This window comes from Actinacidiphila polyblastidii (assembly GCF_036353415.1).
GTDB lineage: Bacteria > Actinomycetota > Actinomycetes > Streptomycetales > Streptomycetaceae > Actinacidiphila > Actinacidiphila polyblastidii.
Genome location: NZ_JAZEWV010000023.1, coordinates 1 through 54,744, shown reverse-complemented (window position 1 = coordinate 54,744; position 54,744 = coordinate 1). Strand labels below are relative to the sequence as shown.

General features: G+C 74.6%; 54 protein-coding genes (1 of these 54 only partly in view). 30 read left to right on the top strand and 24 right to left on the bottom strand.

The genetic code is table 11. From position 1 onward, the window contains the following. The 3 genes from V2S66_RS23740 to V2S66_RS23730 all read left to right on the top strand — a co-directional run. Window positions 1-565 carry the 3' portion of an MOSC domain-containing protein gene (locus V2S66_RS23740; protein ID WP_330798203.1) on the top strand. It extends 263 nt beyond the left edge of the window, so 565 of the gene's 828 nt are visible here — the last part of the coding sequence; the start codon falls outside the window, past its left edge; the stop codon is at window positions 563-565. Between the two features lie 39 nt (window positions 566-604). Further along, a complete protein-coding gene (locus V2S66_RS23735; protein WP_330798202.1) occupies window positions 605-1,279 on the top strand; it encodes an Rv1733c family protein in 675 nt (224 codons plus the stop codon). A 128-nt stretch (window positions 1,280-1,407) separates the two neighbouring features. After that, the gene (locus tag V2S66_RS23730; RefSeq protein ID WP_330798284.1) at window positions 1,408-3,825 is read left to right on the top strand and encodes a right-handed parallel beta-helix repeat-containing protein; all 2,418 of its coding nucleotides are present in this window, start codon (window positions 1,408-1,410) and stop codon (window positions 3,823-3,825) included. Here the strand turns inward: V2S66_RS23730 and V2S66_RS23725 are convergent. After that, window positions 3,795-6,140, bottom strand: coding sequence for a hypothetical protein (locus tag V2S66_RS23725; protein WP_330798201.1), 2,346 nt, complete (start codon window positions 6,138-6,140; stop codon window positions 3,795-3,797). The two genes, V2S66_RS23730 and V2S66_RS23725, sit on opposite strands and share 31 nt — an antisense overlap. 220 nt (window positions 6,141-6,360) lie before the next feature. Between V2S66_RS23725 and V2S66_RS23720 the strand changes: the two genes are divergently transcribed. Then, a complete protein-coding gene (locus V2S66_RS23720) occupies window positions 6,361-7,278 on the top strand; it encodes a DeoR/GlpR family DNA-binding transcription regulator (RefSeq protein WP_330798199.1) in 918 nt (305 codons plus the stop codon). Window positions 7,279-7,287: 9 nt separating this feature from the next. Beyond that, on the top strand, window positions 7,288-7,809 hold the full coding sequence (locus V2S66_RS23715; RefSeq protein WP_330798198.1) for an SRPBCC family protein: 522 nt from the start codon (window positions 7,288-7,290) through the stop codon (window positions 7,807-7,809). A gap of 9 nt (window positions 7,810-7,818) precedes the next feature. Here the strand turns inward: V2S66_RS23715 and V2S66_RS23710 are convergent, their stop codons facing one another. The 5 genes from V2S66_RS23710 to V2S66_RS23690 all read right to left on the bottom strand — a co-directional run bounded on the left by V2S66_RS23710 (window position 7,819) and on the right by V2S66_RS23690 (window position 13,451). Next, window positions 7,819-9,081 carry a hypothetical protein gene (locus tag V2S66_RS23710; RefSeq protein WP_330798196.1) on the bottom strand — a complete coding sequence of 421 codons (1,263 nt, stop codon included), beginning with the start codon at window positions 9,079-9,081 and terminating at the stop codon, window positions 7,819-7,821. A 310-nt stretch (window positions 9,082-9,391) separates the two neighbouring features. After that, window positions 9,392-10,798 carry a hypothetical protein gene (locus V2S66_RS23705; protein WP_330798194.1) on the bottom strand — a complete coding sequence of 469 codons (1,407 nt, stop codon included), beginning with the start codon at window positions 10,796-10,798 and terminating at the stop codon, window positions 9,392-9,394. A 197-nt stretch (window positions 10,799-10,995) separates the two neighbouring features. Beyond that, window positions 10,996-11,652 (bottom strand): cytochrome b/b6 domain-containing protein, encoded by a 657-nt coding sequence (locus V2S66_RS23700; protein ID WP_413966469.1) that lies wholly within the window; start codon window positions 11,650-11,652, stop codon window positions 10,996-10,998. Next, a complete protein-coding gene (locus V2S66_RS23695) occupies window positions 11,633-12,529 on the bottom strand; it encodes a molybdopterin-dependent oxidoreductase (RefSeq protein ID WP_330798192.1) in 897 nt (298 codons plus the stop codon). Before V2S66_RS23695 ends, V2S66_RS23700 begins: the two co-directional genes overlap by 20 nt. A gap of 76 nt (window positions 12,530-12,605) precedes the next feature. Beyond that, complete coding sequence (locus V2S66_RS23690; protein WP_413966468.1) at window positions 12,606-13,451, bottom strand: alpha/beta fold hydrolase; 846 nt, start codon at window positions 13,449-13,451, stop codon at window positions 12,606-12,608. A 218-nt stretch (window positions 13,452-13,669) separates the two neighbouring features. Between V2S66_RS23690 and V2S66_RS23685 the strand changes: the two genes are divergently transcribed. Both V2S66_RS23685 and V2S66_RS23680 read left to right on the top strand, forming a co-directional pair. Then, complete coding sequence (locus V2S66_RS23685) at window positions 13,670-15,016, top strand: aminotransferase-like domain-containing protein (protein ID WP_330798191.1); 1,347 nt, start codon at window positions 13,670-13,672, stop codon at window positions 15,014-15,016. A gap of 279 nt (window positions 15,017-15,295) precedes the next feature. After that, window positions 15,296-15,799 (top strand): ATP-binding protein, encoded by a 504-nt coding sequence (locus V2S66_RS23680; RefSeq protein ID WP_330798279.1) that lies wholly within the window; start codon window positions 15,296-15,298, stop codon window positions 15,797-15,799. 297 nt (window positions 15,800-16,096) lie between these two features. Here the strand turns inward: V2S66_RS23680 and V2S66_RS23675 are convergent, their stop codons facing one another. Beyond that, entirely contained in the window at window positions 16,097-16,402 is a 306-nt protein-coding gene (locus V2S66_RS23675; protein ID WP_330798189.1) for an SHOCT domain-containing protein, read from the bottom strand. A 212-nt stretch (window positions 16,403-16,614) separates the two neighbouring features. On the opposite strand from V2S66_RS23675, the gene V2S66_RS23670 reads away from it, so the two are divergent. After that, entirely contained in the window at window positions 16,615-17,514 is a 900-nt protein-coding gene (locus tag V2S66_RS23670; protein WP_330798187.1) for a DUF2797 domain-containing protein, read from the top strand. A gap of 325 nt (window positions 17,515-17,839) precedes the next feature. On the opposite strand, the gene V2S66_RS23665 is transcribed toward V2S66_RS23670, so the two are convergent. Beyond that, a complete protein-coding gene (locus V2S66_RS23665) occupies window positions 17,840-19,111 on the bottom strand; it encodes an ROK family protein (RefSeq protein WP_330798186.1) in 1,272 nt (423 codons plus the stop codon). Between V2S66_RS23665 and V2S66_RS23660 the strand changes: the two genes are divergently transcribed. The 3 genes from V2S66_RS23660 to V2S66_RS23650 all read left to right on the top strand — a co-directional run bounded on the left by V2S66_RS23660 (window position 19,081) and on the right by V2S66_RS23650 (window position 21,420). Then, window positions 19,081-20,376: an MFS transporter gene (locus V2S66_RS23660; protein ID WP_413966467.1), complete on the top strand. Its 1,296-nt coding sequence runs from the start codon at window positions 19,081-19,083 to the stop codon at window positions 20,374-20,376. The genes V2S66_RS23665 and V2S66_RS23660 overlap by 31 nt on opposite strands. A gap of 91 nt (window positions 20,377-20,467) precedes the next feature. Next, window positions 20,468-20,668 carry a hypothetical protein gene (locus tag V2S66_RS23655; RefSeq protein ID WP_330798182.1) on the top strand — a complete coding sequence of 67 codons (201 nt, stop codon included), beginning with the start codon at window positions 20,468-20,470 and terminating at the stop codon, window positions 20,666-20,668. Between the two features lie 17 nt (window positions 20,669-20,685). Next, window positions 20,686-21,420 (top strand): maleylpyruvate isomerase family mycothiol-dependent enzyme, encoded by a 735-nt coding sequence (locus tag V2S66_RS23650; protein ID WP_330798180.1) that lies wholly within the window; start codon window positions 20,686-20,688, stop codon window positions 21,418-21,420. A gap of 40 nt (window positions 21,421-21,460) precedes the next feature. Here V2S66_RS23650 and V2S66_RS23645 read toward each other — a convergent pair whose 3' ends face one another. Next, window positions 21,461-21,853 carry a MarR family winged helix-turn-helix transcriptional regulator gene (locus V2S66_RS23645; RefSeq protein WP_330798179.1) on the bottom strand — a complete coding sequence of 131 codons (393 nt, stop codon included), beginning with the start codon at window positions 21,851-21,853 and terminating at the stop codon, window positions 21,461-21,463. Between the two features lie 86 nt (window positions 21,854-21,939). Between V2S66_RS23645 and V2S66_RS23640 the strand changes: the two genes are divergently transcribed. Continuing rightward, window positions 21,940-23,451 (top strand): MFS transporter, encoded by a 1,512-nt coding sequence (locus tag V2S66_RS23640; protein ID WP_330798178.1) that lies wholly within the window; start codon window positions 21,940-21,942, stop codon window positions 23,449-23,451. 136 nt (window positions 23,452-23,587) lie between these two features. Beyond that, the gene (locus tag V2S66_RS23635; RefSeq protein ID WP_330798176.1) at window positions 23,588-23,992 is read left to right on the top strand and encodes a DUF6332 family protein; all 405 of its coding nucleotides are present in this window, start codon (window positions 23,588-23,590) and stop codon (window positions 23,990-23,992) included. Here the strand turns inward: V2S66_RS23635 and V2S66_RS23630 are convergent. The 3 genes from V2S66_RS23630 to V2S66_RS23620 all read right to left on the bottom strand — a co-directional run bounded on the left by V2S66_RS23630 (window position 23,953) and on the right by V2S66_RS23620 (window position 26,700). Beyond that, window positions 23,953-24,618, bottom strand: coding sequence for a response regulator transcription factor (locus V2S66_RS23630; RefSeq protein ID WP_330798174.1), 666 nt, complete (start codon window positions 24,616-24,618; stop codon window positions 23,953-23,955). The genes V2S66_RS23635 and V2S66_RS23630 overlap by 40 nt on opposite strands. Continuing rightward, entirely contained in the window at window positions 24,615-25,856 is a 1,242-nt protein-coding gene (locus tag V2S66_RS23625; RefSeq protein ID WP_330798173.1) for a sensor histidine kinase, read from the bottom strand. The genes V2S66_RS23630 and V2S66_RS23625 overlap by 4 nt, the downstream gene beginning before the upstream one ends. 64 nt (window positions 25,857-25,920) lie before the next feature. Further along, on the bottom strand, window positions 25,921-26,700 hold the full coding sequence (locus tag V2S66_RS23620) for a TetR/AcrR family transcriptional regulator (RefSeq protein WP_330798171.1): 780 nt from the start codon (window positions 26,698-26,700) through the stop codon (window positions 25,921-25,923). 180 nt (window positions 26,701-26,880) lie between these two features. On the opposite strand from V2S66_RS23620, the gene V2S66_RS23615 reads away from it, so the two are divergent. Then, a complete protein-coding gene (locus V2S66_RS23615; RefSeq protein WP_330798170.1) occupies window positions 26,881-27,345 on the top strand; it encodes a nitroreductase family deazaflavin-dependent oxidoreductase in 465 nt (154 codons plus the stop codon). A 55-nt stretch (window positions 27,346-27,400) separates the two neighbouring features. Here the strand turns inward: V2S66_RS23615 and V2S66_RS23610 are convergent, their stop codons facing one another. After that, window positions 27,401-28,648: a geranylgeranyl reductase family protein gene (locus V2S66_RS23610; protein WP_330798168.1), complete on the bottom strand. Its 1,248-nt coding sequence runs from the start codon at window positions 28,646-28,648 to the stop codon at window positions 27,401-27,403. Between the two features lie 191 nt (window positions 28,649-28,839). On the opposite strand from V2S66_RS23610, the gene V2S66_RS23605 reads away from it, so the two are divergent. Beyond that, window positions 28,840-30,213, top strand: a complete 1,374-nt coding sequence (locus V2S66_RS23605) for a dipeptidase (protein WP_330798166.1) — start codon at window positions 28,840-28,842, stop codon at window positions 30,211-30,213. A gap of 71 nt (window positions 30,214-30,284) precedes the next feature. Here the strand turns inward: V2S66_RS23605 and V2S66_RS23600 are convergent, their stop codons facing one another. Both V2S66_RS23600 and V2S66_RS23595 read right to left on the bottom strand, forming a co-directional pair. Beyond that, window positions 30,285-31,319: an NUDIX hydrolase gene (locus V2S66_RS23600; protein WP_330798165.1), complete on the bottom strand. Its 1,035-nt coding sequence runs from the start codon at window positions 31,317-31,319 to the stop codon at window positions 30,285-30,287. Between the two features lie 308 nt (window positions 31,320-31,627). Continuing rightward, window positions 31,628-32,599 (bottom strand): ROK family protein, encoded by a 972-nt coding sequence (locus tag V2S66_RS23595; protein ID WP_330798163.1) that lies wholly within the window; start codon window positions 32,597-32,599, stop codon window positions 31,628-31,630. Window positions 32,600-32,794: 195 nt separating this feature from the next. Between V2S66_RS23595 and V2S66_RS23590 the strand changes: the two genes are divergently transcribed. Further along, window positions 32,795-33,784, top strand: a complete 990-nt coding sequence (locus V2S66_RS23590) for a LacI family DNA-binding transcriptional regulator (RefSeq protein WP_330798161.1) — start codon at window positions 32,795-32,797, stop codon at window positions 33,782-33,784. A 59-nt stretch (window positions 33,785-33,843) separates the two neighbouring features. Here the strand turns inward: V2S66_RS23590 and V2S66_RS23585 are convergent, their stop codons facing one another. From V2S66_RS23585 to V2S66_RS23565, 5 genes are all read right to left on the bottom strand, one after another. Beyond that, window positions 33,844-35,115, bottom strand: coding sequence for a DUF6986 family protein (locus V2S66_RS23585; RefSeq protein WP_330798160.1), 1,272 nt, complete (start codon window positions 35,113-35,115; stop codon window positions 33,844-33,846). A gap of 148 nt (window positions 35,116-35,263) precedes the next feature. After that, the gene (locus V2S66_RS23580; protein WP_330798158.1) at window positions 35,264-36,226 is read right to left on the bottom strand and encodes an electron transfer flavoprotein subunit alpha/FixB family protein; all 963 of its coding nucleotides are present in this window, start codon (window positions 36,224-36,226) and stop codon (window positions 35,264-35,266) included. Between the two features lie 134 nt (window positions 36,227-36,360). Beyond that, a complete protein-coding gene (locus tag V2S66_RS23575; RefSeq protein ID WP_330798156.1) occupies window positions 36,361-37,146 on the bottom strand; it encodes an electron transfer flavoprotein subunit beta/FixA family protein in 786 nt (261 codons plus the stop codon). A gap of 261 nt (window positions 37,147-37,407) precedes the next feature. Continuing rightward, window positions 37,408-37,875 (bottom strand): flavin reductase family protein, encoded by a 468-nt coding sequence (locus V2S66_RS23570; RefSeq protein ID WP_330798278.1) that lies wholly within the window; start codon window positions 37,873-37,875, stop codon window positions 37,408-37,410. Between the two features lie 217 nt (window positions 37,876-38,092). Beyond that, entirely contained in the window at window positions 38,093-38,515 is a 423-nt protein-coding gene (locus tag V2S66_RS23565) for a TlpA family protein disulfide reductase (RefSeq protein WP_330798155.1), read from the bottom strand. Between the two features lie 147 nt (window positions 38,516-38,662). Between V2S66_RS23565 and V2S66_RS23560 the strand changes: the two genes are divergently transcribed. Together V2S66_RS23560 and V2S66_RS23555 are read left to right on the top strand one after the other, a co-directional pair. Continuing rightward, the gene (locus tag V2S66_RS23560; RefSeq protein ID WP_330798153.1) at window positions 38,663-39,079 is read left to right on the top strand and encodes a DUF4395 domain-containing protein; all 417 of its coding nucleotides are present in this window, start codon (window positions 38,663-38,665) and stop codon (window positions 39,077-39,079) included. A gap of 167 nt (window positions 39,080-39,246) precedes the next feature. Further along, a complete protein-coding gene (locus V2S66_RS23555; RefSeq protein WP_330798151.1) occupies window positions 39,247-39,987 on the top strand; it encodes a lysophospholipid acyltransferase family protein in 741 nt (246 codons plus the stop codon). Window positions 39,988-40,122: 135 nt separating this feature from the next. Here V2S66_RS23555 and V2S66_RS23550 read toward each other — a convergent pair whose 3' ends face one another. Genes V2S66_RS23550 through V2S66_RS23540 form a run of 3 tightly spaced genes read right to left on the bottom strand, consistent with a single transcriptional unit; the run spans window position 40,123 to window position 43,372 of the window. Continuing rightward, a complete protein-coding gene (locus V2S66_RS23550) occupies window positions 40,123-41,214 on the bottom strand; it encodes a threonine aldolase family protein (protein ID WP_330798149.1) in 1,092 nt (363 codons plus the stop codon). Beyond that, on the bottom strand, window positions 41,193-41,951 hold the full coding sequence (locus V2S66_RS23545; RefSeq protein ID WP_330798148.1) for an SDR family oxidoreductase: 759 nt from the start codon (window positions 41,949-41,951) through the stop codon (window positions 41,193-41,195). The genes V2S66_RS23550 and V2S66_RS23545 overlap by 22 nt, the downstream gene beginning before the upstream one ends. A 23-nt stretch (window positions 41,952-41,974) precedes the next feature. After that, entirely contained in the window at window positions 41,975-43,372 is a 1,398-nt protein-coding gene (locus tag V2S66_RS23540; RefSeq protein WP_330798146.1) for a DUF6421 family protein, read from the bottom strand. A gap of 281 nt (window positions 43,373-43,653) precedes the next feature. On the opposite strand from V2S66_RS23540, the gene V2S66_RS23535 reads away from it, so the two are divergent. The 4 genes from V2S66_RS23535 (at window position 43,654) to V2S66_RS23520 (ending at window position 47,134) form a co-directional block, all read left to right on the top strand. Next, window positions 43,654-44,322, top strand: coding sequence for a glycerophosphodiester phosphodiesterase (locus tag V2S66_RS23535; protein ID WP_330798145.1), 669 nt, complete (start codon window positions 43,654-43,656; stop codon window positions 44,320-44,322). A 163-nt stretch (window positions 44,323-44,485) separates the two neighbouring features. Beyond that, window positions 44,486-45,388 (top strand): ABC transporter substrate-binding protein, encoded by a 903-nt coding sequence (locus tag V2S66_RS23530; RefSeq protein ID WP_330798143.1) that lies wholly within the window; start codon window positions 44,486-44,488, stop codon window positions 45,386-45,388. Window positions 45,389-45,395: 7 nt separating this feature from the next. Continuing rightward, window positions 45,396-46,280, top strand: a complete 885-nt coding sequence (locus tag V2S66_RS23525; protein ID WP_330798141.1) for an amino acid ABC transporter permease — start codon at window positions 45,396-45,398, stop codon at window positions 46,278-46,280. 71 nt (window positions 46,281-46,351) lie between these two features. Continuing rightward, a complete protein-coding gene (locus V2S66_RS23520) occupies window positions 46,352-47,134 on the top strand; it encodes an amino acid ABC transporter ATP-binding protein (protein ID WP_330798277.1) in 783 nt (260 codons plus the stop codon). 27 nt (window positions 47,135-47,161) lie between these two features. On the opposite strand, the gene V2S66_RS23515 is transcribed toward V2S66_RS23520, so the two are convergent. Continuing rightward, window positions 47,162-47,698, bottom strand: a complete 537-nt coding sequence (locus tag V2S66_RS23515; protein WP_330798139.1) for a GNAT family N-acetyltransferase — start codon at window positions 47,696-47,698, stop codon at window positions 47,162-47,164. 155 nt (window positions 47,699-47,853) lie between these two features. On the opposite strand from V2S66_RS23515, the gene V2S66_RS23510 reads away from it, so the two are divergent. From V2S66_RS23510 to V2S66_RS23475, 8 genes are all read left to right on the top strand, one after another. After that, window positions 47,854-48,507 (top strand): DUF5134 domain-containing protein, encoded by a 654-nt coding sequence (locus V2S66_RS23510; protein WP_330798137.1) that lies wholly within the window; start codon window positions 47,854-47,856, stop codon window positions 48,505-48,507. 81 nt (window positions 48,508-48,588) lie between these two features. Beyond that, entirely contained in the window at window positions 48,589-49,527 is a 939-nt protein-coding gene (locus tag V2S66_RS23505; RefSeq protein ID WP_330798135.1) for a M56 family metallopeptidase, read from the top strand. Between the two features lie 38 nt (window positions 49,528-49,565). After that, window positions 49,566-50,261 (top strand): HAD family hydrolase, encoded by a 696-nt coding sequence (locus tag V2S66_RS23500; RefSeq protein WP_330798134.1) that lies wholly within the window; start codon window positions 49,566-49,568, stop codon window positions 50,259-50,261. 140 nt (window positions 50,262-50,401) lie between these two features. Then, window positions 50,402-51,028, top strand: coding sequence for a TetR/AcrR family transcriptional regulator (locus tag V2S66_RS23495; protein ID WP_330798132.1), 627 nt, complete (start codon window positions 50,402-50,404; stop codon window positions 51,026-51,028). 109 nt (window positions 51,029-51,137) lie between these two features. Continuing rightward, entirely contained in the window at window positions 51,138-51,815 is a 678-nt protein-coding gene (locus V2S66_RS23490; protein WP_330798131.1) for a uracil-DNA glycosylase, read from the top strand. A gap of 26 nt (window positions 51,816-51,841) precedes the next feature. After that, window positions 51,842-52,681: a phospholipid scramblase-related protein gene (locus tag V2S66_RS23485; protein ID WP_330798129.1), complete on the top strand. Its 840-nt coding sequence runs from the start codon at window positions 51,842-51,844 to the stop codon at window positions 52,679-52,681. Window positions 52,682-52,746: 65 nt separating this feature from the next. Continuing rightward, on the top strand, window positions 52,747-53,766 hold the full coding sequence (locus V2S66_RS23480; protein ID WP_330798275.1) for an N-acetylglucosamine kinase: 1,020 nt from the start codon (window positions 52,747-52,749) through the stop codon (window positions 53,764-53,766). Between the two features lie 88 nt (window positions 53,767-53,854). Then, window positions 53,855-54,730 carry a sirohydrochlorin chelatase gene (locus V2S66_RS23475; RefSeq protein ID WP_330798128.1) on the top strand — a complete coding sequence of 292 codons (876 nt, stop codon included), beginning with the start codon at window positions 53,855-53,857 and terminating at the stop codon, window positions 54,728-54,730. Window positions 54,731-54,744: the final 14 nt, after the last annotated feature.

The window sequence follows — 54,744 nt, the reverse complement described above, 5'->3', positions numbered from 1 at the left end:
GCCGCTGGAGACCGTGCGGCTCTTCTCGCACCCGATCGAGGTGCTGGCCGCGGGCGCGGCGGCCGACCGCTGGCTGAGCGACTGCCTCGGCACGCCCGTACGGCTGGTGCACCTGGACGAGCCGTCGGTGCGCCGCCCGGTCGACCCGGAGTTCGGCCTGCCGGGCGAGACGGTCAGCCTGGCCGACGGCTACCCGCTGCTGGTGACCGCGACGGGCTCGCTCGACGCGCTCAACTCCCTGATCGCCGCGGGCGACCGGCCGCACGAGGGACCGCTGCCGATGGACCGTTTCCGGCCGAACGTGGTCATCGAAGGGACGCCCCCCTGGGCCGAGGACGGCTGGCGCCGTGTACGCATCGGCGAGGTGCTGTTCCGGGTCCCGAAGCCCTGCGCACGCTGCGTCGTCACCACCACGGACCAGCTCACCGGCGACCGCGGCGGGGAGCCGCTGCGCACCTTGGGGCGGCACCGCAACGTCGGTTCGAAGCTGCTTTTCGGACAGAATCTGATTCCGCAACATGCCGGAACCGTGCGGGTGGGCGATCCGTTGACACTGGTGGAGTGACCGGCACGCTGGTGCCGGGGTGAAGGGGGGTGGTCGCCAGTGGGTGCGTCGAAAGATCCGTCACCGCGTCGCCGCAGGAGGCTCCGCAGGTCGGGGCCCGCGGAGAGCCGCTCCGAAAAGGTCAGGCTCCGCCGGTTCGGCTGGCGCTGGCGGCGCAATCCGCTGCGCCGCAGGACCGACCTGGTCGAGGCATGGCTCGGCGTGCTGACCGCGGTGCTCTTCTGCCTGGCACCCGTGGTCGGCTGGTGGGCCGGGCAGTCCGTGGACCGCACCCTGCACGGGGTGGTGCGCGCCCAGCGGGCCGCCCGCACGCTGGTGACGGCCACCGTCGTGCCGGCGGGCGCCGCCTCGACCGCCGCCGGCAAGGTCGCGGCCGTCGACGACGGCCGCCAGGGCGACATCCTGCGCTGGACCGGGCCCGACGGCAGCGCGCACACCAAGAAGGTCTCCGCGGATCTGGAGGTCTGGCGCTCCAGCGGCGTCCAGCTGTGGACCGACCGGCGCGGCGAGCTGGTGCCGGCGCCGCTGGACGGCGCCACCGCCGCCACCCACGCGGTGCTGGCCGGGATAGCCGTGGGCGCCGCGACCGGCGGCCTGGTGCTGATCTTCCGCTCGGTGCTGGGCTGGCGTCTGATGCACCGCAGGATGGCCTTCTGGGAGCGGGAGTGGGCCAGGGCGGGCCAGGACTGGGGGCACGCGGGAGCGGGCGGCTGACGGCCGAGCGCCTCCACGCGACGCGGGGACACGCGTCGGGCCGGCGAGGAGGCGTCACCAACGGGTCTCCGTGCACGCTACCGTTGACCCCCGGTCGGCCGATGCAAGAGGTGGGGGCAGACAGCCCGATGGCACATGGCGTGGTGCAGGTCACCAATCCGAACAGCTCGCGGTGGCGCCGCCGCACAGGCGAGTACGAGACGCTCGCCGGTGCGCTGGCGGCGGCGGGTGACGGTGACGTGCTGTCGGTGAGTTCGGGCACCTACCGCGAGAACCTGGTGCTGGACAAGGCCGTCACCCTGCGCTGCGCGGACGGCCCCGGCACCGTCCGGATCGCGCCTCCCTCGGGTGTCGCGCTCACCGTGCGGGCCGCCGCCTCCGTGCAGGACCTGCTGGTCGAGGGGCAGGACACCTCCTCCGCCGCGCTGCTGGTCGAGGCGTGCGCCCCGGAGCTGTCCGGGCTCCGGCTGAACACCCGCTCCGCGGTGGGCCTGGAGGTCCGGGACAACGCCCGCCCCACCGTCCGGCGTTGCACCGTGGACAATCCGGCGGGGCTGGGCATCAGCGTGCTGGACGGCGCGGGCGGCCTGTTCGAGGAGTGCGAGGTGGTGGCCGCCGGCCAGACCGGTTTCGCGGTGCGCGGCGGCGCCGCCCCGCGGCTGGAGCGCTGCCGGGTGCACCACACCTCCGGCAGCGGCGTGTCGGTGACCGGCGAGCACAGCGCGCTGGAGGCGGTGGGCTGCGAGGTGTTCGAGATCCGCGGCACCGGCGTGCAGGTCTCGCAGCGCGCCACCGCGCAGTTCACCGAGTGCCAGGTGCACCGCACCACCGGCGACGGCGTCAGCCTGGACACCGACGCGGCGCTCGCCCTGTCCGACTGCGACATCCACGACATCCCGGAGAACGCCGTGGACCTGCGGGCCCGTTCGGTGCTCACCCTGACCCGCTCCACCGTCCGCCGGTTCGGGCGCAACGGCCTGTCGGTGTGGGACCCGGGCACCCGCGTCGACGCCAACCAGTGCGAGATCCACGACAGCACCGGCGACTATCCGGCGGTGTGGGTCAGCGACGGCGCGGTCGCCATACTGGACGCCTGCCGGGTGCACGACGTGCCGGACGCGCTGTTCGTCCTGGACCGCGGCTCGCGCGCCGACGTCGTCGACAGCGACTTCACCCAGATCCGCAACACCGCGGTCTCGGTGAGCGACGGCGCGAACGTCCAGCTGGACGACTGCCGTATCCGCGAGGCCGCGACCGGGGCGTGGTTCCGCGACCACGGCAGCGGCGGCACGCTCGCCCAGGTCACCATCGACGACACGGCGACCGGCGTGATCGTGACCAAGGGCGCCGACCCGGCGCTCGAACGCTGCACCGTGACCGGCTCGTCCGAGGCCGGCATATACGTCTCGGCGGGCGGCCGCGGCACCTTCACCGCCTGCCGGGTCACCGGCAGCCGCGGATACGGCTTCCACATCATCGACGGGTGCCGCGCCACCCTGACCCGCTGCCGCACCGAGCGGTGCGAGCGCGGCGGGTACGAGTTCGCCGAGCCCGGCCCGGTCACCGAGGACTGCACCACCGACCGGGCCGCGACCGAGGACTCCCCCACGCCGGTGCCGTCGGGCGACTCGGCGACGCCCGAGGTCCGGCAGACCGCCGGGCAGTCGTACGGCCTGCTGTCCGGGGTGCCGGAGCAGCAGGCCGCCACGCACGCCGTCGCGCCCGTGCCGGCCGCCCGGCAGAGCGAGGACGTGCTGGGGGACCTGGACGCCCTGGTGGGCCTGGACGGCGTCAAGCGCGAGGTGCGCACGCTGATAGACCTGATCTCGGTCGGCCGGCGCCGCGAGGAGGCCGGGCTGAAGGCCCCCTCGCCGCGCCGCCACCTGGTCTTCACCGGCTCCCCCGGCACCGGCAAGACCACCGTGGCCCGCCTCTACGGCGAGATCCTCGCCTCCCTCGGGGTGCTGGAGCGGGGCCATCTCGTGGAGGTCTCCCGGGTGGACCTGGTGGGCGAGCACATCGGTTCGACCGCGATCCGCACCCAGGAGGCCTTCGACCGGGCGCGCGGCGGTGTGCTCTTCGTCGACGAGGCGTACGCGCTGTCGCCGGAGGACGCCGGCCGGGACTTCGGCCGTGAGGCCATCGACACGCTGGTGAAGCTGATGGAGGACCACCGGGACGCGGTGGTGGTGATCGTCGCCGGCTACACCGCGGAGATGGAGCGGTTCCTGGCCTCCAACCCCGGTGTCGCGTCCCGGTTCTCCCGCACGATCACCTTCGGCGACTACACCTCCGAGGAACTGCTGCGGATCGTGCGGGCGCAGGCAGCCGAGCACCAGTACGAGCTGGGCGAGGACGCCGGCGAGGCGCTGCTGAAGTTCTTCACCGCGTTGCCGAAGGGGCCGGCCTTCGGCAACGGCCGCACGGCGCGGCAGACGTTCGAGGCGATGGTGGAGCGGCACGCGGTGCGGCTCGCGCACGTCGACGAGCCGACGCATCAGGAGCTGCAGCTGCTCTACCCCGAGGATCTGCCCGAACTCCCCTGAGAGGGCACCGGCGTGGGGATGTACGGCAGCCGTGCGAGCAGCAGGGCGCGCTGCTCGGCGAAGGCCGGGTCGGCCTGGAAGTCCGAGTGGCCGAGGACCGGTTCGAGCAGCGGATGGGCGGCGTCGCGCCCGTAGGCGACCGGGTCGAGCAGCGGCCCGCAGTCGACGCCGTCGCCGGGGCCGCCGATGCCGACGGGACCGCCGATCGGGTCGGTGGCACGCCACAGGTTGCTCCAGGTGTGCATGTCCTCGTGCAGGTCGCGCAGCCGGCCGGTGCCGAAGTGGGCAGGGAACCAGCGGCCGTAGAGCCGGGCGAGCGGGCAGCCGTAGGTGAGCAGCGCGACCCTGCCGCGCACCGCGGGGTCGAGCTGCCAGACGGCCGCCGCGGACAGCACGCTGCCCTGCGAGTGGCCCGAGAGGATGATCCGGCCGCCGGTCGCGGCGGTCCAGGTGGCCATCCGCCAGCTGAGGTCGGGCACCGCGCGCTCGGCGTAGCAGGGCGGTGCGAAGGGGTGGGCGGCGCGCGGCCAGAAGGTGCCGACGTCCCACAGGATGCCGACGGTACGGCGCGCGGAGGCGTCGCTGTACGCCCGGCGGCCGAGCGTGACGAGGGCGACGACGCCCGCGCCGACCAGCCAGGAGCCGAGCGACTGGGACGCGTCGGCCACCGCGGCCAGCGCCTTGGGCGCGTGCGCGGCGACCTCCCCCGGTGTGCCGCCGCCCACCCAGGCGCCCGCGACGGCCCCGGCGCCGAGCGCGAACGCCGCCGCGCAGAACACGGCCATGAGCAGCGGCGCCGCGTCGGTCAGTCCGGCGCGCGCGACGGCCCTGGCGATCTGCCGGGTCCGCGCCGCGTGGTGCTCGTCCCGCGGGTAGAGCGCCTCGACGGGCCCGCGCAGGGCGTGTTCGCGCCGCCGCAGCCGCCACCACAGGGCGGCCGCGCCCAGGCCCAGCAGGCCCAGGATCGCCGGGATCACCGACGCCTCCCAGGTGAGCACGGCGGGTGGGCCGACCAGCGGGCTGCCCGACGCGCCCGGGGTGCGGCCGCCGTCGAGCCAGTCCGCGCAGCGCTGCGCGACGCCGCCGGAGAGCACCCCGCCCAGGGCGCAGCCGAGCAGGGCGACGGCCGGGCCGGCCAGGCCCCGCAGCGCCACCGTGCAGTCCTCGAAGTCCGCGGGGGGCTTGCGGTGCAGCATCACCGCGGTCACCGCGAGCGCGGTGACGAGCACCCCCTGGGTGACGGTGATCGCCGAGAACGCCTGGGCGGACGGCAGCCGTCCGGTCGAGGTCCAGCCGGCGCGTCCCCACGCGGCGTAGACGGCCGCCGCGGTGAGGACGCCGGGCGAGCCGGCGAGCAGCAGCCGGGTGGTGCGGTGGTCAGGCGTGTCGTCGAGTCCGGTCTCGCTGCGGTCGGCGTGGCAGACGACGCCCACCGCGGTGCCGCCGAGCCCGGCGATCACCGCGACGACGGTCCACCCCGCGGTGGGCAGCAGCCAACCGACGTGCCCGGCGTCCTGCCCGTCGTGGGCGAGGTCGTGGCCGAGCGCCGGCACGCACAGCGCGGTGGCCACGGTGAGCAGCCCCGCGGCGGTGTGCGCGGTGCGCAGCCGGGCCACCGACCGGCGGCCGTACCAGAAGCCGGGCAGGGCGAGCGACGGCGTGCCCGGCGGCGGCGCGGGGCGGCTGGCGGGGCGCTGCGACTCGTAGGCGTACCAGGTGCGGTGGGACAGCCACCACAGCATGGTGACCATCGCGACCGGGGCCGGGGCGCCGAGCAGCAGCCGGCGGCCCGGCAGGCTCCACCAGCCGCCGCGCTCGGCGGCCGCGAAGCTCAGCCAGGACCTGTCGCGGGCGCAGCCGGCGCGCCCGGCGCACTGCCAGCCGACGATGTCGAGGGCGACCTCGCAGACCGCGGCGACCAGCAGCACGGTCAGGCTCAGGGCGAGCAGCCGGACGATCACCTCGTAGCCCCGGGCCAGCCGGGTGCGCAGCGTCGGCGGCCGCATCCAGTGCGCGAGGTTGGCGAACATGAAGGGCAGCAGCAGGAGCCACAGCGCCCTGCTGCCGTCTCCCGAGGTGAGGTTGGACCAGCAGTACGCCTCGGGCACCGGTTCGTCCCGGTGCCGTTCGGGGTGTTCCTCGGCGTCGGCGTCGCACGCCCGGCGGTGGATCCCCGCGGTCTCGTCCCCGGCGAGGCGTACGGTGCGCGGGTCGCCGAGCATCTGCTGCGCGGTGGTGCCGCCGACGCCGTGCACGAGCAGTTCGAGGGCGAGCGCGGTGCGGGCGCCGGGTGGGGTGTCCAGCTCCGTGGCCACTGGTACCCCCGATCCTGGTGGTGTCCCCGTGGTGGTGCCCGCAGCGGACCGCGGTGAGACACCCGCCGCCGATATGTACCGAAATCGTGACGCTGGGGGACCGGATCAGGATCTCCGCGGTCATCTTGCGTACACCGGAGGTGGTTGCGCGTGGAAGGATGACCGCAGCACATCGGTACACGTCAGTGTGGACAACGAGACGGACGGGACGGGGTCACGGGTGAGCGACAACCAGAACCTCCTCGCGGAACAGCGCCGGGCCCTGATCCTCGACGAGGTCAGACGGCGTGGCGGGGTGCGGGTCAACGAGCTCACGCGGCGGCTCAACGTCTCCGACATGACGGTGCGCAGAGACCTTGACGCGCTCGCCCGGCAGGGCGTCGTGGAGAAGGTGCACGGCGGCGCCGTGCCGGTCGTCGAGGCCAGCAGCCACGAGCCGGGCTTCGAGGCCAAGTCGGGTCTCGAACTGGGCGCGAAGGAGGCGATCGCACGGGCCGCGGCGACCCTCGTCGCGCCGGGCAGCGCGATCGCGCTGGCCGGCGGCACCACCGCCTTCGCGCTCGCCCACCACCTGCTCGACGTGCCCGACCTGACGGTGGTGACCAACTCGGTGCGGGTCGCGGACGTCTTCCAGTCCGGGCAGCGGCGGCCCGGCGCCGGCCACGCCGAGGCGACCGCGACGGTCGTCATCACCGGCGGTGTGCGCACCCCTTCGGAGACGCTCGTCGGTCCCGTCGCCGACCGGGCCATCCAGTCGCTCCACTTCGACCTGCTCTTCCTGGGCGTGCACGGCATCTCCGTCGAGGCGGGCCTGTCCACCCCGAACCTCGCCGAGGCCGAGACCAACCGGCAGTTCGTCCGCTCGGCCCGGCGCGTCGTGGTGATCGCCGACCACACCAAGTGGGGCACGGTGGGCCTGAGTTCCTTCGCCTCGCTGGAGGACGTGGACACCCTGGTGACCGACGCGGGCATCCCCGAGGTGCTGCGCGAGGAGATCGCCGAGCACCTCTCGCACCTGATCGTGGCCGGCGAGCCCGGCGCGGACAACGGCGCAGCGGACCACGCGAGTTCGGGCGGCGGGCTCTCCGGCGGGAGCGCGAGCGGCGGGACGGGCTACGGCACGCCGGGCGAGGCGTAGCCTGCGGGCATGACCCGCCCACCGCACCGTCTGCACCCGGTCGGTCTCGACTTCCTCGGCACCGCACCGGTGCGGATGGCGTTCAGCGCCGTCCTGGTCGCGCCGCCGGCGACCGTGTACCACGCGCTGGCCGACGAGACCCGCAACTGGCCGACCTGGTTCGCCGCGGTCAGGGACGCCCGGCCGCACGGCGACGCCGGGCGCCTGATCACCCTCGCCGGCGGCCTGCGCTTCGAGGAGACCGTGCTGGCCGCGGACGCCCCGCGGCGCTACGCCTACCGCGCCGACAGCGTCAACCGTGCCGGGCTGCGGGCGCTCGCCGAGGAGTGGCGGATCGAGCCGCTCGCCGGCGCCAGCATGGTGCAGTGGACCGTCGCCGCCGACCTGTCGCCGGCCGCCGCCGTGCTCTCGCCGGCCGCCGCCGTGCTCCTGCGCGCTTTCCACCCCGCGCTGCGCGCCGCCTTCCGCCGGGCCGCGCACCGGCTCGACCAGGTGTACGCGGTGCCGTCCCGGATCGGTCTCCCCCGCTGACCGGCCCGTTCAGATGCGTTCCGCCCGGACGCAGCCGCCGTCGCCGCCGGGCGCCGGACCGCTGCGGTCGTACGGATCGACCGCGGGTCCGCTCAAGGTGCCACCCCGCGTCGGGCCGCCCGGCGCGGTCCTGCCGTCGGCGAAGTACGGGTGCAGGAAGCCGTCGTGGAACCCGCAGCCCCCGTTGACCGCGGAGCCGGTCCAGCCGCTCAGCGCCACGGCGCTGAGTCCGGACGGCCGCTGGATGTCCGCGGGCAGCTCGATGGTCAGGGTCCGCCGCACCACCGTACGGGTGATCTCGGGCGAGTTGCCGGTGTCCGAGGTCTTCCGCACCGGATAGACGAAGGTGTAATCGGCGACGATCCTGGCCCCGCCGTAGGTGTCGCCGAGGCCGACGGTCATCCGCCCCCGGACCTTCACCACCGCGCCGACCAGCCGCACTTCGGGGCCGAACCGGCTGAACAGGGTGGTCGGGTCGTTGCCGGCCGTCGGATGCGCGAGGGCGCCGAGCACCCTGGCCTGCGCGTCGTCGGCGTGCGGGTCGATCAGCGCCACCACGCGGGCGACGCCGGCGCCGGGCACGACCGCCGGATCGATGCTGCCGGCGACCAGCAGGTCCTTCGCCAGCCGCAGCCCGTCGGCGACCCGTTGGCTGCTGACGGCGAAGTACGCGCTCGCCGTCGGCGGCACGATCGCGGCGGCGCCGTCGCCCCACGACTCGGCGGGCGAGCCCGCGAACGGCCTCTTCAGCGTGGGCCGCCGGCTGCTGACCGCGGCCGGGGGGCCGGCCGGCCGCGCGGTCTCCGGTCCGAGGGTGACGGCCGGCGCGGCAGCCGCGTGGGAGCCGCCGTTCAGGCCCCTGAAGGTGATCATCGACCAGGCGCGGCCCGGCGACAGCGCCAGCAGCACCATCGAGAAGACCACGAGGATGCCGATCAGGTTGTGCAGCAACTGCCTGCGGGTGTTGCGGCGTTCCTTCTCGCGCTGCCGCGCGGCGCGCCTGGCGGCGGCGGTGGTGGAGGCGACCGGGCCGCCGTCCGCCGGCCGGCTCACCCGCTCCCCGAGACCGGGCCGGCGGTCGCCCCTGGCGGCGGCGCGCTCCTTCTCCTCGCGGATCCGCCGGGCCGCCACGCGGGCCCTCGCGGACAGCTCCTTGGGCGCGCTGGCCTCGATGTCCCGCTCGTTGTCGTGGAGGAACAGCTCCCACACGTCGTCGGGAACCGGCGACCCGGACGGCTCCTCCTCGGGTCCGGGCGAAGAATCGGGCGTCACGGCGAACACTCCCCCGTCGACTCGTCCAGGCACGGCCGGGGGCGGCGACCACCGGGCGCCCCCGCAGGCGGTGTACAGCTCCGGCACCCCATTGAGGCGTCCGAGGCGACCGCCCCACAAGTCGCGTTATTGCTCTGTGGGGTCGCTGGATTGCCCAATCACCTGCCCGACCGTCTGCCCGACCCGGTGGCCGGGGCGCTCCCCTCGGCACCGGCCCACCCGGGGCGCGGGGTCGCCCGATCCGGTGAACCGCCCGGCCCGGCCCGCGACTCGGGAGCGGAGGCGCGCGCTGGCGCCGGAAAAGGCGCGGTCAGCGGTACTCGGCCAGCCGCGGCCGCACCCCGAGCAGCACCAGGACGAGGGCCGCGCCGAGCACGCCGGCCGGAACTCCCGGCCAGCCGTCGAGGGAGCCGCGGGCGTCGCCTGCGTGGGCCGAGAAGTCGGCGAGCCGGCGGTCGGCCAGCGCGTCCAGGGTGGTGGCGAAGTCCCAGAAGTCGAACGCCACGTCGCCGCGGCCCACTTCGGTGAGCACCGACGCGGCCTGCTCGGTCCGCCCGGTGCCCTTCAGCGTCCGCAGCCTGCGGTCGTCGGCGCGGAAGTGGCCGTAGCGGGTCAGCACGTCGTCATAGGCGGGGCGTTCCTGCGCGGTGGCGTAGCCGCCAGGGGCCAGCAGCGTGTCGAGCCGCCGGGTCAGCGACGCGAACTGGGCCTGGTCGCCCGCGCCGAAGGCCGCGTCGTGCACGAACCAGCGGCTCTCGCTGGCCGCGGCCTCCGCCGCCACCGCCCGCGCCTCGGCGAGCCGGGTCCACGGCCGCAGTCCGGTCCGCCCCGATGCGTCGACGGCGGCGGCGGTCGCGGTGAGGGCGGCGATCGCGGCCAGGGTGACGGCGAGCACCGCGGCGGTGGCGGCGGCGACCGGCGGGTTGAGCAGCCGCCGGTACTCGCGTGCCAGGCCGCGCTGCCACCACAGGAGGAAGACCAGCGTCGCCAGCCCGGCCGCACCGACGGCCAGAGTCCAGCGCAGGGCGGCGTCGTGGGCCTGCGCCTGCCGGTCGTCCGCCTCCCGCCCGTACACCGCGGACAGCGCGGCCGCGGCGGGCAGCAGCGAGTCGTGCATGACGTCGCCCGCCTGGACGTTCATGGAGACCGCCACGCGCGGCGGATGCCCCGCCGGCCGGACCGGGTCCTGCTCGTCGACGTAGGCGGATCTGCCGCTCAGGTCGTCGTAGCGGCCGAGCGCGTCCAGCAGCGACCTGACCCGGCCGCTCCGCGCGGTGTCGCCGCCCAACTGCCGCAGCAGATCGCTGACCTGGGCACGCCGCTGCTGCGCGGTGATGAGCGCGTTCAGCTGGTTGCCGACGACCACGTCGGGGTCGGCGGCGGACACGCCGGGTGCCAGGGCGTTCGCCCGCTGCGCGTCGAGGTCGGCCAACGCGAACCTCAACTGGGCTGCCACCGCGGCGCGTTGCGTGACAGTGGTGCGCAGGTCGCCGGTGTCACGGCGGACCGACACGGCGGCAACGGCGGTCAGCACGCCGAGCGTGGCGACCAGCGCCAGCGCCACCACGGCCCGTACGGTGAGTTGCCGGGGACCCGGCACGCGGCGGGGGACGCGCAGCCGGTACGCCTCGGGCGGGGGCGCCGGCACCGCGGGTGTCCCTGCGGGCTCCCCCTGCGCCGCGGGCCCTGTCCGCGCCCTGACCTGAGACGTCGTCATGCTGCGACGCTAGGAGCGGGCGGCCACCGACCGGTTGCGGGCGGGCGGCCGTGCGGTGTCCGGGTTGTAACGGAACCGCTCCGAAGCGCAACGCCGTTGCCTTGTAAGCGAGTTGCGACAGTGGTCCGGCGGGAGCGACCCGCCTCGGGAGCAGGCAGCCGGGAGCAGGCAGCCGGGAGCAGGCAGCCGGGCGGCCGTCAGGGCTCGGACGGCTCCTTCTCGGGCTCGGGCGGCTCCGCCTGCCACAGCGGGTGCTCCTCGCGCGCCCACCAGCGCGGTACGTAGCCGGTGCGCAGGCCCCGGCGCGCCTCGGGGTCCTTCGCGGCGAACCACACGTGCCCGGCGATCACGAGGCCCACCGCCAGCGCCAGCCAGTCGTGCACGAAGGTGGCGCCGGTGCGCCAGAACAGCGGTGAGAGCCGGGGGAACCACATGATCAGCCCGGTGCCGATCATGACCAGCACCGCGCCGACGGTGAAGGCCGCGTAGAGCTTCTGCCCGGCGTTGAACTTCCCCGCGAGGGCGGGTTCGCGGCGGCGGGTGCGGGCGGCGGCGCGCAGCCACCGCCAGTCGTGCGGGAAGAACCGGCCGAGCCGTCCGGCGTCGGCACGGAAGGCCCGCGAGACCAGCCCGGCGAGGATCGGCACCGGCAGGGCGATGCCCGACCACTCGTGCACGGTGACCACCAGCCGGCGGCGGCCGACGATCTCGGCGAGCGGCGGGAAGTACAGGCAGGCGGCGGTGAAGGCGCAGACCCCCATGATCGCCGTCAGGCTGCGGTGCACCCAGCTCTCCGCACGGGTGAAGCGGCGCACCCCCGTGACGGCCCTGGACTCATGAAGTCGGGTCATCATTGCGGCCATTCGACTTGCCGACCCATCCGTCCACGTCATAACCGTAGTGCTCCCAGTAGCCGGGCTGGACCTCGTCGGTGACGACGATGCCCGACAGCCATTTCGCGGACTTGTAGAAGTACATGGGCGCCGCGTACAGGCGCACCGGGCCGCCGTGCGCGGCCGTCACCGGCTTGTCGTTCATGGTCAGCGCGACCAGCATGTCGGGCCGCCGTGCCTGGCCCAGGGTGAGGCTCTCGGTGTACACCCCGTCGAAGCAGTTGAAGCGCAGCGCCACGCCCTTGCGCTGCACCCCGGCGTGCTCGAGGAGGGTGGACAGCAGCACCCCGGAGAAGGCGGTCTTGGGCACCCGCCATCCGGTGACGCACTGCACGTCGCGCACCAGCCGGGTCTGCGGCAGCGCGCGCAGGTCGGCGAGGGTGTAGGTGGCGGGCTTGTCGACCAGGCCGCCGACGGTGAGCCGGTAGTCGGCCTCGCCGCGGTGCGGGATGCTGTCGGACACCGAGTAGAAGCGGAATCCGCCGCCGCCGGGCAGCAGTCCGGTCACACCGGTGGGGTCCTCGGCGCTGACCGAGGCCAGAACGTTGTCGATCTTGCCCTGGACGGCGCCGCCCACCGCCACGCCCACGGCGCCGAGTCCGAGCATGCCGAGGACGACCCTGCGCCCGACGGGCGCGCCGCGCCCGGCCGCCTCGGGACTGTGCGCCCCGGGATTCCGCGCCCCGGTTCCGGTGGCGTCGGGTCCGCCGGCGCGAGGGCCTGTGGCGCGGGGTCCGGTGGCGTCCGGTCCCGCGGTGTCGGGTGCTGCGGCCGCGGCTTCCCCGGCGCGGTGGGCCCTGGCCGGGGTGCCCGACGGACCGGCCGTGGTGTCGTCCATGCACCGATTCGAACACGGCGGACGGCACGTGACCAGGTTCGGCGGCCGATGTCAGCAATTCGTCATAACCACCCGGTCAGATCTTTGCCAGCAGCATGCTCAGCGCCCGGTTGAACTCGGCCGGCCGCTCCAGGTTGGGCAGGTGGCCCGCGCCCTCGATGACGGCGAGCCGCGCGCCGGGGATGCGGTCGTGCAGGAACCGGGCGTCGGAGACCGGGGTGAAGACGTCGTCGCGCCCGACGACGACGAGCGTCGGCACGGCCACGCCGGCCAGCATGGCGGTGTAGTCAGGGCGCTCCGCACGGCCGCGCAGCGCCGCGGCCGCCCCCTGCGGCGGAGCGCCGAGCATCATCCGCAGCACGTGCGCCGCCACGTCCGGCAGGTCCCGTACGGTCGCGGGGGCCACCATGGAGTCCAGCACGGCGTGCGCGTAGCCGGACATGCCGTCGCGCAGCAGCGCGTCCGCCCGGTCGTTGCGCTCCTTCCTGCCCTGCGGGGTCTCGGCCTGGGCGAAAGTGTCGGCCAGCACCAGGCCGGCGACGCGCTCGGGGAAGAGCCGGTGGAACTCCAGCACGATCTGGCCGCCCATGGACAGCCCGCACAGCGCGGCGCGCTCGATCCCGAGGTGGTCGAGCAGCGCGGCCAGGTCACGCGCGAAGGTGTCCAGCGGGGTGATCCCCGGCACCACGGTGCTCCGCCCGTAGCCGCGCAGGTCCGGTGCGATCATCCGGTGCCGGGCGCCGAGCGCGTGCAATTGCGGCGCCCACATGGTCCGGTCGAAGGGGTGGCCGTGGACCATCAGCACCGGCACGCCTGCCGCTCCCGCGCCACCCACCCCGGTGCCGTCAGGGGCTGCTCCGGGGCCGTCCCCGTCGGTGTCGTCGAAGCCCATCCGGATGCCGCCCGCGAACACGCTGCCCATCTGCCCGACCTCTTCTCCGTACGCCTTGCCCGATGCTATGAGTGGCCCCGTGCGAGAGCAATCCCTATATTGATCTCGGTGCAATGTCAGGAGTTGCCTCGGGAGCGGCTCGGGCCTGCCCAGGGAGTGCCTGGGGCTGTCCCGTGCTGTGTCGGGGACGGCTCGAAGGCGCCTCGGAGGCGGCAGGACCGGGGTCGGCGAGGAGTGGAGTGTGCGCGGTGCGGGATTTCCGGCGGGTGGCGGACGCGGTCGCCGCGCAGATCGCGGCAGGACGGCTGCGGGCGGGCGAACGCCTGCCGACGCAGCGGGCGTTCGCCCGCCGGCACGGCATCGCGGACTCCACCGCGAGCCGGGTGTACGCGGAGCTGGCCCGCAGAGGACTGGTCGTCGGCGAGGTCGGGCGCGGCACCTTCGTCCGGGCGACGGCGCCGCCCGCCGGTCCCGCGCTCGCCGAGCCGACCGCCGCGGCCCGCGTCGACCTGGAGCTGAACTACCCCGTGGTGGCGGGCCAGTCGGCGATGCTCGGCGCGAGCCTCGCCCGCCTGGCCAGGCCCGACGTGCTGGAGGCGGCGCTGCGTCCGGCGGGGGCGGCAGGCACCGCAGCCGCACGCAGGGCCACCGCCTCGCTGCTCGCCCGCCAGGGCTGGACGCCGGACCCCGACACGGTCCTCTTCGCTGGGAACGGCCGCCAGGCGATCGCCGCCGCGCTGGCCGCGCTGGTGCCCACCGGCGGCAGGCTGGGCGTCGAGGCGTTCACGTACCCGGTGGTCAAGGCGCTCGCCGGCCGGCTCGGGATCACGCTCGTCCCGCTGGCCTGCGACGCCCACGGCCTGAGCGCGCAGGCGCTGCTCGCCGCGCACCGGGAGGCGCCGCTCGCCGCCGTGTACCTCCAGCCGACCCTGCACAACCCGCTCACCACCACCATGCCGGACGCCCGGCGCGCCGAACTGGCCGCCGCCCTGCGGGAGACGGACGGCGTGGCCGTCGAGGACGCGATCTGGTCCTTCCTGCGCGAGGACGACGCCCCGCCGCCGCTCGCCGGATACGCGCCGGAGCGGGTGATCCTCGCCGACAGCCTCTCCAAGCGCCTGGCGCCCGGTCTCACGCTCGGCTTCGCGCTGGCGCCTCCCCCGCTCGCCGGCCGTCTGGCGACCGCACTGCGCTCCGGCGCCTGGACGGCGACGGGTTACGCCCTGGAGGCCGCGACGGGCTGGCTCACCGACGGCACCGCGACGGCCGTCGCCGCGGCCAAGCGCGCCGACGCGGAGGACCGGCAGGGCATCGCCGCGGCCGCCCTCGCCGGATACGCCCTGCGCACCGACCCGCGGTCGTACTTCTGCTGGTGGGACCTGCCCGAGCCGTGGCGCGCCGACACCTTCACCGCGGCGGCCGCCCGCAACGGCATCGCCGTGACCCCGGCGGCGTCCTTCGCGGTCGGACCGCACCGGGCGCCGAACGCCGTGCGGATCGGCCTCGCCTCTCCCCCGCCGGCGGTCCTGGAACAGACCCTGGGCGTCCTCGCCGCGATCGCCCGCGGCACCCCTGAGGACTCCACGCCGGAGTGAGCCGCACCCGGGACCTGCGCGGCGATGCCCCGGCGGGCGCTTCCGGTGCGTCCGCACCGCCCCCGACTCCGCGGGCGCACCCCGGGCGCGGGTTGCCGCATCCCCCGTGACGACTTGCGCTCCGGGGTCCCCCGGGTCACCCTGAAGACGCATCACGGAGTACTGCAGCAGTCACTCTACGCATTTTCGCTCAGGTGTTTCCCATCGGAGCGGCGCACAGGCCCCGGACCGCGCACGCGGTGACCGGCCCTCGCCGCGGAGGGAGTCGCAGCCGTGATCATGCAAGAAGACCAAGCCGATCCAGCGGCCAGGGAGTGCGCGCTCGAACTCGAAGCGCATCCTTACCGCATCCAGCAGATCCGCCGCATCGTGTCGGCCCAACTGCGTTACTGGCGCCTCGATCCGCTCATCGACGCGGCGGCCACCGGCATCAGCGAGCTGCTGGCCAACGTGCACCGCCACGCCGTGCCGGACAAGCGGTGCGCGGTGAAGCTCACGCTGGCCGTCGACCGGCTGACCGTCGCCGTCGCCGACCACGACCCGCGGCTGCCGCACCCGCAGCCGGTCGAGCCGACCGCCACCACCGGCCGCGGCCTGGCCATGGTCGAGGCGATGAGCGACGGCTGGGGCACCGACCTGCTGCCGCAGGAGACGGGCAAGGTCGTGTGGTTCGTCCTGCGCACGCCGATGGCCGTGCCGACCCTGGTGCCGCTGAAGGCCGCGGTGCTGCCGGTGGAGCGGACCGCTCCGGAACGCATCGCCGTGGCAGCCGCGGTCGCCTGAACAGGACCCGACAGACCGGCCGCCGGCTCCCCCGCAAGGGGAGCCGGCGGCCGGGTCGTGGGGGACCCGTCACCGCGGTGCCGCCCATGTCGTGCACGGCCCGGCCCAGCAGGCCGCGCACCTCGCCGCCCGCGCGCGAGTCCAGATTGCCGGTCGCCCGGAGCCCGGTCACCCAGCGCCCCCGGCTCGGTGTCGCCGATGCAGGCGGCGCCGGAGGTGAGCGTGTCGAGAGCGGCTCCACCTTCGACGCGCCGGCCACCCGCGCCGCGGTGGGCGACGCGGTCACGGTCGCCGCGTTCACGGCGCGCCGCCCCTGCCGCCGCGCCGCTCGCCCCGGAAGTCATGGCCGAACCGCTCGTCGAGCACCGACAGCCGGCGCCCGTACTCGTCCTCGTCGATCTCGCCCGCCGCGAACCTGCGGCCGAGCACGGCGATCGGCGAGTGCTCGCCGGTCGTCGCCCGCAGGTGCCACGGACCGCCGCGTCCCCACCACGCGGTGCGCCGCAGCACGGTGATCAGGGCGGCGACTGCGGCCACCCAGATCAGCGGGAAGAACAGGATCCACGGGCCGGGCCCGCCGTCGTGCCACGCCAGCGTGGTCATCGCAACTCGTCTCCTCGGTTCGGTGCGGGTCCCTCCCGCACCATCGAGCCTGGCTTCCGCGCGCGACGGAATCGTCGTCCCGCCAGCGGCACATGGGCTGCTCCGGGCGGAGTACGCGGCGCCGGGCCGGCTGCTCCCGCCGGGGCCGCTCCCCGCGCGTACCCGGCCTCGGCCCGAGCCCGGTGTCAGAGCTGCCGCCTAGGCTGAGGATCATGTGGCGCTGCGCGGGACTCCGGTGGCGGGGTGGCGGTCCCGCGTGGGCGTGGTGGCACCCCGAGCACGGCGAGCGGAGCAGCCCGCAGCCGGTGGGCAGCACCCTCGCCTTCGCTCTCGCGCACGACGCGGAGCGCCGCTGCACCGGTGTGCGGCGCGGCAGCCGCCGCCTCCCCTGCCCGTACGCCGCCGCGGTGCCGTCCGAGGCCCGGCGCGACCAGTGCGAGGAGTGCTCCGCACTGGACAGGTCGTCGTCCGTGGCCGCCGACACCCGCGCCGACGATCCGCAGCCCTATGCCGTCTACCTCGCCTGCTTCGGGCCGGGCCTGCACAAGGTGGGCATCACCGCTGTGGCCCGCGGTGACGCCCGGCTGCTCGAACAGGGCGCCCTCGCCTTCACCTTCCTCGGCCAGGGGCCGCTGATGACGGCGCGCCGCACCGAGGCGGTGCTCGGCGCCGCCCTCGGCGTGCCGGACCGGGTGCGCTCGGCCGCGAAGTCCGCGGCCCGCCGCGAGGTGCCCCCGGCCGCCGAGCGGGAGGAGTCCCTGCGGCAGCTCCACGCGTCGGTGCTCGCCCTCCGCGACCGGCTCCCGTCCTCCCTCGGCCTGCTCCCCCTCCACGTCGTCGACCACGCCGCCCGCTTCGGGCTGCGCCCGGGCGCGGCGGACCGGGCGGCCCCCGTCGCCGAGGTCACCGCGATGGCGCCCGGCAGCGCGCTGCGGGCGGAGGTCACCGCGGTCGTCGGCCACGACCTCGAACTGCGCTGCCCCGACGGCCGGGTGCTCCTCCTCGACGCGCGGCTCGCCTCCGGCTGGCCGCTCCACCGCGCCGCGCCGGACGCGGTCCCGCGCGTCCTGACGCGCCCCCTCCCCACGGCCGTCGCGCCGCCCCTCTTCTGACGCCGCGGCGTCCTCCCGTTTTTCCTCCCTCGCGCCCACCCGTTGAACCCCTCCGTCGGCTCGGCGCCCCTGGGGCGCCGCCATGGGAGGACCTTGCCGACCCCCACCAACGGTCGGCCGCCGACGAGGCAGGAGGGACCGGGAGGGGGTGTCCCCGCAGACTTTGCAGCAACACGACCTCGGCGAACGAAAACTGCTATGGCTGCAGAGTCGGGGAGACGCGCCCGGACTGGCCCCGACCCACCCACAGGGGGCGTCAAGCCGACCGAAGCGGTCGACGGGTGGGCGGGCGGGAGGAGAGACGGTCGAACCCGAAGGGGTTCGCTCAGCCCCCCAGGACGCCGAGCGGATCGTCGAGTACCGGCTGCCACGCCAACTCCCCGGCCCCCACCAGACTGTTGTGATCGAGCGCGCAAGCGATCAACGGCACGCCTCCGCTGCGCCCCCAGAGACTGTGGTCCGCCACGACCGCCCGCAACCGCTCGCCGTCCGCGTCGAGCAGATGCCGGTGCAGGCCGCCGAGCAGGATGCGGTCGGGGTTGAGGACGTTGACGAGCCCGGCGAGCCCTCGGCCGAGGCGGTCGACGAGGGTGTGGGCGGCGTTGCGGACCGCGGGGTCGTCGTACTCCGCACGGAGCAGGTCGCGGGACTGCTCCAGCAGGGAGACCTCGGGCCCGGGGGCGCGGCCGGCGGCTTCGAGGAAGGCGAGGGGGTCGGCTTCGACGTCGAGGCAGCCGCGGGAGCCGCAGTGGCAGGGGCGTCCGTCCGGCAGCACGGTGAGGTGGCCGACTTCCAGGGCGAGGCCGGAACTGCCGGTGTGCAGGCGGCCGTCGAGGACGAGGGCGCCGCCGACGCCGCGGTGTCCGGAGGCGACGACGAGGAGCTGCTGGGCGCCGCGTCCGGCGCCGTGACGGTGTTCCGCGAGCGCGGCGACGTTGACGTCGTTGCCCACGAAGGACGGCACGGGCGCGCCGTCGGGTCCGAGGATGCCGGTGCGGGCGATCTGCGCGGCGAAGATCTGCCGGACCGGGGAGCCGGCGGGCCAGGCGAGGTGGAGCGGGTTGAGGGCGGTGCCCTCGGGTTCGGCGACGGCGGAGGGCACGGCGAGTCCCGCGCCGACGCAGACGCGTCCGGAGGCGCGCAGCAGTTCCGCGCCGGCCTCGACGACGGCGCCCAGGACGTGCGCGGGGTCGGCGGGGACGGTCATGCTGCCGGGCGCGGTGGCGACGATCTCGCCGCCGAGGCCGACGAGGGCGGCCCGGAACCCGTCCGCGTGAACCTGCGCGGCGAGGGTGACGGGGCCCTGGGGGGCGACGTCGAGCCGGTGCGAGGGCCGCCCCTGCGACCCGGAGGGGCCGGTGGGCCGGGTGTCGACCCGGATCAGGCCGAGCGCCTCGAGTTCCGCGGCGACCGCGCCGGCGGTGGCCCTGGTCACGCCGAGTTCCGCGGTGAGCAGGGCGCGGGTGGCGGCGCGGCCGGTGTGCACCAGGGAGAGCGCGGGCCCGAGTGCTCCCCGTCCCCGCTCAAGCCTTGTCCGAATCTGTGTCACCCCTCTATTCTGACTTTGTGCCGACGCTAAACAAAATAGGGACTGCATTGTCCCGATCCCACCACACTCCGGGGCCCGATCCGGCCCTTCGCCGACTTCGGATCGCCCTCACCGCCTTCTTCGCCGTGGACGGCTTCCTGTTCGCGGGCTGGGTGGTCCGCATTCCCGCGATCAAGGAGCAGGTCGGCGCGTCAGCCGGGCAGTTGGGCCTCGCGCTGCTCGGCGTGTCGGCCGGCGCGGTGGCGACGATGGTGCTCACCGGCCGGCTGTGCCGCGCGTTCGGCAGCGAGCGGGTGACGGTGGTGACCGGCGTCATGCTGGCGTTGAGCATCGCCCTGCCGCCCAGGACCCATTCGGCGCCGGCCCTCGGCATGGTGCTGCTGCTGTTCGGCATCTCCTACGGCGGTATGAACGTCGCCATGAACAGCGTCGCCGTGGACCTGGTGGCGGCGCTGCGCAGGCCGGTGATGTCCGGCTTCCACGCCGCCTACAGCATGGGCGGCCTGCTGGGCGCAGGGCTCGGAGGGCTGCTCGCCCCGCACCTGTCGGCGGCCACCCACCTGCTGCTGCTCACCCCGGTGGGGCTGGTCGCGGTCGCGCTGGCCGGCCGGGTGCTGCTGGCCCATCCGCTGAGGCGGCCGGCCGGGCCCGCGCCGGAGCCCGCGCGGCCGGACGCGCAGGAGCACGCCACCGCGCCCGCCGGGACCGAGCCGGCGGCCGCGGCCTCCGGCACGGCCGCCCGGAGCACCGCCGTGCTGGTGGCGGTCTTCGGACTGATCGCGGCCTGCACGGCGTACGGGGAGGGCGCGCTCGCCGAGTGGGGGCCGCTGCACATCCAGCAGGACCTGCACGGCGGCCCCGGCATCGCGGCGGCGGGCTACGCCTGTGTCGCGCTGGCCATGACGCTGGGCCGGCTGTCCGGCACGGCGCTGCTCGAACGCCTCGGCCAGACCCGCGCCCTGGTCCTCGGCGGACTCACCGCGTGCGCGGGGATGCTGGTCGGCGCACTGGCTCCCTACATCCCGCTGGTGATGGCCGGTTTCGCGCTGACCGGGCTGGGCCTGGCCAATCTCTTTCCCACCGCGATCGCCCGCGCGGGCGAGCTGACCGGCCCGAGCGGGGTCGCCGCCGCGTCCACCCTCGGCTACGGCGGGATGCTGCTCGGTCCGCCCTCGATCGGCTTCCTCACCGACGCCTTCGGGCTGCCGACCGCGCTGACCACGGTCGCCGTCCTGGCCGCGGTCGCGGCGGGCATCGCGTACGCGGCGCGCAACAGCGGTACGCAGCAGACGGTCCCGCCGCGAGCGGGTTGACGCACGTCGCAGGCGCCCGCGGGCCGATCGGGCGGCATGCCGGTGGGCCACCGCGACCGTACGGCCGCGGCCGCGCATCCGCGAAGGAGCGATGCGCCTGCCGATCCGGGCCGTCCACGCCCCCCGCGCGCTGCACCGGGAGCGCCTGTCGCGGATCTACCCGGCGGTGGTCGCGGCGGCCCTGTCCGCGCTGCTCAACGCGGTGCTGCTGGGCTGGGCCGCCCCGGTGCGGCGCCGTCGCGCCGCCGCCCCCTCCGGGATGCGCCGAAATTCCGCCCACGCCAGGCCGTGACCTGCGAGAATCCGCGCATGGAGACGAGCTGGTTCATCGAGACGCTGCGCCGCGAGGGCGACCTGCTGGCCGACGCCGCGCAGAAGGCGGGGCTGGACGCCCCGGTGCCGCCGTGCCCGCAGTGGCAGGTGCGCGACCTGCTGCGGCACACCGGCGCGGTGCACCGCTGGGCCACGGTCTTCGTCGCCGAGGCCCGCAAGGACGGCGCCGACTGGGACGAGTCCGCCCCCGGCGACGGCGAACTCGCCGACTGGTACCGGGCTCTGCTGACGCGGCTGGCGGACGTGCTGGCTGCCGCTCCCGCGGACCTCGACTGCTGGTACTTCTTCGCCGCACCCTCACCGCTGGTGTTCTGGTCCCGGCGGCAGGCGCACGAGGCGACGATCCACCGGGTGGACGCACAGACGGCGCTCGGCGCCGGGCTGTCCCCGATCGACCCGGCCTTCGCGGCCGACGGCGTGCACGAACTGCTGGCCGGCTTCCACGGCAGGGCGCGCAGCACGGTGCGCACCCCGGAGCCGCGGACGCTGCGGGTGCGGGCGCTGGACACCGACGCGGACTGGCTGGTCCGCCTCTCCCCCGAGCCGCCGGTGGTCGAGCGCGGCGCGCCGGGGCCGGCGGACTGCACGCTGAGCGGATCGGCGGCGCAGCTCTATCTGACGCTGTGGAACAGGGCGCCCTACGAGGAGCTGTCGGTGGCCGGCGACGACGCACTGGTCGAGCTGTGGCGGCGTACGGGCGCGATCACCTGACGCCGTAGGCGGCGCGGCGGGCGCGGCGCACGAAAGGCGGTCAGCCCTTGGGCAGCATCCGCTCGAGTACGGCGAGGTGCCCGGGGCGGGCCTTCTCGTAGCGCTCGCGGCCGGTGCCGGTGATGGCGACGCGAACGCCGCGCCGGTCCTCGCTGCAGATGCCGCGGTCGACCAGGCCCTCCTTCTCCAGCCGGGCGACCAGCCGGGACAGCGCGCTCTGGCTCAGGTGGACGCGGTCCGCCAGCTCCTGCACACGGAACGAGCAGCCGTCCTCCGCGTCGCCGCCCGCGAGCACGTCGAGGACCTCGAAGTCGCTCGCGCCGAGGCCGTACTGATGCAGCTCGCGGTCGATCTCGCAGGCCGTACGGGCGTGAACGGCGAGGATCTCCCGCCACTCCGCCTCAAGCGAACGCGCACCTTTGTCGCCTGTCATGACGCCGAGGGTAGCAGAAAACGGACCCGTATGCACGAACATTAAATGCACTTGCATTGGATGCGTATGCATGTAATCTGACGTCCATGACCTCTCCGTCTCCTACCGTCCCCCGTACGGAAGAGCGCTGGACCGCCCTGCAGTGGGGCACCCTTCTCGTGCTCTGCGCCGCCCTGTTCCTCGACGCGCTCGACGTGTCGATGGTCGGCGTCGCACTCCCCTCGATCGGCCACGACCTCCACCTGTCGACCTCGTCCCTGCAGTGGGTCGTCAGCGGATACGTGCTCGGCTACGGCGGCCTGCTGCTGCTCGGCGGCCGCGCGGCCGACCTGCTCGGCAGGCGCCGCGTCTTCCTCATCGCGCTCGCCGTCTTCGCGGTCGCCTCACTCCTCGGCGGCCTCGTCGACTCGGGCGAACTGCTGATCGCCAGCCGCTTCATCAAGGGGCTGAGCGCCGCGTTCACCGCACCGGCCGGACTGTCCATCATCACCACCACCTTCACCGAGGGCCCGATCCGCAACCGCGCCCTCACCATCTACTCCAGCTGCGGCGCCACCGGCTTCTCGATGGGCCTGGTGCTGTCCGGATTCCTCACCGAGGCCGGGTGGCGCTGGACGATGCTGCTGCCGGCGCCGGTCGCCCTGATCGCGCTGATCGCCGGTCTGAAGCTGATACCGAAGACGCCGCGCGAAGGCCGCGAAGGCCGCGGATACGACCTGCCGGGCGCCGTCACCGGCACCGGAGCGATGCTGCTGCTGGTCTTCACAGTGGTCTCGGCGACCAGCGCCGGCTGGGCCTCCGCACGCACCCTGGGCTCGTTCGTCGGGGTGGCGGCGCTGCTGGCCGCCTTCGTCGTCGTCGAACAGCGGTCGTCCCACCCGCTGATCAGGCTCGGCGTGCTCCGCTCGTCCGGACAGGTGCGCGCCAACCTGGGCGCGGCCACCTTCTTCGGCTCCTACGTCGCCTTCCAGTTCCTGGTCACCCAGTACCTGCAGAACGTCCTCGGGTACAGCGCGATGCAGACCGCGCTGGCCTTCCTGCCCGCCGGCGCGCTCGTCGCCATCCTGTCCACCCGGATGGGCCCGGTCGTCGACCGCTTCGGCACCATGCGGGTGATCAGCTTCGGCTTCACCGCCCTGGTGATCGGCTACGTCCTCTTCCTCCGGATCAACCTGCACCCGAGCTACGCGGGGGTCATCCTGCCCTCGATGCTGCTCCTCGGCGGCGCCTTCGCGACGGCCTTCCCGTCCCTGAACATCCAGGCCACCAACGGCGTCAAGGACGAGGAGCAGGGCATGGTCTCCGGCCTGCTCAACACCTCCTTCCAGGTGGGCGGCGCGATCTTCCTCGCCGTCGTCACCGCGGTCGTCACCGCCCACACGGGCAGCGGCGGCAGCAAGCAGGCGGTCCTCGACAGCTACCGGCCCGGCCTGTGGGTGGTCACCGGCATCGGCGCCTTCGGCCTGCTGCTGACCGTGTCCGGTCTGCGCCGGCGGCCCCCGTCCTACGGGCTGCTGGTCGCCTCCTCCGCGACCGAGGCGCCCCGCGAGGCGTCCCTGCCGGACCGCGAGGCCGAGCAGGTCGCCGTACACGACTGACCGCCGCCGGTCCGGTGACGGGTCACCACCCGTACGCCGTACCGGAGTTCGACGGCCCCGCGCGAGAAAGGAGCGCGCGGGGCCGTCGCGGCGCGTGCCAGACTGGACGCACCGTGGGGGACGGGGAGGAGCGGGGATGCACCAGGGCAGGACCAGTGCCGAACGCGACGCGCGGACCGTCGAGATGATCTACGCCGCCTTCACCGGAGCGCTGCTCGCGGCGGCCGGGTTCCTGGCCGTGTGCGGTCCGGTGCTCGCCGGTGACGCGCACGGCGCCGCGCGCAAGGGCTGGCTGACCGGCGCGGTGGTCGCGGCCACCGCGGCTTTCTGCTGGCGGGTGGCGAGGACGCTGCGCCGCTTCGAGCATCGGCTGTCGGACACCGACGCGGACGCGCGGCAGCCCGACGGGCCGGACAGCGGTGCGCAGGAGGCGGCGGACACCGAGCCTCGGGTGCCGCGGCAGCGGCGACCGGCGGCCGGGGACCGCGAGCGGCCACCGGATCAACCGAGCCAGCCGGGCCGGACCAGCCCCGACTCGTAGGCGAGCACGACGAGTTGGGCGCGGTCCCGGGCGCCGAGTTTCACCATCGCGCGGCTGACGTGCGTCTTGGCGGTGAGCGGGCTGACCACCAGCCGGCGGGCGATCTCGTCGTTGGACAGGCCGATGCCGACCAGGGCCATCACCTCGCGCTCCCGGTCGGTGAGCCGGTCGAGGCCGGCCGCCGCCGCGGGCTCCCTGGAGCGGGCGGCGAACTCGGCGATCAGCCGGCGGGTGACACCGGGCGACAGCAGCGCGTCGCCGCCCACCACCGCGCGGACCGCGCGCAGCAGCTCCGCCGGCTCGGCGTCCTTGACCAGGAATCCGGACGCGCCGGACCTGATCGCCTCGAAGACGTACTCGTCGAGTTCGAAGGTGGTCAGCACGATCACCCTGACCTGGCCGAGCGCCGGGTCCGCGGTGATCCTCCGGGTCGCCTCGAGTCCGTCCGTCGTCGGCATCCGGATGTCCATCAGCACCGCGTCGGGGGCCAGTTCGCGGGCCAGGCGCACCGCCTGCTCGCCGTCCGCCGCCTCGCCGACCACCTCGATGTCGGACTGGGCGTCGAGCAGCGCCCGGAAGCCGGCTCTGACCAGCACCTGGTCGTCTGCCAGCAGTACGCGGATCATCGGGGCTCCTCGGCAGTCGGGGGCGGGGCGTCCACGGCCCGTGGCGGCGCGGCGTGCGGCGCGCCCCCGGCCAGCGGAAGTTCGGCGCGCACCCGGAAGCCGCCGCCCGGCCGGGGGCCGGCCTCGACGGAGCCGCCGAGAGCGGCCGCACGCTCGCGCATGCCGAGCAGGCCGTTGCCGCCGCTGCTCTCGCCGCCCGCGACCGCGGTCCCGCCGTCGTCCACCCGCACCTCCAGCGACCGTGGTGCGTAGTGCAGCCGCACCCGCGCGCTACGGGCGCCGGAGTGGCGGACGATGTTGGTCAGCGCCTCCTGGACGATTCGGAACGCCGCGAGGTCGACGCCGGGCGGCAGCGGTGTGCGGGCCCCCGCGACGGTGACGTCGGCGGCGAGCCCGGCGGCAGCCGCCTGGGCCAGGAGTTCCGGCAGCCGGTCGAGGCCGGGGGCAGGCGAGCGGGGCGCGTCGCCCGGGGCGCGCAGGGCGCCGAGCACCTGGCGGACCTCCCCCAGCGCCTCCTTGCCGGCCGCCTTGATGGTGGTCAGCGCGGTGCGGGCCTGCTCCGGGTGTTCGTCGATGAGGGCGAGCGCGACGCCGGCCTGCACGTTGATCACCGAGATGCTGTGCGCCAGGACGTCGTGGAGTTCGCGGGCGATCCGCAGGCGCTCCTCGTCCGCGCGGCGGCGCGCGCTCTCGGCGCGTTCGCGGCGGGCCCCGGCGATCTGCTCGCGGCGGACCCGGAAGAGTTCGGCGCCCGCGAGGACCGCGAGCAGCCACGCCGCCGAGCCCGAGATCCCCGCCCACGACAGGCCGTGGTCGTGCGCGGGCGGCAGCCAGCGGTAGAGCCGTGCGGCCACCGCCGCATGCCCGGCGTAGACCACGGCGGCGACGATCAGCACGGCTCTGCGGTGTCCCGCGGCGACGGCGGTGAAGAAGGCGACGACCAGGCTGGCGAAAACCGGGCCCCAGGGGTAGCCGAGGACCACGTAGAGCAGCGTCACCGCGCCGGTCGCCGCGCTCATCAGGACCGGCCTGCTGCGGCGCAGGAGCAGCAGCGCGGGCCCGGCGAGGAGCAGCAGGTAGCCGACGGCGTCGAGCGGGACGCGCTGCGGCTGGTGGCGCGCCGCGACGCTGGTGCCGACCACGTGGACGACGGCGAGGACGATCGCCAGGACCCAGACGGGCCGACGGCCGGCCGGGCCCGTGCGATGCGGCGGCCCGGGCGGCTCCTCGTAGGTCATGGCTCTCACGCTAGACCGGTCCCGACGTGCGCGGCGTCCGCCTGCCGGGGGCGCCGCGGCTACTTCAGCGGCAGTACGGCCCGGGCGTGTCGCCGGGCGCCGCGTCAGCCGATCGGGGGGTGGCCGATCCGGTGTCGGCGGCCGCCGAGGGGACGAGGCCGACCTGGGCGGCGAGCGCCGCTGCGGACTGGTCGAAGAACGGGCCGCGCGCCTCCACCACCCTGTTGAACTGGCCGAACACCTCGAAGCTGACGATGCCGAAGACCTGGGCCCAGGCGGCGACGAGCGCGGCGATGGCGGCGATCGGCAGGTCGGGGGCGATCTCGGCGGCGAGCCGGCCGGCGTCGGCGCGGACCGGGGCGGCCAGCGGACGGCCCTGCGGGGGGCCGAGCCGGCCCGTGCGGTGGGCGTCGCGCACCACGCGGACCAGGGCGAGGGCGACCCGGGAGGCCGGTGTCACGGTGTCCTGGGGCGCGGAGTAGCCGGGCACGGGTGAGCCGTAGATCAGGGCGTACTCGTGGGGGTGCCGCACCGCCCAGTCGCGTGCCGCCCGGCAGACGGCGATCCAGCGGTCGGCCGGGGCGGCGTGCTCGGTGTCCGCCTCGGCCTGCTCCGCGACGGCGCCTATCGCGTCGTAGGCGTCGATGATCAGCGCGGTGAGCAGGTCGTCGCGGCTGGGGAAGTAGCGGTAGAGCGCGGAGGAGGCCATGCCCAGCTCGCGGGCGACCGAGCGCAGCGACAGCCGCACCGCGCCCTCGGCGGCGAGCTGGCGTCTGGCCTCTTCCTTGATGGCCGCGGTGACCTCGATCCTGGCCCGTTCCCTGGCTCCCTTGATGACGCTCATGGGCCCATTCTGCCACAGTTCGAGAGCGTCGAACAAAAAAGAGAGCGGCGCTCTTGCCATTCCGGCGATGCATCCGGCAGACTGTTCTCAAGAGAGAGCGGTGCTCACAAAATGCGAAGGGCGCTCACGGAAGTGGTCGCCCGGTGTGCCGGAGAGCACACTGACAACGGAGGAGTCGTCATGTCCGAGCAGGCCCTGCACGTTCAGAAGCCCGGCTGGTTCACCGTCAACGTCTTCAACCGCGCCGTCACGTGGATGACCCGGCGCGGCATCAGCGTCTGGGGTTCGCGGGTGCTGGCCGTCCGCGGCCGCAAGAGCGGCGAGTGGCGCCGCACACCGGTGAACCTGCTGACCGTCGACGGCGACCGCTATCTGGTCGCCCCCCGAGGCCACGTGCAGTGGACCCACAACATGCGGGCGGCCGGCGGCGGGCGGCTGCTGCTCGGCAAGCGCGTCGAGGAGTTCACCGCCACCGAGGTGGCCGACGAGGACAAGGCGGACGTGCTGAGGGCCTACCTCAAGCGCTGGAAGGCCGAAGTGGGCGTCTTCTTCGGTGGTGTCGGCCCGGACTCCACGGACGAGGAGCTGCGCGCCATAGCGCCCAAGCACCCGGTGTTCCGGCTCGACCGCGCCGAGGGCAGGTGACGATCCGGGCCCGCGCGGCGGCCGAACGGCCTCCGGCCGCCGCGGGCACGAGCGGTCAGGCGCGGTCGACGGACTCCAGCGCGCGGCGGGCCAGCGGGTGGGTGCGGACCAGTTCGGCCAGCGAGCTCTTGCCGCGGGTGATGCCCGCGAAGGCGCGCCAGGCGGGCGGGAAGGTGGTGAGCACGGCGTGCAGCACCCCGGGGCGCTTCTCGAACAGGGCCAGCATGCGGCGGCCGACGCCCATCTCCACGCCGAGCCCCGCCTTCACCGCGAAGGTGTAGTTGAGAGCCTGGCGGCGCGCGTCCACCGCGTCGTGCGACTCCGCGATACGCACCGCCCACTCCCCCGCCAGCCGGCCGGAGCGCAAAGCGTAGGAGATGCCCTCGCGGGTCCAGGGTTCCAGCAGGCCGGCCGCGTCGCCGCAGACCAGCACCCGGCCGCGGGACAGCGGGGAGTCGTCGGCCCGGCAGCGGGTCAGATGGCCGGAGGACACGCTCGGCTCGAAGCCGGCCAGACCCAGCCGGGCGATGAAGTCGTCGAGGTAGCGCTTGGTCGCGCCGCCGTCGCCGCGCGCGGAGATCACACCCACCGTCAGGGAGTCGCCCTTGGGGAAGACCCAGCCGTAGCTGCCGGGCAGCGGTCCCCAGTCGATGAGCACCCGGCCGGCCCAGTCGTCGGCGACGGACGCCGGCACCGGGATCTCCGACTCCAGGCCGAGGTCGACCTGGTCGAGCTTGACGCCGACGTGTGCTCCTATCCGGCTGGCACTGCCGTCGGCGCCGACCACGGCCCGCGCGTAGACGACCTCGTCCTGCTGGCCGCCGGAGGCGGTGCTGTTGACGATGACCGCGACCGTACGCCGGTCGGGGACGCCGGGGCCGTGCTGCTCGACCCGGGAGACGGTCACGCCGGTGCGCACCTGCGCGCCCGCCTCGCGGGCGGCGTCGACCAGCCCGGCGTCGAACTCGGGCCGGTTGATCAGCCCGAACAGCATCTGCCGGGAGCGCTTGGTGCGGGTCATCCTGCCGTTGAGGCTGAAGGTGACGGCGTGCACCCGGTCCCGCAGCGGCAGTTCGAAACCGGGCGGCAAGGCGTCCCGGGACGGCCCGATGATTCCGCCGCCGCATGTCTTGTACCGCGGCAGCTCCGCCTTCTCCAACAGGAGCACCCGACGCCCGGTCACGGCCGCGGCGTGCGCGGCCGAGGCTCCCGCCGGGCCCGCGCCGATCACCACGACGTCCCAGACCACGGGGCCCTCGCCGTCCCCCGCACCACTGTCCTGCGCCGCCTGCTCACCGCTCACGTCTGTTTCCCGCTCCTGCTCGGCCCGTTCGGCTGTCTCGTGCTGACCTGGCTGTTCAGGCGCATCCTATGCGCCCGGGTGGAACAGCTCGCTGTGGCACCATCGGCAGGTGCCACCGCGGTCGCCAACGGCCGCGCCAGCCGGGGTGTTCCCCGGCCGCAGATCACGCCAACAACGCGCAAGGAGTCCTCATGTCGTCCGTTCCGCTCGCCGAGACCGTGGCCGCGCTGATCCCGCAGGCCCGGACCGAGCTGGCCGAGCTGGTGTCGTTCGCCTCGGTGGCGGACTGGCGGCAGTTCCCGAAGAGCGAGTCGGAGAAGGCCGCCGGCTGGATCACCCGGGCGCTGCGCGCCGACGGCTTCCAGGATGTGGCGCTGCTGGACACGCCCGACGGCACCCAGTCGGTCTACGGCTACCTGCCAGGACCTGCCGACGCGCCCACGGTGCTGCTCTACGCCCACTACGACGTGCAGCCGCCGCTGGACGAGTCGGCGTGGCTGTCGCCGCCGTTCGAGCTGACCGAGCGGGACGGCCGCTGGTACGGGCGCGGCGCGGCCGACTGCAAGGGCGGGCTGCTCATGCACCTGACCGCGCTGCGGGCGCTGCGCGAGCAGGGCGGCGTGCCGGTCAACGTCAAGGTGATCGTGGAGGGTTCCGAGGAGCAGGGCACCGGAGGTCTGGAGCGCTACGCCGAGGAGCACCCCGACCTGCTGAAGGCCGACACCATCGTCATCGGCGACGCCGGGAACTTCCGGCTGGGGCTGCCGACCGTCACCTCGGCGCTGCGCGGCATGGCGGTGCTGGAGGTGCGGGTCGCCACGCTGGAGGGCAACCTGCACTCCGGGATGTTCGGCGGCGCCGCGCCCGACGCGCTGGCCGCACTGATCCAGATCCTCGCCTCGCTCCGCGACGCCACCGGCGCGACGACCATCGACGGCGTGGACGCCAGCGGTGAATGGCCCGGCATCGTCTACGAGGAGGCGGACTTCCGGCAAGACGCCAAGGTGCTGGACGGCGTCGCACTGGTCGGCACCGGCGGCATCTCCGACCGGCTCTGGGCCCGCCCCGCGGTCACCGTGCTCGGCATCGACGCCCCGCCCGTGATCGGCGCCACCCCCTCCGTGCAGGCCACGGCCGGCGCCCTGGTCAGCGTGCGGGTGCCGCCCGGCTTCGACGCGGCGAAGACAGCCGACGCCCTGACCGCGCACCTGCGGGCGGCCGCGCCGTGGGGCGCCCGGGTCGAGGTGACGCAGCGCGGCAGCGGCCAGCCCTTCGCCGCCGACACCGGCAGCCCGGCGTACGCGGCGATGGCCGAGGCGATGCAGGAGGCGTACGGGCAGCAGATGGCCGAGGCGGGCAACGGCGGTTCGATCCCCTTGTGCAACACCCTGGCCACCCTCTACCCCCGGGCGGAGATCCTGCTGATCGGCCTGAGCGAGCCGGACGCCCGCATCCACGCGGTCAACGAGAGCGTCTCCCCCGAGGAGCTCGAGCGGCTCTCGCTGACCGAGGCGCTCTTCCTGCGGCGCTACGCCGCCGCGCAGTCCGCCACGCAGGGCGTCTGACCCTGCGCCCCGGGCCGTCCCGGCCCCCACCAGCAGGCCGGGACGGCCCAACGGGGCGATCCGCCGGCGCCCTACTCCGCGGGATGGCCCGCTTCGAGGTGCAGCGGGCGCCCCTGCTCGCGGGCGCGCAGCGCCCAGCGCAGCCGGTCCAGGCGGACCGGCGGGAGGAGTCCCGCCGCCTCCTCCTCGGTGACGAAGCGCCACCCGCGCAGCTCCGACTGCGGCAGCAGCAGCCGCCCGATGTCGGCGACGGGCATCCGGCCGCCATCGAAGAGCAGCCGTATGCCGCCGTGGGCGGGCGGCTGCGGGGGCTCCCAGTCCACGACGAGCAGTTCGAGTCCGCCGCCGAGCTCCAGGCCGAGTTCCTCGGCGACCTCGCGCCGCCCGGCCCGTGTCGGCGACTCGCCGTGCTCGACGATCCCGCCGGGGAACTCCCAACCCGGCTTGTACGTGGGGTCCACCAGCAGCACCCGGTCGGCGTCGTCGAAGAGCAGCACCCCGGCGGCCACCGTCTCGGTGCGCGGCTCCGGCGTCTGCACGATCCCGCAGGCCCCCTCCCCGCGGCCCACCGCCTCGGCCACCCGCGAGGCCGTCTCACGGGGCGTCAGGCCCCCGGTGGCCACCGTGTACGCGTCGGCCGACAGCCACGGCAGCGCGGCCTGGTAGTCGGCGATCCGGTCCAGCGCCCAGCGCCGACCGGCGTCCGCCGCGTTCAGACCGTCCTGATCCGCGCCACGCGCGGCGATCCGCCCTCGCAAAATCGTTTCTCCGGGCTCCAGCAGCACGTGCCGCACGTCGATGCCCCGAGCCGCGAGTCCCCCGAAGATCTCGTCGCGGTGCTCCTGGCGCAGCACCGTCATCGGCGTCACGAGCACCCCCCCGACCTCGTGCAGCAGCGCCGCGGCGCCCTCGATCACCAGGCGCCGCCAGATGGGGAGTTCCTGGTAGTCGGTGACCTCTTCGAGACGCTTCGCCGGCAGCAGCCGGCGCAGGCAGTCGCCGACCGCCTCTGGGTCGTAGAGGGTGCTGTCCGGTATCAGGTCCAGCAGTTCGCGGGCGGCGCTCGACTTGCCCGCGCCGAACGCTCCGTTCACCCAGATGATCACGGTGCCCCCTTATCCGTAGACCCCTACGAATTGCCCGGATCATCGGCCCCGGCAAACGCGCCGCCCCTCTTCCGACGCCGCGCCGCCCCGTGGGGGTCGCCCGCACACGCCGTCTCGGCGTGCGGCGACGGGTGGACGCCGCCAGGGCAGGACCTTGCCGCCCCCTCACTCGCAGTCGGCCGCCGAGGAGGCAGGCGGGGACGGGAAGGGGACCGGGAGGGGGTGCCCCGGCCCACCCGCCGGGGGCGTTGCGCCGGCGGAGGAGGTCACCGGGCGGCCCGGAGGCGGGAGGCGGGAAAGGGGCGCCGTCAGGGCGCGGACGTGAACCCCTCCAGGCGGAGGGACTCCGCAGCCGCGGCCGCCGCCCCCACGAGCCCCGCATCCGTGCCGAGCTTCGCCGGCACCACCTCCACCCCCGCCGCGAACGAGAGCGTCGCGTACCGCGACAGGTGCTCGCGCAGCGGATCGAAGAGGACCGGCCCCGCGTTGGCCACCCCGCCGCCGACGACGGCGACCTGGATCTCGACGAGCGTCGCGGTCGCCGCGATGCCCGCGGCGAGCGCCTGGGCGGCGCGGTCGAAGGCGGCGAGGGCGACGCGGTCGCCGGCCCGCGCCGCGTCGGCGACGGCGGCCGCGGTGGCGGCGACGCCGGCCGGGGGCTGCCAGCCGCCGCCGAGGGCGCTGCGGGCGATGTTGGGACCGCTGGCGATGCGTTCGACGCAGCCGCGCGACCCGCACGGGCACAGGTCCCCGTCGAGGTCGACGCTGATGTGCCCGATGTGCCCGGCGTTGCCGGTCGGGCCGGGCACCAGCGCGCCGCCGAGGACCAGGCCGCCGCCCACGCCGGTGGAGACCACCATGCACAGGGCGTTGTCGTAGCCGCGGGCCGCGCCCTGCCAGTGCTCGGCCGCGGTCATGGCGACCCCGTCACCGGTGAGCGCCACGGGCAGGCCCCCGACGGCCTGCGAGACGCGGGACACGAGGGGGAACTCGCGCCAGCCGGGGACGTTGACGGGGCTGACCGTGCCGTGGAGCGCGTCGACCGGGCCCGCGCTGCCGATCCCGACCGCGATCGTCGCGGGCCACTGGGGGACGGCGCGCAGCTCGTCGAGGACGTCGGTGACCGCGCGCAGCACACTCTCGCCGTCCTCGGTCGCGGGGGTCGGCCGCAGCGCCTTGGTCAGGAGCTGCCCTTCCGCGTCGACCAGCGCACCGGCGATCTTGGTGCCGCCGATGTCCAGTGCGGCCACGAGTGGACCGGTCGCGCCGTGAGGGTGCATCGCTCGGGTTTCTCCTTCGTCGGTCGCCGCGGGCATGTCGCCGAAAACATGCCGTGAGCGGGTGCCAGGTCACCAGGGTTCCGCAGAGACGGTCCCAGGAGTAGTCTCGCCTGTCTCTGACAACGTTGTCCATCTCTTGCCGCAGGGAATACTACGACCGTGACCCAAACACCTGGACGTACCCCCCGGCCCACCATGAAGGATGTCGCCGCCCGCGCGGGCGTCGGACTCAAGACGGTGTCCCGTGTGGTGAACGAGGAAGCGGGCGTCACGCCGGACACGGTGGCCCGGGTCCAGGCGGCGATCGACGCCCTGGGATTCCGCCGCAACGACAGCGCACGCCTGCTGCGCACCCGGCGCACCTCCAGCGTGGGGCTGGTCCTCGAGGATCTCGCCGACCCCTTCTACGCGCCGCTCAGCCGCGCGGTGGAGGACGTCGCACGCTCGCACGGGGCACTGCTGTTCACCGGGTCCAGCGCGGAGGACCCGCGGCGCGAGCAGGAGCTGGTGCTGGCGTTCTGCGCCCGCCGGGTGGACGGTCTGGTGGTCGTGCCGGCCAGCGACGACCACCGCTATCTGGCGCCGGAGATGGAGGCGGGCGTGGCGACGGTGTTCGTGGACCGCCCGGCCGGGCGCGTCGACGCCGACGTGGTCCTCACCGACAACGCCGGCGGCACCAGGGACGGCGTGGCCCATCTGATCGCGCACGGCCACCGCAGGATCGGCTTCATCGGCGACCAGCCGAGCATCCACACCGCCAACGAGCGGCTGCGCGGCTACCGCGAGGCGATGGCGAACGCGGCGCTGCCGGTGCTGCCGCAGTGGTACGCGATGGGGCCGACCACACCGGACCGGGTGCGCGCGGCGCTGGCCGTCATGCTGTCGGGGCCCGAGCCGGTGACGGCGCTGTTCGCGGGGAACAACCGCGTCACCGTGACCGCGGTGCGGGTGCTGTCGGACCATCCGCGGCCGGTGGCCCTGGTGGGCTTCGACGACTTCGAGCTGGCCGACCTGCTGAGCCCGCCGGTCACGGTCGTCGCGCAGGACGCCCCGGGCCTGGGCAGGACCGCCGCGCAGCTGCTGTTCCGGCGGCTGGACGGCCTCACCACGGACGCGCCGACCCGCACCGAACTGCCGGCCCGGCTGATCCCCCGCGGTTCCGGGGAGATCCCGCCGTCCTCCTGAGCGCGGCCGGCCGTCCTCCTGAGCCGGCCGTCCTCCCGAGCGCGGCCCGCGGGCCGTGCTCACGCCTGCGGGCGTCCGGCGAGGGCGTCGAGTCCGGCGCGGTCGATGCCGGTCAGCCCGGTCACCTCGGCGAGGTCGACGGCGCCGCAGTCCACGCCCCGCAGCAGGTAGCCGCTGAGCGCCCGTGCGGTGGCGGGTTCGTCCATCACGTCGCCGCCCGCCTTGGCGACGTAGGCGGCCAGCCGCTGCGCGGCGGCGTCGAGGCCCTCGCGATAGAAGGCGTAGACGGCCGCGTAGCGGGTCGGCAGGTGCCCGGGGTGCATGTCCCAGCCCTGGTAGTAGGCGCGGGCCAGGGAGCGGCGGACCAGGCCGTGGTGGAGTCGCCAGGCGGCGTGCACCTGCGAGGTGGGGCCGACCGGGAGGACGTTGGTGGAGCCGTCGCTGAGGCGTACGCCGGTCCCGGCGGCGGCGGCCTGCATGACGGCCTTGGCGTGGTCGGCGACGGGGTGGTCGAGGGACTGGTGGGCGGCGCTGACGCCGCAGGCCGCGCTGTAGTCGAAGGTGCCGTAGTGCAGTGCGGTGGCGCGGCCTTCGGCGGCGTCGATGAGCCGGGGGACGGTGGCGGCGCCGTCGGGGCCGAGGATGGCCTGCGGGGTCTCGATCTGGATCTCGAAGCCGATCCGCCCCGCGGGCAGCCCCGCGGCGCGCTCGAACTCCTCGCACACCCCGGCCATCGCCGCGACCTGCGCGGGGAAGGTGACCTTGGGCAGCGTGAGGACGAGCCCCGAGGGCAGCCCGCCGGTGTCCAGCAGGGTGGTCAGGAACAGGTCCAGGGTGCGGATGCCGCGGTCGCGGACGGCGGCCTCCATGCACTTCATGCGGATGCCGACGTACGGGGGCGCGGTGCCGTCCGCGACCGCCGCGGCCACGGTGCGGGCGGCGGTGACGGCGGCGGCGTCCTCCTCGGCGTCCGGGCGCGGGCCGTAGCCGTCCTCGAAGTCGATCCGCAGGTCCTCGACGGGTTCGCGGCGCAGCTTGGCGCGCATCCGGTCGTGCACCTCGGCGGCGAGCGGTGCGGGCAGGTCGAGGAGGTCGGCGAGCGCGGCGGCGCCGGGCGCGTGCGTGTCCAGGGCGGCGAGCGCCTGGTCTCCCCAGGCCCGCACGGTCCCCGCGGTGAAGGCGTCGGCGGGGACGTAGACGGTGTGCACCGGCTGGCGGGTGCCGGGGTCGCCGGGGTAGCGGCGGGCGAGTTCGGCGTCGGTTGCGGCGAGCGAGGCGCCGACCCGGGTACGTACGGAGTCCGCCAGTGTCGTGCCGGCCGCCTGTGCCATGGAGCGCCCTCCCGGGTCCGGAGACTTCAACATTTCGTTGAAGGCGAAGCTAGCGGCGACCCGGCGCGACGGTCAACAGCGGACGCGAGGGCCCCCGCGCGCCTGGCGGCGTGCGGGGGCCCGGAGACGGCTGCCGGCGGGAGGCTCATCAGCCCTTGCGGGCCTCGACCGCCTCGGTGAGCTGCGGGACGACCTGGAAGAGGTCGCCGACGACGCCGTAGTCGACGAGGTCGAAGATCGGGGCCTCGGCGTCCTTGTTGACCGCGACGATGGTCTTCGAGGTCTGCATGCCGGCCCGGTGCTGGATGGCGCCGGAGATGCCGTTGGCGATGTAGAGCTGCGGCGAGACCGACTTGCCGGTCTGGCCGACCTGGTTGGTGTGCGGGTACCAGCCGGCGTCGACCGCGGCGCGCGAGGCGCCGACGGCCGCGCCGAGGGAGTCGGCGAGCGCCTCGATGACCGAGAAGTTCTCGGCGCCGTTGACGCCGCGGCCGCCGGAGACCACGATCGCGGCCTCGGTCAGCTCGGGGCGCCCGGTGGACTGGCGCGGGGTGCGGGAGACGACCTTGGTGCCGGTGGCCAGCGCGCCGAAGGTCACCGCGAGCGGCTCGACCGTACCGGCCGCCGGGGCGGCCTCGACCGGTGCGGAGTTGGGCTTGACGGTGATGACCGGGATGCCCTTGCTGACCTTGGACCTGGTGGTGAACGCCGCCGCGAACACCGACTGCGTGGCGACCGGGCCGTCGGCGCCGGCCTCCAGGTCGGTGGCGTCGGTGATGATGCCGGAGCCCAGCCGCAGCGCCAGGCGCGCGGCGACCTCCTTGCCCTCCCCCGAGGAAGGCACCAGCACCGCGGCGGGGTTCACCGCCTTCGCGGCGGCCTCCAGCGCGTCGACCTTGGGCACCACGAGGTAGTCGGCGAACTCGGGCGCGTCGGCGGCCAGTACCCGGGTGGCGCCGTGCTCGGCCAGCACCGGCGCGGCGGTCTCGGCGCCGGGGCCGAGGTGGACCGCGACGGGCTCGCCGATCCGGCGGGCGAGGGTGAGCAGTTCGAGGGTCGGCTTGCGGACGGCGCCGTCCACGTGGTCGACGTAGACGAGGACTTCAGCCATGGGTGTGATCTCCTGCGGATTCGGTACGGGGGCGGGGAGGACGGGCCTTGCCGCCGCGGCGCTCGGCTGCGGCGCTCGGCCGGGGCGGACGGCCGCGCGCTCACGGGCGGCCGCGCTCGGAGGAACCGCCGCGCTCAGATGAACTTCTGCGCGGCCAGGAACTCGGCCAGCTGCTTGCCGCCCTCGCCCTCGTCCTTGACGATCGTGCCCGCGGTGCGCGGCGGGCGCTGGGTGGCGGTCTCCACGGCGGTCCACGACCCGCCCAGGCCGACCTCGGCCTCGTCGATGCCCAGGTCGGACAGGTCGAGGGACTCCACCGGCTTCTTCTTCGCCGCCATGATGCCCTTGAAGGAGGGGTAACGGGCCTCGCCGGACTGGTCGGTGACCGAGACCAGGGCGGGCAGCGACGCCTCGAGCTGCTCGCTGGCCGCATCGCCGTCCCTGCGCCCGGTGACCTTGCCGTCCGCCACCGCGACCTCGGACAGCAGGGTGACCTGCGGGATGCCCAGGCGCTCCGCGAGCAGCGCGGGGACGACGCCCGCGGTGCCGTCGGTCGAGGCCATGCCGGTGACGACCAGGTCGTAGCCGGCGTGCTCGATCGCCTTGGCGAGCACCAGCGAGGTGCCGATGACGTCGGTGCCGTGCAGGGCGTCGTCCTCGACGTGGATGGCCTTGTCGGCGCCCATCGACAGCGCCTTGCGCAGAGCGTCCTTCGCGTCCTCGGGGCCCACCGTCACCACGGTGATCTCCGCGTCGTCCGCGGCGTCGGCGATCTGCAGCGCCTGCTCCACCGCGTACTCGTCAAGCTCCGACAGCAGGCCGTCCACCGCGTCGCGATCGGTGGTCAGGTCCTCGGCGAAGTGACGGTCGCCCGTGGCGTCGGGCACGTACTTCACTGCGACTACGATCCTCAAGCTCACGCCTGCTCTCCTACTGCATCGTCCTGCACGTCTTCGTCAACTGCCCCGGCAACCGCAGCATAGGCGTCCGCCGCGGCGCCTTCCGGCCGGGACGCGGCAAGTGCCCCGACCGAAATATTACTCGCCAGTACACAGAGCCGCCGACGCATGTGCAAGGCCCGTGCACTGTGACGTGGCCAACGCCGCGTGAGCGGCGCCCGGCGAGGGTCGACGCGCGGACACAGGGACGACGCACGACTTGCGTGCGGTCGACGGCGGGGTTCAGCGCGGCAGCCGGTGGAAGCCGCCCTCGTGGTACAGCAGCGGGTCGCCGGGGCCCTGCTGGCCGGCGGCCTCGGCCTGCGCCAGCACGATGCGGTGGTCGCCCGCGGGCACCCTGGCCACCGTCCTGCACACCAGCCAGGCGGCGACGCCGTCCAGCAGCGGCACCCCGTGCGGTCCCGGGCGCCAGGCGGTGCCGGGCCCGAAGCGGTCGGCGCCGCTGCGGGCGAACAGCGCCGCCACGTCCTCCTGGTGGCCGCCGAGTATGTGCACGCCGACGTAGGGCGCCTCGGCGAGCGCGGGCCAGCTGGAGGCCCCGGTGCTGACGCCGAAGGAGATCAGCGGCGGCTCCACGGCCACCGAGCTGAGCGAGGTCGCGGTGAACCCGGCGGGTCCCTCGGGACCCGCCGCGGTGATCACGGCGACGCCCGCCGCGTGCCGGCGGAACACCGAGCGGAAGACGTCCACGTCGAGCGCCGGCGCGGACGGCTCGGGGTCGGGCGCCGCACCGGGGCGCGCCGTGTCGGTCGGAGCGGTCACCAGGCGTCCTTCTCAGGCGTCAGGGGTCGGTGGGGCAGCGCGGCGGCGGCCCGGCCGGGCGACCGCGCCGCTGGTGACCGGGCCGGTGCCGACCGGGACGGCGCCGGTTCCTCGTGCGCCGGTCGGGCCGGCGCCGGTCGGGCGGTCATGCGGTCTGGACGGCGGCGCCCAGCGCGGCGATGACGTCCGCCTTGCGGGGCTGTCCCGAGGCCCTGCGCACGACGGAGCCGCCGGCGTCGAGCACCAGGACCGTCGGGGTCTTCAGCACACCGAGCCGGCGGACCAGCTCCAGATGCGCCTCGGCGTCGATCTCGACGTGCCGGACGCCGTCGACGATCTGCGTCACCTCGCCGAGCACCCGCCGGGTGGCCCGGCAGGGCGCGCAGAAGGCGCTCGAGAACTGCACGAGGGTGGCCCGCTCGCCCAGCGGCCCGCCCAGTTCCGCGGCCGTGAGCCGCTCCCCGCCGTCCTTGGCGCGCACCCGCACCCTCCCGTTCCTGCGCCGGTGCACGAGGCCGTGGACGGTTGCGGCGGCCAGCACGGCCGCACAGACGATCAGCCCCGTCATCGCCGTCCTTCCCGCTCGCGCTCCAGGTCCGTTGTTCCTGGGTAAGCCCCGTACGGGCATGACGTCCATGCCCACCGGTGCAGCGTTCATGCGACTGCAATGATTCCCGCGGCGGCCGCGGGACGCGCCGGGGGGAGAATTCCCGCCATGGAGATCGATGTCCGGGGGCCGCGCTTCGGCGCCGCCCTCACCACCGCGGTGCTCGCGGTCGTGCTGGTCACGGGGAGCGGCTGGCTGCTGCTCGCGCAGAGCGCCGTCTTCGCGGTGGGTGCGGGCGCCGGCGTCCGGAATTCGCCGTACAGCTGGCTCTTCCGCGCGGTGGTGCGGCCGCGGATCGGGCCCCCGCCCGCCACCGAGGACCCCGCGCCGCCGCGCTTCGCGCAGGCCGTCGGGCTGGCCTTCGCGGTGGTCGGCGTGATCGGGTACCTGGTCGGACCGCGGTGGCTGGGGTTGGCCGCGACGGCCTGCGCGCTCGCCGCCGCCTTCCTGAACGCGGCGTTCGCCTACTGCCTGGGCTGCGAGCTGTACCTGCTGCTGAGGCGGTCGACGACGGGCTCCGCCTGAGCGTTTCCCGGCCGGTTCCGGCTGCGGCGTGAGAAGAATCTCGGCCCCCGCGGCGGCGTGCGGGATGACATGCGGCGCCGGCTCGGGCACCATCGCCCAGCGGCCGACGTTTCACGGACGCGTGCCGTCCCCCCGGGTGTGCGCCCCGGAGAGAGCAGGAACCCGTCATGGCCGACCTCGTGTACCCGCCGGTGATCGGCTTCGCCCGGACCGTGTTCCGGTTGCAGGGCCTGCGTTTCGACATACGCGGCACCGAGCATGTGCCGCGTGAGGGCGGCGCGCTGCTGGTGAGCAACCACATCGGCTACATGGACTTCATGTTCTGCGGGCTCACCGCGCTTCCGTCGCGCCGGCTGGTGCGGTTCATGGCCAAGGAGTCGGTGTTCCGGCACAAGGTGTCCGGTCCGCTGATGCGGGCGATGAAGCACATCCCGGTGGACCGTTCGCAGGGCGAGCACGCCTACGCGCGGGCGCTGGAGGCGCTGCGCGGCGGGGAGATCATCGGGGTCTTCCCCGAGGCGACCATCTCGCAGTCCTTCACGCTGAAGGCGTTCAAGTCGGGCGCGGCCCGGCTGGCGCTGGAGGCGGGCGTGCCGCTGCTCCCGATGGCGGTGTGGGGCACCCAGCGGCTGTGGACGAAGGGCGCACCCCGCTCGCTGGGCCGCAACCGCTTCCCGATCTCGCTGCGGGTGGGCGAGCAGTTGCGGCCCGAGCCCGAGGAGAAGCCGGAGGCGCTGACCGGGCGGCTGCGGGCGCGCGTGCAGGAGCTGCTGGAAGACGCCCAGCGCGGCTACCAGGGACGGCCTGCGGGCCCCGAGGACCGCTGGTGGCTGCCCAGCCACCTGGGCGGCACCGCTCCGACGCCCCAGGAGGCGGCGCGGCGGGAGAAGGCGGCGCCCGGGGACTGAGCGGTCGGGGCCCGCGAGCAAGCGCCCGGAGGCGACCGGGCCGCGGTGGCGGCCCGGTCGCCCGGGGCGTCCGCACGGGGCAGGCATCCGCCCGGGGCGTCCGCACAGGACGTCCGCTCACGGCGCCCGCTCAGGTCAGGCGGTCATCTCCTCGGCGACGGCCGCCGCGAAGCGGTCCACGTCCGCCTCGGTGGTGTCGAAGGCGCACATCCAGCGCACCTCGCCGGTCGCCTCGTCCCAGAAGTAGAAGCGGAACCGCTTCTGCAGGCGCTCGCTGACCTCGCGGGGCAGCATCGCGAAGACCGCGTTGGCCTGCACGGGGCGCAGCACGCTGACGCCGTCGACCGCGCGGACCGCCTGCTCCAGGCGGCGGGCCATGGCGTTGGCGTGGGCGGCGCTGCGCAGCCACAGGTCGCCGGCGAGCAGCGCCTCGAACTGGACCGAGACGAAGCGCATCTTCGACGCGAGCTGCATGGACATCTTCCGCAGGTAGCGGATGGAGCGGACCCGCTCGGGGCTGAGCACCACGACGCACTCGCCGAGCAGCAGCCCGTTCTTGGTGCCGCCGAACGACAGGATGTCGACCCCGGCCTCGGAGGTGAAGCGGGCGAGCGGCACGCCGAGGGACGCCGCCGCGTTCGCCAGCCGCGAGCCGTCCATGTGCACGGTCATGCCGAGCTGATGGGCGTGCTCGCAGATCGCCGCGACCTCCTCGGGCGTGTAGCAGGTGCCGAGTTCGGTGCTCTGGGTGATCGAGACGACCTGCGGCTGGGCGCGGTGCTCGTCGTCGAAGCCGTACGCCTGCCGGTCGATCAGCTCGGGGGTGAGCTTGCCGTCCTCGGTGGGCACGGTGAGCAGCTTCAGGCCGCCGACCCGCTCGGGCGCGCCGCACTCGTCGACGTTGATGTGCGCGGACTCGGCGCAGATCACCGCGCCCCAGCGTTCGGTGACGGCCTGCAGCGCGGTCACGTTGGCCCCGGTGCCGTTGAGCACCGGGAAGACCTCGGTGGCGGGTCCGAAGTGGCCGCGGAAGAGGTCCTGCAGGTGGGCGGTGTAGACGTCGTCGCCGTAGGCCACCTGGTGGCCGCCGTTGGCGAGGGCGATGGCGGTGAGCACCTCGGGGTGGACGCCCGCGTAGTTGTCGCTGGCGAAGCCGCGGACGGCCGGGTCGTGGCGCCGTACGGCGTCGGAGGCGAGCTGTTCTGTCACGGTCGGGGCGTCAGCCACTGTCGGGTCCCGTTCACTTCCTTGGGGCTTGCGTTCCAGACGTCGGCGATGGCCTCGGCGAGGTCGCGGACGTCGGTGAAGCCGGCGAATCTGGCGTTCGGGCGCTGGGCCCGCAGCTCATCGTGCACCAGCGCCTTGATCACCAGGACGGTGGCCGCCGCGGTGGGGCCGTCGTCGCCGCTGAGCTTCTGGAAGGAGTCACCGAGGGCGAGCGTCCACGCCTCGGCGGCGGCCTTGGCCGCGGCGTAGGCGGCGTTGCCCGCGGTGGGCGTGGTGGCGCCGGAGGCGCTGATCAGCACGTAGCGGCCGCCCGGACTGCGCATGAGGCCGTCGTGGAAGGCCAGCGAGGTGTGCTGGACGGTGCGGATCAGCAGCTGGTGCAGGACGTCCCAGTCGGCCAGCTCGGTCTCCGGGAAGGACGCGGAGCCGCGCCAGCCGCCGACCAGGTGGACCAGGCCGTCGGCCCTGCCGTGGTCTTTCTCGATCCGGCCGGCCCAGTCCTGGGTGGCCTCCAGGTCCAGCAGGTCGACGACCTCGCCGGTGATGTCCGCGCCGCCCGCGTCGTAGCGTGCCGCGTCGACCGCCTCGGCGAGCCGCTCGGGGTCCGCGTCGGCGGCGATCACATGGCCGCCGGCCCGGGCCAGCCGGTGCAGCACCGCGCGGCCCGCGGGCCCGCCCGCTCCCGCGACCGCGATCACCGCGCCGTCGAGTCCGCCCGCGTACGTGTCGGTGGTCATGTCCGCCTCCTTGCCCGCACCGCTCATGCGGCAGCCCCCAGCGCGCCGTGGCCGGTGACGCCCTTGGTCGAGGCGATCACCTGACGGAGCTTCTTGGCAAGGGCCTCGTAGAACATGCTGAGCGGAAACTCGTCCGCGAGCACGTCGTCCACCAGCTTGCGCGGCGGGAGCGTCAGGTCCAGGGCATCCGGCCCCTTGGCCCAGACCGAGCCCGGGTGCGGGGACAGGTACGTCGCGACCAGGTCGTAGGCGGCGAACCAGTGCACGAGCTTGGGTCGGTCGATACCGTCCCGGTAGAGGGTCTCGATCTCGGCGCAGAGCTGGTTGGTGACCTGCGGTGCGCGCTCCCAGTCGATGTGCAGGGTGTTGTCCGTCCAGCGTACGGCGTCGTGCTTGTGCAGGTACGAGAAGAGCAGCTGGCCGCCGAGGCCGTCGTAGTTGCGGACCCGCTCGCCGGTGACCGGGAAGCGGAAGAGCCGGTCGAAGAGGATGGCGTACTGGACCCGCAGGCCCATGGGGTGGCCCTCCTGCTGGAGCCGGACGGCCTCCCTGAAGGACGTCAGGTCGCAGCGCAGCTCCTCCAGGCCGTACATCCAGAACGGCGCCCGCTGCTTGATCATGAACGGGTCGAAGGGCAGGTCGCCGTGGCTGTGGGTGCGGTCGTGGACCATGTCCCACAGCGAGAAGGTCTGCTGGGCCAGGTCCTGGTCCTCGACGAGCGCGGCGGCGTCCTCGGGCAGCCGCAGGCCGAGGGTGTCGACGGCGGCGGCCGTCACCGCGCGGAAGCGGGCGGCCTCGCGGTCGCAGAAGATCGCGCCCCAGGTCCAGCGCTCGGGGGCCTCGCGGACCGCGACGGTCTCCGGGAACAGCACGGCGGAGTTGGTGTCGTAGCCGGGCGTGAAGTCCTCGAAGGTGATGGAGACGAAGAGCGGGTTGTCGTACCGGGTCCGCTCCAGCTCGGCCAGCCATGCGGGCCACACGACGCGCATCACGACGGCTTCCAGGTTGCGGTCCGGGTTGCCGTTCTGGGTGTACATCGGGAAGACGACGAGGTGCTGCCGGCCGTCGCGGCGGTCGGCGGCGGGCTGGAAGGCGAGCAGGGAGTCGAGGAAGTCGGGGACCGTGAAGCCGCCGTCGGCCCAGCGGCGCAGGTCGGCGACCATGGCGCGGTGGTAGTCCGCGTCGTGCGGGAGCAGCGGGGACAGCTGCTCGACCGCGTCCACGACGCGTCCGACGGTCCGTACGGCGTCGTCCCGGGTGGGTGCGCCGTCGGCGGTGAAGTCGATGGACCCGTCCTTGCTCTGCCAGGGCCGGATGGCCTCGACGGCTTGCTTCAGGACGGCCCACTGGGGGTGCTCGATGACCCTGGCGCCGGATATCCGGCCCTCAGCGGGCGCTGTCGACGAAAGAACCTCACTCATGACCCCTCCTCCACAAAAGAACCTGTTGCACGCCCACCGTATCGGGGACCTTGTTGTCGATTCAAGGGGAGCCAATGGAGATTCTTCGGTTTGAGTGCCGGTTCGCCGCTGTTTTTCCGGCGGCCACCCAGGATGCGTGCCGGAAAATCTCCCGCGGCCAGCGGTCGGCGCACCGCCGGCCGGGGCGCGACGACCTGACCGCGTTGGGCCGTTCGGGTGAACCCCGTCCGGTCACGGCGTGTTCGGCTCCGCGTCGCCCGCGCTGGTTAGGCTGGGCGCCCATGAGCTTCCTCACCGTCGGTCACCGCGGCGTCATGGGCGTGGAGCCGGAGAACACCCTGCGCTCCTTCCGCCGGGCCGAGCAGGCGGGCCTGGACCAGATCGAGCTGGACCTGCACCTGAGCAAGGACGGCGAGCTGGTCGTCATCCACGACCCCGAGGTGGACCGCACCACCGACGGCAGCGGCCTGGTCGCGGACCTCACCGCGGACGAGATCCGCGGCCTGGACGCCGGTCTCGGCGAGCGGGTGCCGGTCTTCCACGAGGTGCTGGACGCGGTGCGCCGCCCGATCCAGGCCGAGATCAAGGACGTCGCCGCGGCCTCGGTGCTGGCCGGCGTGCTGCGCGAGCGCGGCGAGACCGGCCGGGTCAGCGTGCTCTCCTTCCACGACGAGGCGCTCGCCGGCATCCGGGCGCTGCTGCCGGAGGTGCGCACGGTGCTGGTCGCCTCCGAACTCGGCCCCGACCTCGTGCCGCGCGCCCAGGCGGTCGGCGCGCGCCTGGTCAGCCTGGACCTCACGCAGCTGAACCTGGACGTCGTGCGCCGCTGCCACGACGCGGGGATCGCGGTCATGGCCTGGACGGTCAACTCGGCGCGGGACTGGGCCCTGGCCCGCGCGCTGGGCCTCGACGGCGCGGCGACCGACCTCCCCGCGCAACCGGCCGCGTGATCCGGCCGCGCCGGGGGCCGTGGCGCCGCTGACCCGTCCCCCGCGCGGGCCGCGTGCGGACGGTGCGGACTCTCCCGCAATGTCGCGGACACAAAGGTCCGGCATCCGGACATCGGGGCCAATGCCGTGGACAGCCGCGCCCCCGCGGTGCCACTGTCCCGCCATGCGTCCCGCGAATCCGCTGTCACCGCGCCGCGCCGCCCTCGCCGCGGCCGCCCTGCTCACCCTCGCCCTGGCCGGCTGCGCCCCGCAGGACGACGGCTCGGGCGACTCCGCGGCATCCCCTTCGGCCACCGGCGCGTCCACCACCGCCTCCTGCGAACCCGCCTCGCTCGCCACCCGGACCGCGGGCCGGCTCACCGTGGGAACCGACAACCCCGCGTACGACCCGTGGTTCTCCGACAACACCCCCTCGAACGGCAAGGGGTACGAGTCGGCGGTCGCCTACGCGGTGGCCAAGCAGCTGGGCTACCCCCCGGACCGGGTGGTCTGGCAGAAGGTGCCCTTCAACAGCGCCTTCGCCCCGGGCGCGAAGAACTTCGACTTCGACATCAACCAGGTCTCCGTGAACGCCGCACGCAGCAAGGCCGTCGACTTCTCGCCCGGCTACTACGACGTACGGCAGGCCGTCGTCGCCCGCAAGGGCTCGAAGATCGCCACCGCCCGGTCGCTGGCCGACCTGAAGGACGCCAAGCTCGGCGCCCAGGTCGGCACCACCAGCCTGGACACCATCACCGACACGGTGAAGCCGACGAAGCAGCCGGCGGTCTTCCAGCGCAACGACCTCGCGGTGGCGGCGCTGAAGAACGGCCAGGTCGACGGCATCGTGGTCGACCTGCCGACCGCCTTCTACATCACCGGCGCCGAGGTCACCGACGCCAAGGTGGTCGGCCAGTTCGCCGCGACCGGCGGCACACCCGAGCAGTTCGGCCTCGTCCTGGACAAGGGCGGCGCGCTCACCTCCTGCGTCTCCCGGGCGGTCACCGCGCTGCGGTCCGACGGCACCCTCGCCGCGCTGGAGAAGCAGTGGCTCTCCGACGCGGTCGACGCGCCCGTCCTGAAGTGACCGCCGGGTGACCGTCGAGGACGAGCAGGCCGCCGCCGCGGCCGACGGCTATCTGCCGTCGGCGCGGCGGATCGAGCGGGAGCGCCACAAGCGTGCCAGGACCCGCCGCGCCTTCGCCGTGGCCGCGGCCAGCACCCTGGCCACGGCCGCCGCGCTCTACGCGGTGATCGTCGACTCCCCGGGCTGGCAGCGCACCCGGGAGACCTTCTTCAGCGCCCACTACGCGCGCGTGGCGTTCCCCGACGTCGTGCACGGGCTGTGGCTGAACCTGCGGCTGCTCGCGGTGTGCGGCGCGGTGGTGCTGGTCGCGGGCCTCGCGGTCGCCCTGCTGCGCACGCTGCGCGGCCCGGTGTTCTTCCCGGTGCGGGCGCTGGCCACCGCCTACGTCGACTTCTTCCGCGGACTGCCGCTGATCATCTGCATCCTGGTCAGCGTCTTCGGGGTGCCGGCGCTGCGGCTGCGCGGCGTCACCAACGACCCGGTGACGCTGGGCGGCTTCGCGCTCTGCCTGACGTACACGGCCTACGTGGCCGAGGTGTTCAGGGCGGGCATCGAGAGCGTCCACCCCAGCCAGCGCGCCGCAGCCCGCTCGCTGGGCCTGAGCAGCGCCCAGACGATGCGGTACGTGGTACTGCCGCAGGCCGTGCGGCGGGTGGTGCCCGCCCTGCTGAACGACCTGGTGTCGCTGCAGAAGGACACCGGTCTGGTCTCCATCGGCGGCGCGGTGGACGCGGTGTACGCCGCGCAGATCATCGCCAGCCGCGAGTTCAACTACACGCCCTATGTGATCGCGGGACTGGTCTTCGTGGCGATCACCATCCCGATGACGCGGTTCACCGACTGGGTGGCGTCCCGGATGAACCGCCGCCAGTCGCAGGGAGGGACGGTATGAGCGGGACGAGGGGATGGTGGCGCAAGGAAGGCGCGGCGCCGGCCGCGGGACCCGTTCGGCGGGACCGGGACATGAACGGCGACGAGGGCGAGGGCGAGGGCGGGGACGAGCCCGTGCTGCGGCTGGAGGCGGTCCGCAAGACCTACGGCGCCTCGGTGGTGCTCCGCGACATCGCGCTGGAGGTGCCCGCGCACAGCGTCACCGCACTGATCGGCGCCTCCGGGTCGGGCAAGTCCACGCTGCTGCGCTGCGCGAACCTGCTCGAGGAGGTGGACGACGGGGCGATCTTCCTGGACGGCGAGGAGATCACCGACCCGCACGCCGACCAGGACGCGGTGCGCCGCAGGATCGGCGTGGTCTTCCAGGCGTACAACCTGTTCCCGCACATGACCGTGCTGGACAACATCACGCTGGCGCCGCGCCGGGTGCGGCGGGTGGCGCGCGCGGAGGCCGAGGCCGAGGGCCTGGAACTGCTCCACCGGCTCGGCCTCGCGGACCGCGCGCGGGAGTACCCGGACCGGCTCAGCGGCGGCCAGCAGCAGCGGGTGGCGCTGCTGCGGGCGGTGGCGGCCCGGCCGCGGCTGCTGCTCCTGGACGAGATCACCGCCGCGCTCGACCCGGAGCTGGTCGGCGAGGTGCTGGCGGTGGTGCGCGACCTGAAGGAGCGCGAGGGCATGACCATGGTGATCGCCACCCATGAGATGGCCTTCGCCCGCGAGGTCGCCGACCAGGTGTGCTTCCTCGACGGCGGGGTGATCCTCGAACGCGGCTCCCCGGCCGAGGTGTTCGGCGCGCCGGTCCGGCAGCGCACCCGCGACTTCCTGCACCGCGTCACGGCGGCGGGACGGCTGTGACGGCGCGCGGTGGGGCCCTCCGGCGGGTCAGCCGAGCTTCTTGGTGAGCAGCTCGAACTCCAGGTCGTCCCTGGTCGGCACGCCGAACCGCTCGTCGCCGTAGGGGAAGGCCGAGGTCCGGCCGGTGCGCTCGTAGCCGCGGCGGACGTACCAGGCGATGAGGTCCTCGCGGACCGAGATCACCGTCATGTGCATCTCCGCGACGCCCCACTCGTCGCGTGCGAAGCGCTCGGCCTCGGCGAGGACGACCTTGCCGAGGCCACCGCCCTGGAGTTTCGGGCGGACCGCGAACATGCCGAAGTAGGCGTGCTCACCGCGGTGTTCCAGCTGGCAGCAGGCGACGAGTCCGCCGTCCGCCTCCACCACCACCAGCCGGCTGTCGGGCTTCTCGATGACGTCGAGCACGCCTGCCGGGTCGGTGCGCTGCCCCTCCAGGATGTCCGCCTCGGTCGTCCAGCCCGCCCGGCTGTCGTCGCCGCGGTACGCGGACTGGATCAGCGAGACGAGCGCGGGCACGTCCTGCGGGGTGGCGGGGCGGAAGGCGGGCTGTGCTGCGGTGTCCATGCGCGCCAGATTATCGGACCGGCCGCGGACCGCCGGCGGCCGGAAACCGGGGGCGCGCGCGGCGCGCACGCACCACCCCTCCTACCTCCGTGCGCAGGCGTGTGCGCCCTCGGGCCCGGGCAGCACACAAGGGGCAGGACGGGAGGGGAGCGACGATGACGCACGGACCACCGCTGGTGGCCTGGCTGCTGGTGGCGCTGAGCACGGCGGCAGCGGCGGCCTGCGTGCTGCGCGGGCAGTCGCGGCAGGAGGCGCTGACCGGCGCCGGGATGGCCGCGATGGCGGTGCCGCTGTCGGTCGTCGACCCCTGGCGGTGGGCCGCCCCCGTCCTCGCCGCGGTCTACGCGTACGCGGTCCTCTCCACGCTGGCCAGACCCGCCGCCCACACCGGCCACCGGACGCACCACGCGGTGTGCTCGGCGTCGATGGTCTACATGGCGCTGGCGATGTCCGGCCTCGGCCTGGGGGGCGGGGAGCACACCGGGCACTCCATGGACGGCGGCGCGGGCGTTCCGCTGCTGACCGGTCTGCTGCTGCTGTACTTCGCCGGATACGTGGTGCGGACGGGCGTCCGGCTGGTCGTCGTGCCGTTCGCCCTGCCGGGCGGTGCGGCGGCGCCGGTGGCCCTCTCGGCGGCCGCGGCCGGGCCCGCGGGTTCCGGGGCCGGCGACCGCGACCGCGACCGCGACGAACGGATACCGGGGGGCGCGGCGCAGGCGGCCGTGCCGCTGCGGCACTCCCCCGAGGTGGCGGCCGCCTGCCGGGTGTCCATGGCGCTGGCCATGTTCGCCATGCTCGTGCTGCTGTGATCCGCCACGTCCTGTGAGTGATGCGTCACATCGGGTCGGGTCGCGTACCGCGTGTCGGCGCCCGCTCCTAGGGTGATCGCCATGACGGTCGCGATGGTGCTGCTGGTCCTCGGCGCACTGGCGGCGGCGACGGCGCCGCGTCTGCTCTCCCGTGCCGAGTGGCCGGAGCGCGAACCCGTGCTGGCCCTGTGGGTCTGGCAGTGCGTGGTCGCCGCGGTCCTGCTGTGCTGCCTGCTGGCCATGGCGCTCGCCGGCTCGGCCGCCTGGTCGGCGGTGCGGGGAAACGTGTTCGCCTTCGCACCCACGGGTGTGGTGGACGCCTACGGGCTGTCGGAGCACGGCCGTTGGGCCGGCTGGGTCGCGGCGCTGCTCGCGCTGGGCGGTGTGTGGACGGCCGCGATGCTGACCCGCGAGGTCCGGTCGGCGCGCGTCAGGCGCAAGCAGCGCAGGAGCGAACTGCGGGATCGGGCTCCCCGGTTGCCGGGCGAGACGGTGCCGCGGGGCGAGCGTCTGGTGGTGCTGGAGGACCAGCGCTCCGACGCGTGGTGGCTGTCCGGGGCCCAGCCGCAGCTGGTGATCACCACCGCCGCGCTGAGCCGCCTCAAGGGCCGCCGACTGGACGCGGTGCTGGCGCACGAGCAGGGTCACGCCAGGGCCCGGCACGATCTGCTGCTGCACTGCGCGGGCGCGCTGGCCCGCGGCTTCCCGCAGGTGCCGGTGTTCGCGGCCTTCCGCGACCAGGTGCACCACCTGGTGGAGCTGGCCGCCGACGACACCGCCTCGCGCCGCTTCGGGCGCCTGACCACCGCCTTGGCGCTGGTGGAGCTGAACGAGGAGCGCGGCGTGTTCGGTCCTTCCCCGGCGCCGCAGGCCGAGATGCCGGGCCGGGTGCACCGGTTGCTCGACCCGACCCCGCGGCTGCCGCTGGCCCGCCGGCTGCGGATGACCGCGTTCTCCCTGCTGCTGCCTGCCGTCCCGCTGCTGATCGCCTTCGGGCCCGGCCTGAACGCGCTGACCTGACCGTGGGGACGCCGCGGAGTGTGGACGGGAGGGGTGCGGTGCGGGCCGTGATGTTCGACTTCTCCGGCACCTTGTTCCGGGTTGAGCCCACCGGGCGCTGGCTGCGCGCGGTCCTCGCCGACCGTGGCGTGCACCCGGACGACGACGAGATCGCCCGGTACGCCGAGCTGCTGGAGCGGGCCGGGGCGCAGCCGGGCGGCGCCCCGCCGGAGCGGGTGCCGCCGCGGCTCCGGCAGCTGTGGCGGGACCGCGACCTGACGGCGCGCGCGCACCGGGCCGCGTACACCGGGCTGTCGCGCGGTGTCGCGCTGCCGTGGGACGTCCACGACGCGCTCTACGACCGGCACCCCACCGCGGCGGCCTGGCAGCCGTACCCGGACGCCGCCGAGGTGCTGGGGGCGCTGCGGGAGCGCGGCGTGCCGGTCGCCGTGGTCAGCAACATCGCCTGGGACGTGCGGCCGGTCTTCCGCGCCCACGGACTGGACACGCTGGTGGACGCCTATGTGCTGAGCTACGAGCACGAGGTGAAGAAGCCCGCGCCGGAGATCTTCGAGATCGCCTGCGCGGCGCTGGGCCGGGCGCCGGGCGAGACACTGATGGTGGGCGACGACCGCACCGCGGACATGGGGGCGGCGGCGCTGGGCTGCCCGGTGCTGCTGGTGGACCATCTGCCCGCCGAGGAACGGCCGGGCGCGCTGCGCGGTGTGCTCGACCTGCTGGACCGAAGAGCCTGAACGGGAGAACGCCGGCCCCGGCGATCCCCCGTGTCGCCGGGTCCGGCACCCTTCCCCCGTTCCCCGTCGCCGCACGGACCATGGTCCGGCGACTCGCGCTGAGTATATTGGCTCGCAGCCAGTCAACGCAGGAGTAAAGCATGTCGCCTCGAAGCGCTTCGGTCAATGAAGAGATGCGCAGGCGTTCTCGCGAGCGCCTGCTCCAGGCCACCGTCGAGCTGGTGGAGGAACGCGGCTACGAGGCCACGACCTTGGCGGACATCACCGAGCGGGCGGGATCGGCGCGCGGTCTCGTCTCGTACTACTTCTCCGGGAAACGGGCGCTGCTGCAGTCCGCGGTGCACCGGCTGATGCACATGGAGCTGGCCACCGCGCTGGCGCGCGAGCCGCACACCGAGGACGGCGAGGAGCTGCTCGCCCGCGCCATCGACGCGATCCTCGGCCTCACCCAGGACCACACCACGCTGATGCGCACCCACATGGCCTCGATCCTGCAGGAGGAGGGGTTCATCCAGTGCCCGGAGCAGCAGCTGCTGGCCCGGCTGCTGCGCGACACGGTGGTGCGCTACGGCGCGGTGGACCCGGACGAGGAGTACCGGCTGCTGCGGGCGCTGCTGATGGGCGCGACGGTGGCGCTGCTGCTGCCGGGCGCGCCGATGCCGCTGGCCCAGCTGCGGGCCGAGCTGTTCCTGCGCTACCACCTGGCGTGGGCGGCGGGCGCCCCGCCGGCCGGCATGGAGGAGTACGACCGGTCGGCGGAGGTCTGAGCGCGGCGACGGCGATCCCGGCCCTCGGGCGGCTGCGGCGGCCCCGGGCGGTCGGGAATCCCCGACGCCCGTCGGCGGCGGCCCTGTTGAGCCAGTAGAGTGACGGACCGTGACCGCACGACCCTTGCACGAGATCGTCGAGCCGGGCTGGGCCAAGGCTCTGGAGCCGGTGGCCGGCCGGATCGCCGCGATGGGCGACTTCCTGCGCGCCGAGATCGCCGCCGGCCGCACCTACCTGCCGTCGGGACCGAACGTGCTGCGCGCCTTCCAGCAGCCGTTCGACGAGGTACGGGTGCTGATCGTCGGCCAGGACCCGTATCCGACGCCGGGGCACGCGGTGGGGCTGAGCTTCTCCGTCGGCCCGGACGTGCGGCCGCTGCCGGGCAGCCTGGAGAACATCTACCGCGAGCTGTGCGCGGACCTGGGGGTGCCGCGGCCCTCCGACGGCGACCTGACGCCGTGGACCGGGCAGGGCGTGCTGCTGCTGAACAGGGCGCTGACCACCGCGCCGCGCAGGCCGGCCGCCCACCGCGGCAAGGGCTGGGAGGAGGTCACCGAGCAGGCGATCAGGGCGCTGGCCGCGCGCGGGCGCCCGCTGGTGGCCGTGCTGTGGGGGCGCGACGCCCGCAATCTGCGGCCGCTGCTGGGCGAGCTGCCGGCGATCGAGTCGGCGCATCCGTCACCGATGTCGGCCGACCGCGGCTTCTTCGGTTCGCGGCCGTTCAGCCGCGCCAACGACCTGCTGGCCCGGCAGGGCGCCCAGCCGGTGAACTGGCAGCTCCCCTGAGCCGGGGGCCGGGGTAGTCTGCGCGGGTGACGACGCATTCCGACACCCCGGCCGGTTGGTACGCCGACCCGCAAGGCACTCCGAACCTGCTCAGGTACTGGGACGGGTCCCAGTGGACCGAGCACACCAACCCCGGCCAGGTGCCCCACCAGTCCGCGAAGGGCGGCGGCGCCTGGGAGTTGAACGTCAGCGGCGCGCCGGACCCGGCGAAGGTGCAGCGTCAGGTGCAGCAGCAGGCCGGCGTCGGGCCGGCCGGCCAGGGCGGCGGCACCCTCTTCACCGAGCCGGTGCTGGTCGTCAACCAGAAGGCCAAGCTGATCGAACTCGTCAACGAGTACACCGTGTTCGACCAGCACGGCCGCACCCTGGGCTCGGTGGTGGAGGTCGGGCAGAGCACCGCGAAGAAGGTGCTGCGCTTCGTCTCCAGCGTCGACCAGTTCCTCACCCACAAGCTTGAGGTGCGTGACGCGCAGGGCGTGCCGCACCTGGTGCTGACCCGCCCGGCGAAGTTCATCAAGTCCAAGGTGCTGGTGCACCGGGCCAACGGCGAGCCGCTCGGCGAGATCGTCCAGCAGAACGCGATCGGCAAGATCAACTTCGCGTTCCTGTACAACGGGCAGAAGATCGGCGCGATCAAGGCGGAGAACTGGCGCGCGTGGAACTTCGCCATCGTCGACCACACCGAGACCGAGATCGCCCGGATCACCAAGACCTGGGAGGGCCTCGCCAAGACGATGTTCACCACGGCGGACAACTACGTGCTGCAGATCCACCGGCAGCTGGCCGATCCGCTGCTGAGCATGGTCGTGGCGTCCGCGCTGACCGTGGACACCGCACTCAAGCAGGACTCGCGCGGGCTCGGCTGACCGTGCGGGAACACTCCGGCCGGCCGGCCCGCCCTGCGGACTCCGACAGCACCGAAGGCAGCGGGATCACCGCAGGCAGCGACGGCGCCGACGGCGCGTGGGTGCTCGGCATCGACTCGGGCGGCTCGGGGGTGCGGGTGGCCCTGGCGCGCGCCGACGGCACCGCCAGGTCCGCCCCCGCGGTCTCGTCGAGCCCCGCGGTGACCGGCGCGGACGGCATCGACGCGGACAGCCTGCTCGCCCTCGCGCTGCCGCCCGCCCGCGCGTTGATGGCCGCGGCGGGCGCCGCCCGGGTGGACGCCGTCTGCGTCGGCGCGGCCGGCATGGCGAGCCTCGGCGGCGATCTGCGGGCGAGGCTGCCCGAGGCGCTCCGCACGGCCCTCGGAGTGCGCTCGCTGGCCCTGGCGGGCGACGCGGTGACCGCGTACGCGGGCGCGCTGGGGCTGCGTCCCGGCGTGGTGGTCGCGGCCGGCACCGGGATGATCGCGCTGGCCCCCGCGGCCGACGGCGGCGGCTGGCGGCGCGCCGACGGCTGGGGGCATCTGCTGGGCGACTGCGGCGGCGGCGCCTGGATCGGCCGGGCCGGCCTGGAGGCGGCGATGTGCGCCCACGACGGCCGGGCGGGCGGTTCGCCGGCGCTGCTGGCCGCGGCCCGCGAGCGGTTCGGGCCGCCGGAGAGCCTGCCCGGTCAGCTGTATCCGCGGGCGGACCGGCCGGCGGTGCTGGCGTCGTTCGCGCCCGACGTGGGGCGCTGCGCCGATCGGGACCCGGTGGCCGCGGACATCCTGCGCGGCGCGGCCGCGCACATCCTGCGGTCGGCGGCCGCGGTCAGGCCGGGGCCCGGACCGGTGGAGGTGGCGCTGGCCGGCGGGCTGTTCCGGATGGGCGAGCCGCTGCTCGCGCCGCTGCGCGAGCAGGCGCCGCTGCTGCTGCCGGACGCGACCCTGACTCCGGCGGAGGGCGATCCGCTGGACGGCGCGGTGCTCATCGCGGGCGCGCTGCGCCGCGGGGCGCCGGCGCTGCCGGACGACCGGGCGCTGCTCACCCTCATGCACTGGTCAGACCCGTCCGATGACGCCTCGTGACCGTCGATTCGGACACTTCGGGACAGCTCCGGCCTTCCTTGTACCCGCGCGAACAAACAGGCGCCGCAAGGCGTTAGCATGCGACGCCATGAGCAACGCCACAGGGCCCGCCGCCGGCCTCCCCGTTCGAAGCCCTCGTCCGCGCCAGACCGGCCGGCACCGCCGTCCCGAGGCGCTGACCGCCCCCGAGGGCGCGCCGGTGCTGGTTCTCGCCGTCCCCGGCACCCCCACCGCCGCGGCCCTGAGCCTGGCCGAGGAGGTCGTCAGCCTGGCCCGCTCCGAGCTGTCGGGGCTCGACCCGCGGGTGGCCTTCGTGGACGGCGACGGCGTGGACTTCCCGTCGCTGCGCGGGGTGCTGGACCAGGTGGCGGCGGAGCGGCCGGGCGAGGACACCTCCGCGGTCGTGGTGCCGCTGCTGGCGGGCCCCGAGGCGTCGGTGCTGCGCAGGATCCGCCAGGCCGTCGCGGACAGCAAGGCGCAGGTGGAGCTGACCGAGGTGCTCGGCCCGCACCCGCTGCTGGCCGAGGCGCTGCACGTGCGTCTCTCGGAGGCCGGGCTGGCGCGCGCCGACCGGGCCCGGCTGTTCACGGTCGCCACCGCGGCCGACGGGATCATCCTGGCCACCGTCGGCGGCGAGGAGGCCGCGCAGGCGGCCGGTGTGACCGGTCTGCTGCTGGCGGCCCGCCTCGCGGTGCCGGTGCTGGCGGCGGCGCTGGACGAGGAGGGCGCGATCGGCCGGGCCGCCGAGCAGCTGCGCTCGTCGGGTTCCGGCACGCTGGCGCTGGCGCCCTGCCTGATCGGCCCGGAGATCGCCCCGCAGCTGCTGCACACGGCGGCCGCGGAGGCGGGCTGCTCCGGCGCTGACGCCCTCGGCCCGTACCCGGCGGTCGGCAAGCTGGTGGTCACGCACTACGCGGCCGCGGTGGGCATCGCGCCGCAGTCGGCGCAGGGCGCACCGCAGTAGCAGGAGCAGGAGCA

What these genes read in the sequence shown, in the direction of transcription:
- V2S66_RS23670 (WP_330798187.1), top strand. Translation starts at nt 16,615, where the DNA reads ATGTGGCGCTGCGCGGGACTCCGGTGGCGGGGTGGCGGTCCCGCGTGG.
- V2S66_RS23645 (WP_330798179.1), bottom strand. Translation starts at nt 21,853, where the DNA reads ATGACAGGCGACAAAGGTGCGCGTTCGCTTGAGGCGGAGTGGCGGGAG.
- V2S66_RS23675 (WP_330798189.1), bottom strand. Translation starts at nt 16,402, where the DNA reads ATGACCACGCTGGCGTGGCACGACGGCGGGCCCGGCCCGTGGATCCTG.
- V2S66_RS23555 (WP_330798151.1), top strand. Translation starts at nt 39,247, where the DNA reads ATGGCCGACCTCGTGTACCCGCCGGTGATCGGCTTCGCCCGGACCGTG.
- V2S66_RS23615 (WP_330798170.1), top strand. Translation starts at nt 26,881, where the DNA reads ATGTCCGAGCAGGCCCTGCACGTTCAGAAGCCCGGCTGGTTCACCGTC.
- V2S66_RS23510 (WP_330798137.1), top strand. Translation starts at nt 47,854, where the DNA reads ATGACGCACGGACCACCGCTGGTGGCCTGGCTGCTGGTGGCGCTGAGC.
- V2S66_RS23620 (WP_330798171.1), bottom strand. Translation starts at nt 26,700, where the DNA reads ATGAGCGTCATCAAGGGAGCCAGGGAACGGGCCAGGATCGAGGTCACC.
- V2S66_RS23495 (WP_330798132.1), top strand. Translation starts at nt 50,402, where the DNA reads ATGTCGCCTCGAAGCGCTTCGGTCAATGAAGAGATGCGCAGGCGTTCT.
- V2S66_RS23560 (WP_330798153.1), top strand. Translation starts at nt 38,663, where the DNA reads ATGGAGATCGATGTCCGGGGGCCGCGCTTCGGCGCCGCCCTCACCACC.
- V2S66_RS23605 (WP_330798166.1), top strand. Translation starts at nt 28,840, where the DNA reads ATGTCGTCCGTTCCGCTCGCCGAGACCGTGGCCGCGCTGATCCCGCAG.
- V2S66_RS23695 (WP_330798192.1), bottom strand. Translation starts at nt 12,529, where the DNA reads ATGGACGACACCACGGCCGGTCCGTCGGGCACCCCGGCCAGGGCCCAC.
- V2S66_RS23540 (WP_330798146.1), bottom strand. Translation starts at nt 43,372, where the DNA reads ATGAGTGAGGTTCTTTCGTCGACAGCGCCCGCTGAGGGCCGGATATCC.
- V2S66_RS23585 (WP_330798160.1), bottom strand. Translation starts at nt 35,115, where the DNA reads ATGGCACAGGCGGCCGGCACGACACTGGCGGACTCCGTACGTACCCGG.
- V2S66_RS23650 (WP_330798180.1), top strand. Translation starts at nt 20,686, where the DNA reads ATGGAGACGAGCTGGTTCATCGAGACGCTGCGCCGCGAGGGCGACCTG.
- V2S66_RS23625 (WP_330798173.1), bottom strand. Translation starts at nt 25,856, where the DNA reads ATGACCTACGAGGAGCCGCCCGGGCCGCCGCATCGCACGGGCCCGGCC.
- V2S66_RS23580 (WP_330798158.1), bottom strand. Translation starts at nt 36,226, where the DNA reads ATGGCTGAAGTCCTCGTCTACGTCGACCACGTGGACGGCGCCGTCCGC.
- V2S66_RS23715 (WP_330798198.1), top strand. Translation starts at nt 7,288, where the DNA reads ATGACCCGCCCACCGCACCGTCTGCACCCGGTCGGTCTCGACTTCCTC.
- V2S66_RS23690 (WP_413966468.1), bottom strand. Translation starts at nt 13,451, where the DNA reads ATGGGCAGCGTGTTCGCGGGCGGCATCCGGATGGGCTTCGACGACACC.
- V2S66_RS23705 (WP_330798194.1), bottom strand. Translation starts at nt 10,798, where the DNA reads ATGACGACGTCTCAGGTCAGGGCGCGGACAGGGCCCGCGGCGCAGGGG.
- V2S66_RS23545 (WP_330798148.1), bottom strand. Translation starts at nt 41,951, where the DNA reads ATGACCACCGACACGTACGCGGGCGGACTCGACGGCGCGGTGATCGCG.
- V2S66_RS23475 (WP_330798128.1), top strand. Translation starts at nt 53,855, where the DNA reads ATGAGCAACGCCACAGGGCCCGCCGCCGGCCTCCCCGTTCGAAGCCCT.
- V2S66_RS23515 (WP_330798139.1), bottom strand. Translation starts at nt 47,698, where the DNA reads ATGGACACCGCAGCACAGCCCGCCTTCCGCCCCGCCACCCCGCAGGAC.
- V2S66_RS23640 (WP_330798178.1), top strand. Translation starts at nt 21,940, where the DNA reads ATGACCTCTCCGTCTCCTACCGTCCCCCGTACGGAAGAGCGCTGGACC.
- V2S66_RS23565 (WP_330798155.1), bottom strand. Translation starts at nt 38,515, where the DNA reads ATGACGGGGCTGATCGTCTGTGCGGCCGTGCTGGCCGCCGCAACCGTC.
- V2S66_RS23530 (WP_330798143.1), top strand. Translation starts at nt 44,486, where the DNA reads ATGCGTCCCGCGAATCCGCTGTCACCGCGCCGCGCCGCCCTCGCCGCG.
- V2S66_RS23680 (WP_330798279.1), top strand. Translation starts at nt 15,296, where the DNA reads ATGCAAGAAGACCAAGCCGATCCAGCGGCCAGGGAGTGCGCGCTCGAA.
- V2S66_RS23595 (WP_330798163.1), bottom strand. Translation starts at nt 32,599, where the DNA reads ATGCACCCTCACGGCGCGACCGGTCCACTCGTGGCCGCACTGGACATC.
- V2S66_RS23730 (WP_330798284.1), top strand. Translation starts at nt 1,408, where the DNA reads ATGGCACATGGCGTGGTGCAGGTCACCAATCCGAACAGCTCGCGGTGG.
- V2S66_RS23665 (WP_330798186.1), bottom strand. Translation starts at nt 19,111, where the DNA reads ATGCAGTCCCTATTTTGTTTAGCGTCGGCACAAAGTCAGAATAGAGGG.
- V2S66_RS23535 (WP_330798145.1), top strand. Translation starts at nt 43,654, where the DNA reads ATGAGCTTCCTCACCGTCGGTCACCGCGGCGTCATGGGCGTGGAGCCG.
- V2S66_RS23590 (WP_330798161.1), top strand. Translation starts at nt 32,795, where the DNA reads ATGAAGGATGTCGCCGCCCGCGCGGGCGTCGGACTCAAGACGGTGTCC.
- V2S66_RS23520 (WP_330798277.1), top strand. Translation starts at nt 46,352, where the DNA reads ATGAACGGCGACGAGGGCGAGGGCGAGGGCGGGGACGAGCCCGTGCTG.
- V2S66_RS23700 (WP_413966469.1), bottom strand. Translation starts at nt 11,652, where the DNA reads ATGATGACCCGACTTCATGAGTCCAGGGCCGTCACGGGGGTGCGCCGC.
- V2S66_RS23635 (WP_330798176.1), top strand. Translation starts at nt 23,588, where the DNA reads ATGCACCAGGGCAGGACCAGTGCCGAACGCGACGCGCGGACCGTCGAG.
- V2S66_RS23630 (WP_330798174.1), bottom strand. Translation starts at nt 24,618, where the DNA reads ATGATCCGCGTACTGCTGGCAGACGACCAGGTGCTGGTCAGAGCCGGC.
- V2S66_RS23655 (WP_330798182.1), top strand. Translation starts at nt 20,468, where the DNA reads ATGCGCCTGCCGATCCGGGCCGTCCACGCCCCCCGCGCGCTGCACCGG.
- V2S66_RS23505 (WP_330798135.1), top strand. Translation starts at nt 48,589, where the DNA reads ATGACGGTCGCGATGGTGCTGCTGGTCCTCGGCGCACTGGCGGCGGCG.